Origin of the sequence: Collinsella sp. CLA-ER-H8, from assembly GCF_040092335.1 — a bacterium.
Lineage (GTDB): Bacteria > Actinomycetota > Coriobacteriia > Coriobacteriales > Coriobacteriaceae > Collinsella.
In genome coordinates this window covers 173,015-229,371 of record NZ_JBBNLU010000001.1, presented here as the reverse complement: position 1 = coordinate 229,371, position 56,357 = coordinate 173,015, and the positions used below count along the sequence as shown (strand labels likewise).

The 56,357-nt window shown below is 57.9% G+C and carries 55 protein-coding genes (1 of these 55 cut by a window edge); 31 read left to right on the top strand and 24 right to left on the bottom strand.

The genetic code is table 11. The features are described 5' to 3' along the window. Nucleotides 1–23: 23 nt before the first annotated feature. The 3 genes from AAAX72_RS01030 to AAAX72_RS01020 all read right to left on the bottom strand — a co-directional run bounded on the left by AAAX72_RS01030 (nt 24) and on the right by AAAX72_RS01020 (nt 3,048). Complete coding sequence (locus tag AAAX72_RS01030) at nt 24–1,328, bottom strand: VirD4-like conjugal transfer protein, CD1115 family (protein WP_349128629.1); 1,305 nt, start codon at nt 1,326–1,328, stop codon at nt 24–26. Next, complete coding sequence (locus AAAX72_RS01025) at nt 1,321–1,938, bottom strand: ATP-dependent Clp protease proteolytic subunit (protein ID WP_349128627.1); 618 nt, start codon at nt 1,936–1,938, stop codon at nt 1,321–1,323. Before AAAX72_RS01025 ends, AAAX72_RS01030 begins: the two co-directional genes overlap by 8 nt. 63 nt (nt 1,939–2,001) lie before the next feature. Then, a complete protein-coding gene (locus AAAX72_RS01020; protein ID WP_349128626.1) occupies nt 2,002–3,048 on the bottom strand; it encodes a hypothetical protein in 1,047 nt (348 codons plus the stop codon). Nucleotides 3,049–3,381: 333 nt separating this feature from the next. Here AAAX72_RS01020 and AAAX72_RS01015 point away from each other — a divergent pair, with 333 nt between their 5' ends. The 8 genes from AAAX72_RS01015 to AAAX72_RS00980 all read left to right on the top strand — a co-directional run bounded on the left by AAAX72_RS01015 (nt 3,382) and on the right by AAAX72_RS00980 (nt 11,878). After that, complete coding sequence (locus tag AAAX72_RS01015; RefSeq protein WP_117799033.1) at nt 3,382–4,224, top strand: Cof-type HAD-IIB family hydrolase; 843 nt, start codon at nt 3,382–3,384, stop codon at nt 4,222–4,224. Nucleotides 4,225–4,287: 63 nt separating this feature from the next. Then, nucleotides 4,288–4,947: an HAD family phosphatase gene (locus tag AAAX72_RS01010; protein WP_349128624.1), complete on the top strand. Its 660-nt coding sequence runs from the start codon at nt 4,288–4,290 to the stop codon at nt 4,945–4,947. Nucleotides 4,948–5,097: 150 nt separating this feature from the next. Next, on the top strand, nt 5,098–5,841 hold the full coding sequence (locus tag AAAX72_RS01005) for a GntR family transcriptional regulator (RefSeq protein WP_035138851.1): 744 nt from the start codon (nt 5,098–5,100) through the stop codon (nt 5,839–5,841). A gap of 218 nt (nt 5,842–6,059) precedes the next feature. Continuing rightward, complete coding sequence (locus AAAX72_RS01000) at nt 6,060–7,523, top strand: YfcC family protein (RefSeq protein WP_349128622.1); 1,464 nt, start codon at nt 6,060–6,062, stop codon at nt 7,521–7,523. A 9-nt stretch (nt 7,524–7,532) separates the two neighbouring features. Beyond that, nucleotides 7,533–9,116 carry an amidohydrolase family protein gene (locus tag AAAX72_RS00995; protein WP_349128620.1) on the top strand — a complete coding sequence of 528 codons (1,584 nt, stop codon included), beginning with the start codon at nt 7,533–7,535 and terminating at the stop codon, nt 9,114–9,116. A 1-nt stretch (nt 9,117) separates the two neighbouring features. Next, nucleotides 9,118–9,969, top strand: coding sequence for a sugar phosphate isomerase/epimerase family protein (locus AAAX72_RS00990; RefSeq protein WP_117840177.1), 852 nt, complete (start codon nt 9,118–9,120; stop codon nt 9,967–9,969). A gap of 62 nt (nt 9,970–10,031) precedes the next feature. Beyond that, nucleotides 10,032–11,000 (top strand): SIS domain-containing protein, encoded by a 969-nt coding sequence (locus tag AAAX72_RS00985; protein ID WP_022094440.1) that lies wholly within the window; start codon nt 10,032–10,034, stop codon nt 10,998–11,000. Nucleotides 11,001–11,014: 14 nt separating this feature from the next. Further along, nucleotides 11,015–11,878 carry a PfkB family carbohydrate kinase gene (locus AAAX72_RS00980; protein ID WP_006234359.1) on the top strand — a complete coding sequence of 288 codons (864 nt, stop codon included), beginning with the start codon at nt 11,015–11,017 and terminating at the stop codon, nt 11,876–11,878. Nucleotides 11,879–12,157: 279 nt separating this feature from the next. Here AAAX72_RS00980 and AAAX72_RS00975 read toward each other — a convergent pair whose 3' ends face one another. Continuing rightward, a complete protein-coding gene (locus AAAX72_RS00975) occupies nt 12,158–12,940 on the bottom strand; it encodes a TatD family hydrolase (RefSeq protein ID WP_349128618.1) in 783 nt (260 codons plus the stop codon). 14 nt (nt 12,941–12,954) lie between these two features. Beyond that, nucleotides 12,955–13,752 (bottom strand): tRNA threonylcarbamoyladenosine dehydratase, encoded by a 798-nt coding sequence (locus AAAX72_RS00970; RefSeq protein ID WP_349128617.1) that lies wholly within the window; start codon nt 13,750–13,752, stop codon nt 12,955–12,957. A 289-nt stretch (nt 13,753–14,041) separates the two neighbouring features. On the opposite strand from AAAX72_RS00970, the gene AAAX72_RS00965 reads away from it, so the two are divergent. The 4 genes from AAAX72_RS00965 to AAAX72_RS00950 all read left to right on the top strand — a co-directional run bounded on the left by AAAX72_RS00965 (nt 14,042) and on the right by AAAX72_RS00950 (nt 16,631). After that, nucleotides 14,042–14,410 carry a helix-turn-helix transcriptional regulator gene (locus tag AAAX72_RS00965; protein WP_215693583.1) on the top strand — a complete coding sequence of 123 codons (369 nt, stop codon included), beginning with the start codon at nt 14,042–14,044 and terminating at the stop codon, nt 14,408–14,410. Nucleotides 14,411–14,620: 210 nt separating this feature from the next. Beyond that, nucleotides 14,621–14,968, top strand: a complete 348-nt coding sequence (mobC, locus tag AAAX72_RS00960) for a plasmid mobilization relaxosome protein MobC (RefSeq protein WP_081331393.1) — start codon at nt 14,621–14,623, stop codon at nt 14,966–14,968. Beyond that, the gene (locus AAAX72_RS00955) at nt 14,929–16,263 is read left to right on the top strand and encodes a relaxase/mobilization nuclease domain-containing protein (RefSeq protein ID WP_237945793.1); all 1,335 of its coding nucleotides are present in this window, start codon (nt 14,929–14,931) and stop codon (nt 16,261–16,263) included. The genes mobC and AAAX72_RS00955 overlap by 40 nt, the downstream gene beginning before the upstream one ends. Then, entirely contained in the window at nt 16,260–16,631 is a 372-nt protein-coding gene (locus AAAX72_RS00950) for a cysteine-rich VLP domain-containing protein (protein WP_008689659.1), read from the top strand. Before AAAX72_RS00955 ends, AAAX72_RS00950 begins: the two co-directional genes overlap by 4 nt. 155 nt (nt 16,632–16,786) lie before the next feature. On the opposite strand, the gene AAAX72_RS00945 is transcribed toward AAAX72_RS00950, so the two are convergent. The 7 genes from AAAX72_RS00945 to AAAX72_RS00915 form a co-directional block, all read right to left on the bottom strand. Beyond that, nucleotides 16,787–17,272: an NUDIX domain-containing protein gene (locus AAAX72_RS00945; RefSeq protein ID WP_237966635.1), complete on the bottom strand. Its 486-nt coding sequence runs from the start codon at nt 17,270–17,272 to the stop codon at nt 16,787–16,789. Nucleotides 17,273–17,274: 2 nt separating this feature from the next. Beyond that, nucleotides 17,275–17,547, bottom strand: coding sequence for an HAD-IA family hydrolase (locus tag AAAX72_RS00940; protein ID WP_349128679.1), 273 nt, complete (start codon nt 17,545–17,547; stop codon nt 17,275–17,277). 176 nt (nt 17,548–17,723) lie between these two features. Beyond that, nucleotides 17,724–19,001, bottom strand: a complete 1,278-nt coding sequence (locus tag AAAX72_RS00935; protein WP_349128614.1) for a tyrosine-type recombinase/integrase — start codon at nt 18,999–19,001, stop codon at nt 17,724–17,726. Nucleotides 19,002–19,080: 79 nt separating this feature from the next. Continuing rightward, nucleotides 19,081–19,284, bottom strand: coding sequence for an excisionase (locus AAAX72_RS00930; RefSeq protein ID WP_069424004.1), 204 nt, complete (start codon nt 19,282–19,284; stop codon nt 19,081–19,083). A 433-nt stretch (nt 19,285–19,717) separates the two neighbouring features. Next, nucleotides 19,718–19,960, bottom strand: a complete 243-nt coding sequence (locus tag AAAX72_RS00925) for a helix-turn-helix domain-containing protein (RefSeq protein WP_004611627.1) — start codon at nt 19,958–19,960, stop codon at nt 19,718–19,720. A gap of 6 nt (nt 19,961–19,966) precedes the next feature. Continuing rightward, nucleotides 19,967–20,398, bottom strand: a complete 432-nt coding sequence (locus tag AAAX72_RS00920) for a sigma-70 family RNA polymerase sigma factor (protein WP_015554803.1) — start codon at nt 20,396–20,398, stop codon at nt 19,967–19,969. A gap of 563 nt (nt 20,399–20,961) precedes the next feature. After that, nucleotides 20,962–21,219, bottom strand: a complete 258-nt coding sequence (locus tag AAAX72_RS00915) for a sugar ABC transporter permease (protein ID WP_117502867.1) — start codon at nt 21,217–21,219, stop codon at nt 20,962–20,964. A gap of 220 nt (nt 21,220–21,439) precedes the next feature. On the opposite strand from AAAX72_RS00915, the gene AAAX72_RS00910 reads away from it, so the two are divergent. From AAAX72_RS00910 to ettA, 3 genes are all read left to right on the top strand, one after another. Then, complete coding sequence (locus AAAX72_RS00910) at nt 21,440–21,718, top strand: autorepressor SdpR family transcription factor (protein WP_022094448.1); 279 nt, start codon at nt 21,440–21,442, stop codon at nt 21,716–21,718. Continuing rightward, nucleotides 21,711–22,415 (top strand): SdpI family protein, encoded by a 705-nt coding sequence (locus AAAX72_RS00905; RefSeq protein ID WP_152067795.1) that lies wholly within the window; start codon nt 21,711–21,713, stop codon nt 22,413–22,415. Before AAAX72_RS00910 ends, AAAX72_RS00905 begins: the two co-directional genes overlap by 8 nt. A 184-nt stretch (nt 22,416–22,599) precedes the next feature. After that, the gene (ettA, locus tag AAAX72_RS00900) at nt 22,600–24,279 is read left to right on the top strand and encodes an energy-dependent translational throttle protein EttA (RefSeq protein ID WP_055251458.1); all 1,680 of its coding nucleotides are present in this window, start codon (nt 22,600–22,602) and stop codon (nt 24,277–24,279) included. 214 nt (nt 24,280–24,493) lie between these two features. On the opposite strand, the gene AAAX72_RS00895 is transcribed toward ettA, so the two are convergent. Together AAAX72_RS00895 and AAAX72_RS00890 are read right to left on the bottom strand one after the other, a co-directional pair. Next, a complete protein-coding gene (locus tag AAAX72_RS00895) occupies nt 24,494–25,801 on the bottom strand; it encodes a hypothetical protein (RefSeq protein WP_349128612.1) in 1,308 nt (435 codons plus the stop codon). Between the two features lie 140 nt (nt 25,802–25,941). After that, the gene (locus AAAX72_RS00890) at nt 25,942–26,895 is read right to left on the bottom strand and encodes a hypothetical protein (RefSeq protein ID WP_349128610.1); all 954 of its coding nucleotides are present in this window, start codon (nt 26,893–26,895) and stop codon (nt 25,942–25,944) included. Nucleotides 26,896–27,098: 203 nt separating this feature from the next. Here AAAX72_RS00890 and AAAX72_RS00885 point away from each other — a divergent pair, with 203 nt between their 5' ends. The 5 genes from AAAX72_RS00885 (at nt 27,099) to AAAX72_RS00865 (ending at nt 33,916) form a co-directional block, all read left to right on the top strand. After that, nucleotides 27,099–29,078 (top strand): NAD(+) synthase, encoded by a 1,980-nt coding sequence (locus AAAX72_RS00885; protein WP_349128609.1) that lies wholly within the window; start codon nt 27,099–27,101, stop codon nt 29,076–29,078. A 118-nt stretch (nt 29,079–29,196) separates the two neighbouring features. Further along, nucleotides 29,197–30,360, top strand: a complete 1,164-nt coding sequence (locus AAAX72_RS00880; RefSeq protein ID WP_349117178.1) for an aminotransferase class I/II-fold pyridoxal phosphate-dependent enzyme — start codon at nt 29,197–29,199, stop codon at nt 30,358–30,360. 201 nt (nt 30,361–30,561) lie between these two features. Beyond that, the gene (locus tag AAAX72_RS00875) at nt 30,562–31,512 is read left to right on the top strand and encodes an L-lactate dehydrogenase (RefSeq protein ID WP_349128607.1); all 951 of its coding nucleotides are present in this window, start codon (nt 30,562–30,564) and stop codon (nt 31,510–31,512) included. A 127-nt stretch (nt 31,513–31,639) separates the two neighbouring features. After that, nucleotides 31,640–32,800, top strand: coding sequence for an Mbeg1-like protein (locus tag AAAX72_RS00870; protein ID WP_349128605.1), 1,161 nt, complete (start codon nt 31,640–31,642; stop codon nt 32,798–32,800). A 111-nt stretch (nt 32,801–32,911) separates the two neighbouring features. Beyond that, complete coding sequence (locus AAAX72_RS00865; protein WP_022094136.1) at nt 32,912–33,916, top strand: nucleoid-associated protein; 1,005 nt, start codon at nt 32,912–32,914, stop codon at nt 33,914–33,916. A 254-nt stretch (nt 33,917–34,170) separates the two neighbouring features. Here the strand turns inward: AAAX72_RS00865 and dapD are convergent, their stop codons facing one another. The 3 genes from dapD to dapA are packed head-to-tail and all read right to left on the bottom strand — an operon-like array spanning nt 34,171 to nt 37,972. Then, entirely contained in the window at nt 34,171–34,890 is a 720-nt protein-coding gene (gene dapD, locus AAAX72_RS00860; RefSeq protein ID WP_349128603.1) for a 2,3,4,5-tetrahydropyridine-2,6-dicarboxylate N-acetyltransferase, read from the bottom strand. A gap of 39 nt (nt 34,891–34,929) precedes the next feature. Continuing rightward, on the bottom strand, nt 34,930–35,670 hold the full coding sequence (dapB, locus tag AAAX72_RS00855) for a 4-hydroxy-tetrahydrodipicolinate reductase (RefSeq protein ID WP_349128602.1): 741 nt from the start codon (nt 35,668–35,670) through the stop codon (nt 34,930–34,932). After that, nucleotides 35,663–37,972 (bottom strand): 4-hydroxy-tetrahydrodipicolinate synthase, encoded by a 2,310-nt coding sequence (gene dapA / locus AAAX72_RS00850; protein WP_349128601.1) that lies wholly within the window; start codon nt 37,970–37,972, stop codon nt 35,663–35,665. Before dapA ends, dapB begins: the two co-directional genes overlap by 8 nt. Before the next feature lie 364 nt (nt 37,973–38,336). Between dapA and AAAX72_RS00845 the strand changes: the two genes are divergently transcribed. The 9 genes from AAAX72_RS00845 to AAAX72_RS00805 all read left to right on the top strand — a co-directional run bounded on the left by AAAX72_RS00845 (nt 38,337) and on the right by AAAX72_RS00805 (nt 46,013). Further along, the gene (locus AAAX72_RS00845) at nt 38,337–39,524 is read left to right on the top strand and encodes an N-acetyldiaminopimelate deacetylase (protein WP_349128599.1); all 1,188 of its coding nucleotides are present in this window, start codon (nt 38,337–38,339) and stop codon (nt 39,522–39,524) included. A 101-nt stretch (nt 39,525–39,625) separates the two neighbouring features. Continuing rightward, nucleotides 39,626–39,907, top strand: coding sequence for a type II toxin-antitoxin system RelE/ParE family toxin (locus AAAX72_RS00840; protein WP_349128598.1), 282 nt, complete (start codon nt 39,626–39,628; stop codon nt 39,905–39,907). Then, nucleotides 39,879–40,220: a HigA family addiction module antitoxin gene (locus AAAX72_RS00835; RefSeq protein ID WP_349128596.1), complete on the top strand. Its 342-nt coding sequence runs from the start codon at nt 39,879–39,881 to the stop codon at nt 40,218–40,220. Before AAAX72_RS00840 ends, AAAX72_RS00835 begins: the two co-directional genes overlap by 29 nt. 29 nt (nt 40,221–40,249) lie before the next feature. After that, entirely contained in the window at nt 40,250–40,573 is a 324-nt protein-coding gene (locus AAAX72_RS00830) for a hypothetical protein (RefSeq protein ID WP_349128594.1), read from the top strand. Between the two features lie 480 nt (nt 40,574–41,053). Continuing rightward, nucleotides 41,054–41,977 carry a GIY-YIG nuclease family protein gene (locus AAAX72_RS00825; protein ID WP_349128592.1) on the top strand — a complete coding sequence of 308 codons (924 nt, stop codon included), beginning with the start codon at nt 41,054–41,056 and terminating at the stop codon, nt 41,975–41,977. A 9-nt stretch (nt 41,978–41,986) separates the two neighbouring features. Beyond that, nucleotides 41,987–43,090, top strand: a complete 1,104-nt coding sequence (locus AAAX72_RS00820; RefSeq protein ID WP_349128591.1) for an ADP-ribosylglycohydrolase family protein — start codon at nt 41,987–41,989, stop codon at nt 43,088–43,090. Nucleotides 43,091–43,508: 418 nt separating this feature from the next. Beyond that, nucleotides 43,509–44,051, top strand: coding sequence for a DUF4352 domain-containing protein (locus AAAX72_RS00815; RefSeq protein WP_349128589.1), 543 nt, complete (start codon nt 43,509–43,511; stop codon nt 44,049–44,051). 39 nt (nt 44,052–44,090) lie between these two features. Then, nucleotides 44,091–44,513: an XRE family transcriptional regulator gene (locus AAAX72_RS00810; protein ID WP_349128588.1), complete on the top strand. Its 423-nt coding sequence runs from the start codon at nt 44,091–44,093 to the stop codon at nt 44,511–44,513. 99 nt (nt 44,514–44,612) lie between these two features. Beyond that, nucleotides 44,613–46,013 carry a protein kinase gene (locus tag AAAX72_RS00805; RefSeq protein ID WP_349128586.1) on the top strand — a complete coding sequence of 467 codons (1,401 nt, stop codon included), beginning with the start codon at nt 44,613–44,615 and terminating at the stop codon, nt 46,011–46,013. A 44-nt stretch (nt 46,014–46,057) separates the two neighbouring features. Here AAAX72_RS00805 and AAAX72_RS00800 read toward each other — a convergent pair whose 3' ends face one another. Both AAAX72_RS00800 and AAAX72_RS00795 read right to left on the bottom strand, forming a co-directional pair. Further along, on the bottom strand, nt 46,058–47,191 hold the full coding sequence (locus AAAX72_RS00800) for a hypothetical protein (RefSeq protein ID WP_349128585.1): 1,134 nt from the start codon (nt 47,189–47,191) through the stop codon (nt 46,058–46,060). A 234-nt stretch (nt 47,192–47,425) separates the two neighbouring features. Then, the gene (locus AAAX72_RS00795; protein ID WP_349128583.1) at nt 47,426–48,058 is read right to left on the bottom strand and encodes an MOSC domain-containing protein; all 633 of its coding nucleotides are present in this window, start codon (nt 48,056–48,058) and stop codon (nt 47,426–47,428) included. Nucleotides 48,059–48,278: 220 nt separating this feature from the next. Here AAAX72_RS00795 and AAAX72_RS00790 point away from each other — a divergent pair, with 220 nt between their 5' ends. Both AAAX72_RS00790 and AAAX72_RS00785 read left to right on the top strand, forming a co-directional pair. Continuing rightward, the gene (locus tag AAAX72_RS00790; protein WP_349128582.1) at nt 48,279–49,535 is read left to right on the top strand and encodes an ATP-grasp domain-containing protein; all 1,257 of its coding nucleotides are present in this window, start codon (nt 48,279–48,281) and stop codon (nt 49,533–49,535) included. Between the two features lie 84 nt (nt 49,536–49,619). Further along, nucleotides 49,620–50,366, top strand: coding sequence for an aspartate/glutamate racemase family protein (locus tag AAAX72_RS00785; RefSeq protein ID WP_349128581.1), 747 nt, complete (start codon nt 49,620–49,622; stop codon nt 50,364–50,366). Nucleotides 50,367–50,489: 123 nt separating this feature from the next. Here AAAX72_RS00785 and AAAX72_RS00780 read toward each other — a convergent pair whose 3' ends face one another. The 5 genes from AAAX72_RS00780 to AAAX72_RS00760 all read right to left on the bottom strand — a co-directional run. Beyond that, nucleotides 50,490–51,236 carry an energy-coupling factor transporter transmembrane component T gene (locus AAAX72_RS00780; protein WP_349128580.1) on the bottom strand — a complete coding sequence of 249 codons (747 nt, stop codon included), beginning with the start codon at nt 51,234–51,236 and terminating at the stop codon, nt 50,490–50,492. Beyond that, nucleotides 51,229–52,980: an energy-coupling factor transporter ATPase gene (locus tag AAAX72_RS00775; protein WP_349128579.1), complete on the bottom strand. Its 1,752-nt coding sequence runs from the start codon at nt 52,978–52,980 to the stop codon at nt 51,229–51,231. The genes AAAX72_RS00780 and AAAX72_RS00775 overlap by 8 nt, the downstream gene beginning before the upstream one ends. Nucleotides 52,981–53,192: 212 nt before the next feature. Continuing rightward, complete coding sequence (locus AAAX72_RS00770) at nt 53,193–53,765, bottom strand: hypothetical protein (protein ID WP_349128578.1); 573 nt, start codon at nt 53,763–53,765, stop codon at nt 53,193–53,195. A gap of 406 nt (nt 53,766–54,171) precedes the next feature. Further along, nucleotides 54,172–55,854: a C69 family dipeptidase gene (locus AAAX72_RS00765; protein ID WP_349128677.1), complete on the bottom strand. Its 1,683-nt coding sequence runs from the start codon at nt 55,852–55,854 to the stop codon at nt 54,172–54,174. A 451-nt stretch (nt 55,855–56,305) separates the two neighbouring features. Continuing rightward, a protein-coding gene (locus AAAX72_RS00760) for a diacylglycerol kinase family protein (protein WP_349128577.1) crosses the window boundary here: on the bottom strand, nt 56,306–56,357 show its end. The gene runs 866 nt beyond the window's last position; the window shows 52 of its 918 coding nt (coding positions 867–918); its start codon lies off the right edge, out of view — the gene reads right to left on this strand; it ends in the stop codon at nt 56,306–56,308.

Sequence of the window (56,357 nt, the reverse complement as noted above, 5' to 3'; positions counted from 1 at the left end):
CGCGCGCCGCGAGAACCCTGCGCCTAGATCTCGGCCTCCGCATGGTCTCGCTGCGCCTCGGGCAGCTCCCCGTAGAGCGGATGGTCTTCGAGCCTAAAGCGCTCGACCTGTTCGGGAGTGCGACCGCGCACAAAGAGCCACGAGCGATCGATCGGCGTCGCCATGAGCGTGCTGGGCAGCGCGTCGGCGCGGTCGGAAAACACCCGGGCACTCTCGGGATCCTGGAACGCCAGCACCAGATGCGTGTCGCAGTTGCCCATGATGGAGCGTGCGCGTGCCTCGCCATAGAGCGCATCGAGCTGGTTGGTCGACTGCAGCAGCAGCGTTGCCCAGATGTTGCGGCTTCGGATAATCGAGAGCACGTTGTCGATCTGGGGGATCTGCAGATTTGCGAAGTCATCGAGCATAAAGCGCACGGGCACGGGCGGGCTGCCGTCGGGCTGCCTATCGGCTTCACGAATGAGGCCCATAAACGCCTGCGAAATAAAGAGGCCGGTCAGCGGATCGAGATTGCGGTCAATATCGCTCACGGTTACAAACAGGGCGCAGGGGGTGTGTCCCATGGAAGCGAAGTCCACCTGATGGCACTCACGATAGAGCTGTGCCGCGCCGTCGAATCCCAGACACATGACCTTTTCGGCAAGGATGCCGACGATGCTCGCGTGCATGCGCTCGGCATTTTGCGTAATGGCGTAGCGCCGCCATAGCGAGAGGGCATAGCTTTGGGGGTCGATCGTGATCAGGTCGTCAAACAATCGACCCGTGGCACCGTCCTGCAGGTGCTCGATCAGCTTGATGACCGAGCTGATCGTCTGCTCGTCGGCGGGTAGCTGTTCGGTGACGTAGGCGATAAGACACGACAGCAGGTTTGCCGCCGCATGATCCCAAAAAGGCTGGTTGTTGTCCTCGATGGGGCAGATGGCCTTTGCCACCGAGAGGATGTCCTGCTGGTTGGGCCTGCCGTCCGCCTTGCGGCGAATGTGCCTCAGGGGGTTGTAGCCGCAGCGCTCGATGCCGGGCGCAAGGGCCGGGACGGTGTTGAGGTCGGCGAAGTTGAGACATTGCACGCGGTAACCGTGGGCTGCCAGCACGGGTCCCACTTCGCGACAGAGCGTGCCTTTGGTGTCGAGCACGATGTAGCTTGCGTTCATTTGCAGCAGGTTGGGCTTGAGGACGTTTCGGGTCTTGCCGGCTCCCGAGGGGCCGATCACAAGTGCGTTGTTGTTGAGTCCCGTTTGGCGGGTGTCGCAGGAAAGCGTTCGATCCTTGGCGAGGATGGTGGACGATGCGGACTCAGATGCGGCGAGGCGGCTGGCGAGGCTAGACATGGGCGACCTCCTTGGTGGTCGAGAGGATTTCGTGGGCAAAGCCGAGCTCGACGGCGCGCTCGGCCGAAAGGTAGGTGTCTTTTGCAGTGAGGGACTGGATGCGCTTGGGCGTGAGGCCGCTGCGGTCCGAGAGGATTTGCGTGAGGGTCTTGCGGGTCTGCATGAGACGCCGGCTGGTTTCCTGCAGCGCAAGTGCCGAGCCGCCTGCCCCCTGGGGAATCAGCGGGTCGTGAATCATGAGCTCTGCATGGGGCGCCATACGGCGATCGTCGCCGCCCATAAAGATCACGGCGCCCATGGACGCGGCGAATTCCAGGCAGACGGTGCGGATGGGGCACGATGCGAGGCACATGGCGTCATAGATCGCAAGACCCGATCGCACGCTTCCGCCGGCGCTGGCGACAAATATGGTGATGGGGCGGCTGGGGTCGGTGGCATCGAGCAGGCGGATCTGCTGGCATAGGTCGTGGGCCATCGGGGTTTCGATGTTTCCCATGACGGAGAGCTCGCGACGGGCGAGCATCTCATCGTAAATGCTGGTGAGCGTGATACCTCGGGCGGATTCACGCATGGTGAGGGGGCTGATGATGGGGGAATGATTGGTGTCCATGAGGACTCCTTTCTGTTGGTTGTGTTGTGGAATAGGATTGTTGCCCGCGGAGGGGCTGGCGGGCTACAGGGTTCGTCCAAGCCTGAGATCGAGCTCGGTTGTGGGACAGGCTGCCTGTTCGTGCGGCTCGCAAGCGCCAAGGGCTCCAAAGCGATGGAGCGTTGCGGCGGGCGTGGTGTAGGCGAGCCGCAGCTGATGCTCGACAGGGGCACATCCGTCATTTTTGTAATGAGCCGCGTAGTACTGCGCGATGCTGGCGTTCATCTCGTTGCCATTGCGATGGCGCTCAAACTGGCGTCTGCAGGTCTCGATGATCTTTGCTACCGACTTGGGTGCCGTCGCGGGAACAAGGGCGAGATAGCCCTCAAATAGCTCGTTGATGCTCAGGAGGCACAGCAGGTCGATCAGCGTCCTTATGGCCGCTCCCTCGGCGGAAAAGTGCGCGGTCATGCGGTTATATCGGTTGCGGTCGACGATGACCGCATGGGGTCTTGGAGTTTTCTGCCCCGTGGTCCCGGGCTTTTGCCGCGCCTGTGTATTGAGCTCGACGTTGCAGCGCCTGAGGCCGTCCAGCGGAAGGAACAGCGCGGTGCGCAGGGTGTTCCGCTTGCTTTCGAGTTCATGACGCTCGTCGGGTTCCCATTCGAGCTTGAGTTTCGTGTCGAGCGCCGTAAGCATATGGGCTAGGCAGCCTACGGTAAGAACGTGCGAATCGTTGTCGCGTTTTGGGGCATAGGGGTCCGTCAGCTTGCGAATGTCGGGGTCGCCCATGATCTTTGTGCAGCGCTTCAGCAGTTGAGGGTGATCGGCCAAGATCGTCGCGAGCGGTAGCGACGCGTAGTTCTTGATGGTCGCGGCGGCAAAGGCGGCGTCATATTCGTTTGCATATGCTCGCTCAATGCGGGCATCCAGAATGCTTTTCTTATCGCCGTCTTCAGCGTGGTGGTTTGTCATAGCTTCTCCAATCGGTTGATGTTCGTGCTGTTTGTTGATGTGTTGGTTGTCGTGAGTGATGTGCTTGCCGTGGGTGATGTGCTGACGTTGGGGTGCTATGCGGTTTTCAATGAGCCCGTGAGGCAGTTGCTGCAGGGGCGGGATGGAACGGCCCATGCAAGGCGGAAGGCATCGTGCTCAAAATCGAGACAGCAATGCCCTGGGTGCCTCACATGTGGCAGTTACCTCATTAAGTTGTCATTGCGTTTGGGGTTGTACTTTGCCGATCTTCCTTCTCTTACACGCTAAAACTCAAACTTCATATGCTCGATCTACTTAAAACCGCAACGGCGGTCTTTTATCAACTTATATTTCGGAACGCGTCTTTGCAAGTACTTTTTTGTCTTTGTTTCAAATGGGGTGGTTTTGCAACCGTCATACGCGCGCTGTGCGAACGTGCCCCGGCTCGGATAAGATAGTGCGCGATAAAAACGATGCAAGGAGGCACATATGGCAATTAAAGCCATCGCAATGGATATCGATGGTACGCTTACCAACGATCAGAAGGTGATCAGCCCGCGTACACGCGAAAAGCTGCTCGCGGCGCAGGAGTCGGGCATTAAGCTCATTTTGGCTTCGGGCCGTCCCGCATGGGGACTACACGCCTTGGCGCAGGAGCTCGACCTTCAAAACCATGACGGTCTGCTAGTCGCCTTTAATGGCGCGCATGTGGTCGACGCTCAGACCGATGAGGTCCTTTTTGACCAGGCCATGCCGGCTGACGAGCTGCATCGCCTGATTGATCACCTGCGTAATTTTGACGTGATCCCTATGATTTCGCTCGGTCGCGATTTGCACGTCGAGGACTCGTACCATTGCATGATTACGCTGCCGGATGGCTCGCAGAAAAACATCGTCAAGTATGAGCGCGACGCGTGCGATCTTAAGATTCGCGAGGTGGAGAGCCTGCATGAGGTCGCTGATGCTTATCCCGTGGACAAGCTGCTGACGGCGGGCGACCCGGCCTACCTGCAAGCGCATCACGAGGAGATGTACGCGCCCTTTACCCAGACGCTTTCGGGTATGTTTACGGCCGACTGGTACTTTGAGTACACGGCGCCCGGTATTGACAAGGCCCGCGCGCTCGAGGGTGCCCTGCCCAAGCTCGGCATCGATGCCAGCGAGGTCGTCTCGTTTGGCGACGGCCAGAATGACAAGTCTATGATTGAGTGGGCCGGAACCGGTGTTGCCATGGGCAACGCCGTCGATGAGGTCAAGGCTGTGGCCCAGATGGTGACCGCCAATAATAACGAAGACGGCATTGCGGTGGCGCTGGATAAGCTGCTGGGTTAGAATCGCCGATAGTGCATGGCTCGGGCGTCCGCTTGCGGGCGCCCTTTTGTTAGGGAGGGTGCCGTGTCCGCATTTCCGTTCGACGCCGTTATCTTTGACATGGACGGCGTCATTGTCGATACCGAGTATTACTACCTGGGCGAGACTGCCGCGTTTGCCAAGGAGCTTGGGCTTAATCTGACTCAAGAGGAGTTGAACGGGCAGGTTGGTACCTCGCATCAGTTCTTCCTGCGTATGCTGGTCGATTGGTTTGAGCGCGCCGGGAAGGGGCATTTAACTGGCGAGGAAGCGTTGATCCGTTGGGACGAGTGGGCGCATAAGCGTCCGCGCGACTATCAGGCTTTGATTAACTCAGGCGCCGTGGATACGATTCGAGAGCTGCCGCGCCGTGGCGTTCGCGTGGCGCTTGCCAGCTCGTCACCCATGGTTAGCATCGAGGAAGTGCTCAATGCGTGCGGGCTGTCGGATGCCTTTGAGTATGTGGTGAGCGGCGAGCAGTTTAAGGAGAGCAAGCCCGAGCCCGACATCTACCTGCATGCGCTGGACCTGCTGGGACTGCCCGCGAATCGCTGCTGCTGCGTTGAGGATTCGGTGCCTGGCATCACCGCTGGCAAGCGAGCCGGCCTGACAGTCATTGCCAAGCGCGAGGAGCGCTTTGGCTTTAGCCAGGATGCCGCGGACAAGATTATCGACCAGCTGCCGGAGCTGCTCACGCTTTCTTAGGGGCGCGGTAGTTGCGCGTTTTTCGGGTCTGATGAGTAAATAGCCAACATTTTGGTGCGACACCTAGCATACTTTAAGCTAATGCGGGCTTAAGGGCTTGTTGAATGCCCTTAAGCCCGTTTTAGAATTAATTGTGCTGGGAGAGGGTATATGCCACCGACTGAAGGGCTAACTGACGGTAAAGCAGCGATACCGCTGTACCAACAGGTCATTGATATCATTAAAAACGAAATCAACTCCGGCGCCTACAAGGCAGGCGCGCGGATACCCAACGAATTCGAATTGGCTGAGAGCTATAAAGTTGGCCGCGTTACCGTGCGACGCGCTATTGAGGAGCTCGTCCAGCAGGGCTATCTAACGAAGCGACAGGGGAAAGGCACGTTTGTCAATGCCCCCAAGCTCAAGCGCAAGATTCGCCAGAAGGATGACGTTCAGAGTTTTTCGGACGCATGCCGCGTTAACGGAATGGAACCGGGGGCGTGTGTCATTTCGAGAAAGATACTGCCGGCGGATTCCACCGAAGCACAGTTCTTTGGTGTTCCCGTTGGAACTGACTTGATTTGCGTTGAGCGCGTGCGCACTGCCGATGGAGTCCCCGTCATGCTCGAGAACAACATATACGTTTACGAGGACAACGCCTATCTATCAACGGCACCTCTATCTAACCAATCCATTTTTGAGTTCGTGCGTAACCGGACGGGCCGTACGCCCGCGTTTACCGACCCGTGCACACTCGAGATCGCGTGCGCGTCGCCCGAGGTCGCTCGGCTGTTGGCAGTTCCCGTTGGCGAACCCTTGTTTTATATGGAAGCCTTCTTTTTTGATGAGCAGCGGCGGCCGTTTATCATCGGTCGTCAGCGAATCGTTGGGTCTCGCTACGTTTTTGACATCTAGGACATTGCGAATGGAAGCGCCCGGTGGATCATCTCACCGGGCGTTTCCATACCGTTCACGGCGCAAACGCGACCGTTCAACCGCGTTGCGGCAATCAGTTTGAAATTATCTTGATGAAGGAAAAAGCTGCTGGTAATCTATGGGACGTCATAGAACGTTTGCATTGTGCAAACGTTGAAGCGAGATGCGATGCAGTCTCGAGTTCTTTGGAGGTATCTATGTCAGATACGAAGGCGAAGAAGACAAACAGACGTTTTAAGTTCAAATTACCGCATGTCTATACGATCATGTTCTTGCTGATCGTTGTCTTTGCGGTCCTGACTTGGATCGTTCCCTCTGGTCAGTATCAGCGCAAGACGATTTCGACAGCGGCGGGCGAGCGTGAAGTCGCCGTTGCTGGAACCTATGAACAGGTCGATAAGAACTACACCGATTCCGAGACCGGCGAGACCATCAATCTGGGTCAGGATATCTTCGCGGTTCTGCAAGCGCCCACCAAGGGTATCCAAGAGGCTGCCGACGTCGTTGCGTTCGTCTTATTGATTGGCGGATCGTTCGCGATCATCACCAAGACCAACGCTTTGAATGCCGGCATGAGCCGTGTGATTAAAAAGCTCAAGAACAAGGACATCCTCATCATTCCCATCACGATGACGTTGCTGTCCATTTGTGGCACTACGTTTGGTATGTCTGAGGAAGCCCTGCCGTTCTATGCCATCTTCATTCCCATCATGATGGGTATCGGTTATGACTCGATGACGGCATTCATCATCTGCTTCCTTGGTCCTAACCTGGGATATTGTGCTTCGACCATCGACCCGTTTAATGTTTTGATCGCCCAAGGCATCATTGGCATCGAGGGTAATCCGCAACTGTGGCTGCGTGCCGTTTCTTGGGTCATCTTCACTGCCGTCGGTATCGCATGGGCCATGCGCTACGCCATGCGCGTCAAGAAAAACCCCGAGTCGTCCATTGTGTACGAGGACGATAAGCTCAAGCGTATTGAATTTTCCGTGACCGATGCCTCCATCGAGGAAGAGTTCACTATCCGTCAGAAGCTCTTGCTTATCGATTTTGCTTGCGGTATGGGCATTATCGTCTGGGGTCTTGTTACCCAGGGCTGGTACATGAATCAGATTTCCGCCGTGTTCCTTGGCATGGGCTTGCTTGCCGGTATCCTGGGCGGCCTTGACCAGCAGACGATCGCAGAGGAGTTCGTTAAGGGTCTCGCCGACTTTGCGTACGCTGCCGTCGTTATCGGTATCGCTCGCGGTATTCTGGTCATCGCCGAGGGCGGCATGATCATCGACACCATCCTCCAGGCGCTCGCTACCGCGCTCGCCGGTGCACCCGCCGCCGTCTACACCACGTTTATGTATGTCGTCCTTGGTCTGCTCTCTTTGCTGGTTCCCTCGAGTTCTGGCCTGGCGGCGCTCACCATGCCCGTTATGGGCCCCCTGACCGAACTCATGGGCCTCAATCCCGAGGCGGCCGTCACCGCGCTCCAGTTTGCCAACCAGACCATCAACACCATCAGCCCCGTGGCGGGCATGACGGTCGCCGGCCTTGCCGTGGCTAAGATTTCGTTTGGCCAATGGTGGAAGACCATTTGGAAGTTCTTCATTTTCATGGTCGTCTTTGGCCTGATCGTAACGGCAATCTCTGGCATGCTTCCGGTGTAGGTGGTTGTGATGTCTGATCGTTTGACGGTCTTGACGTCTAAGAGCGTCTTTACCGGTACGGGGGACCTGCCGTTTGAAGGTTTCGTAGCGGTCCGTGGCAATCGAATTGAGGCTGTTGGCACCAAGTGTGAGGTAGCTTCGTATTTGACCCAGGCGGACGAGGTAGTTGACCTGGGCGACCGCACCGTCATGCCTGGCCTGATCGATGTACATACCTTCTATACAGGCTGGGCGCTGCGGACGTTGGGGTCTGATCTGTCCGGCATCGCTGATGCCAAAGAGGCCGTGTCGCTCTTGCGTGCATGGAAAGAAGATCATCCGGATTGCGCGGCGGCTTTTGGCCACAACCTACCCGAAACGTTGGCATCGGATGCCGAGAACGCAAATACAGCAGCTGTGTTTGACGATTGTTTTGGCGATATCCCCGTCGTCTGCTTTACATCGGGTGCGGAGACCTGCGTTCTCAATGCTGCCGCCAGTGCGCGATACGGCTTTACACCCCAGGCGTGCTATGCCGAGAAGATCTGGCGCATGATGAGCGATTTCCTCGCGCTGCCCGAGGTGCGTGCCGGGTATTCGGACTACATGAGCATGCTTAACGAGCGCGGCGTTACTGCCATCAAGGAAATGGCGTTTGATGACTACTACGGCTTTGCCGACGAAATGGCTCGCCGTGAGGAATCTGGTGAGCTGACGGTTCGCGTCTCTATGATGTCGCAGCCGGTGGGCGCCGGTGCAAATCTGGCATATGCCCGCGAGGCGCGAGAGCGCTTCCGGGGACCGTTCGTTCGTTTTTCTGGCTTCAACCGTATGACCGATCGCGGCGTATGGGCGGGGCTTGCCGAGATGATAGACCCCTATGAGGACTCGGCCGATGCGGGCGCTGCCGGCAAGACGGTCGTCGAGGAGCCAGAGTGGGATCTGATTGAAAGCGAGCTGCGTGCAATTGATGCTGACGGCTTCCGATATTCCTTGCATTGCCAGGGCGATGGCGCCGTTCGTCGCACCGTGGCGCTCTATGCCTCGCTGCCTCGAGACGAGCATGGACGGATGCTTCGTCGCCATGCGATTACCGATCTCGAGAACTCTGACCCGACCGATCTTGTCAAGTTTGGCAAGTTGGGTGGAATTTGCGAGGTCTATCCGCAGATTCTGACGCTGGACCGGCGCGAGGATTGCCTGTCGATGATGCGTCGACAAATTGGCGAGACGCGACTTTTGCACAGCTGGAATCGCCGCGGCATGGAAGATTCCGGATGCACAGTGTGCTGTGGCACGGATTTGCCGCTGTTGATTCCGAGCTTGGGCGAGTCAATCTACAGTGCGTGCGGCGGATACTTCGACGACGGACTGCCCGTGAATGAGGTCAACACGCTGACGCTTGTCGAGCTCTTGTGCGCTTGGACTGCCGGGGGCGCGTACGACCTGATGCGCGAAGACGAGCTGGGTACGCTTGAGGTTGGCAAGCTTGCCGATATCTGCGTGCTCGATCGGGATGTGTTCGACCTCGATTATCGCGACGCACGTGATCTTGCGGTTGACATGACGATGTCGGACGGACAAATCGTGTTCGATCGAAATAAGGAGGCATAAGATGCCTGAATCCAAACCGACGCTGCGCCGCGAGCAGATTGCGGGCATGAATATCCACTACATCATGTGGTCGCTCGATTACTTCCTTGATGTGCAGCAGCGCTTGGGCTTTGAGTCCATTGAGCTGTGGTGTGCGGAGCCGCATGTGACGCTCGACCACACGGGCTACTTTGAGGCTGAGGTCCTGGCGAAAAAGGCTGCAGACCGTGGGCTTAGGTATCGTACTCTGTGCCCCGAGAATGTTGTCTATCCTTGGCAGTACTGCGCACGCAAACCGCTGCATGAACAGCGCAGCCTGGCGTACTTTAAGCACGGCATTGAGCTTGCCGAGGTACTTGGGTGCGACCGTATGTCCGTCAACTCGGGCTGGGGCGACTGGGACGAGGACCGCGAGGAAGCCTGGAAGCGCAGCCGCGAGCACTTGTCCATTCTGGCGGAGTATGCCGGCGAGCACGGTCTGGTGCTTACGATGGAAAGTCTGCGTCCCGAGGAGAGCAACCTTGTGACGACGGTTTCCGATGCGAAGCGCATGATTGACGAGGTCGCGAGCCCGTACTTACAGCCCATGGTTGATACAACCGCGATGGGCGTTGCAGGCGAGACGCTCGAGGACTGGTTTGCCGCCTTTGGTGATGGGGCAATTCACGAGATGCACTTTATCGACGGTGACCCGTATGGCCATCTGGTGTGGGGCGATGGCAAGCACGATATGGACGCCTTCGTCGCCACGCTCAACGCCCATGGTTTCGACGGCATGCTGGGCCAGGAAATCACGGACGGTCGTTACTACGATGATCCGGCGGCGGCAGATGCCAAGAACATGGCCGCATTCGAGAAATATCTGATTGACTAAAACAACTATCGGCCACGCAGCCAACGTCATTGATTGCGGGCCAAATAAGAAAGGAACTGGATATGAACGCACACGATCTGATCAAAGAGGCAATTGCCGAGAAGGGCAAGTTCGACAGCGTCTACTGGATTGCTTGCGGTGGCTCCATGATCGATTTGATTCCGGCTCATGAGCTTCTGCAGCGCGAGGCAACCACCTTCACTTCGTATATCTATACGGCTCGCGAGTTTGATATCATGCGTCCGCGTCGTCTGGGCGAGAAGTCCCTGGTCATCGCTTGCAGCCACAGCGGCAACACCCCCGAGGTCGTCGAGGGCTGCGAGATTGCCCTTGCTGCCGGTGCTACGGTGATCGCCCAGACCGACAACGCTGGATCCAAGATTGACTCCGGCAAGTGGACCACGTGGGTCTACCCGTGGGGCGAGGGCGTGCCGCAGGCCGAGGTCCCCGCTGGTATTTCGCTGTCGCTTGCGGCCGAGCTGCTCGATCAGCAGGAGGGCTACGCCGATCTTGCCGATATGTATGCCGGTATCGCCGAGATGGATAAGATTCTTCCCCCGGCACGCGAGAAGGTAAATGCCGAGCTGGGCGATCGCTTTGCCAAGCTTTGCCAGGAGCACGAGTTCTTCTATATTCTGGGCAGCGGTCCCAACTTTAGCCAGACCTACGGTTTCGCTATCTGCTCTCTTATGGAGATGCAGTGGCAGCACTGCAGCTACATCCACTCTGCCGAGTACTTCCATGGCCCCTTCGAGGCTACTCAGGATGGCGTTTTTTACTTCCTGCAGATGGGCTCCAGCGAGTGCCGTGCTATGGACGAGCGCGCCCTGGCGTTCCTTAAGACGCATACCGATACGCTGATGGTGCTCGATGCCAAGGAGTACGGTATGGAAGCCGTGCCGGCGAGCGTCCGTGCCTATCTGGACCCGGTGCTGTTCTACGCCATGAACTGCGAGCTGCGTGCCGCACGCGGCAAGGTGTTTGATCACGATCCCGATTTCCGTCGCTATATGGGTGTTGTCGAGTACTAGAAGGAGCAAAGGCCATGGCATTTAACGTTAACGCGCTCGGATTTGGCGACAACGTCGTCGATCGCTACGAGCATATCCACACCATGTATCCCGGCGGCAATGCGGTGAACTTCGCCGTTTATGCCAAGAAATGCGGTGCCGCACGCTCCGCATACATGGGCATTTTTGGCAATGACGCCGCTGCCGAGCATGTCATTGCAAGCCTCGAGGATGAGGGTATCGAGCTTGACAAGTGCGAGCAGATGATTGGCGAGAACGGAGCGGCTCGCGTGACCGTCGTTGACGGTGACCGTGTCTTCCTTGGCTCCAACGAGGGCGGTATCCGTGGCGATGCGCGCTATGTCCTCGATCGCTTTGACCTTGCGTACATGAAGCAGTTCGATGTGGTTCATTCGGGCAACTATTGCTTCACCGAGCGCGAGCTGCCCAAGTTGAAGGCTGCGGGCGTCACGGTCTCTTTTGACTTTTCGGACGACTCCACCGACGAGTACTACGAGCAGATTGCGCCCTACGTCGATTTCGCTTTCTTTAGTGCGGCGGATGCCGCGAGTGAGGACGAGATTCGCGAGCGTCTGGCATGGGTGAAGGGCCTGGGTCCGCGTTTTGTGTCGGCTACGGCGGGCGCCGAGGGCTGCATTGCTTACGACGGCGAGCGTTATTACCGCCAGCTGGCTAAACCGGTAACGGACATGAAGGACACCATGGGGGCGGGCGACTCGTTCCTCACCTCGTTTTTGATGTGCTATCTCGATTCCGCCAAGCGTGGTGAGGATGGCGCCGAGGCCATCGAGCGCGCGCTCGACTTTGCTGCCGGGTTTGCCTCGACCGTGTGCGGCATGGAAGGTTCTTGGGGCCACGGAGCACCAATCGTCGAATAGCCGAGCTGTCCCGGGGAGCTGTATTGGTGCCTTCCCGTGACTCGGTGGTCAAAAAAAGCCAAATATGAGTACTGTGACTAATTTAGTCGCAGCAAAATCGACCCCTTCAGACGTGATTTGAGCGTTTGGAGGGGTTTAAGATTGCGAAAATGCAGGATGAGTGACTGTAAAAGTGTTAGTTAATGGACAATCGTAGATTATTCTGGTGGTCGGAAAGCTCAGAGTAATGTATCCATTTCGCTAGCAGTACTCATATTTGACGTTTTTTGACCACAGGGGTTAGCGAAGGCTAAAAACAGAGTGTGCATTCGCTAAAACCGCCGACTCAATATGCTTTGCGTCGCATTTTTTGAGCGAGGCGACGTGTTCTGAGGCGCTTTCGAGCGATCTGATGAGTGACTGTGCGCTTATTTCTGCGTTTGCCTCCGCTGGTGCATCGGTCTCGAGCAGTAAACGATCGAGTGGAATTTGTCGTACGTATTCGCGTCCTCGTTTAGATGCGAGCATGCGTTCGTTGACGGAAAAATAGCAGCCTGCATCGCGTGCGCGGACAAGCTCGTCCGAGGTGCCGCTAAACCAGTGGAAGATGATAACGGGGGAATCGGGGTTTGGGATGAGTAGTCCATGCGATTCGAGGACGTCCAGTACGGCTTCTGCCGAACGAACGGCGTGAATTGATATCACGCGCCCGGTAAGAGGATGCTGCACGAGCGCATCGCAGAGCCGGTTAAGTGCCTGTATTTGTAGCGGCTCACTTCCAGCAAAGCGCGCGGAAAAGTCGAGTCCGACTTCGCCGATGTAGCGTTCTTGGGCAGCAACTTCGCAAAGCAGATTGACTTCGACAAAACCGCAGTGGCCATCGGCGAGCCACCAGGGGTGAAGCCCAACGCCGGCGATGATGCCTGGTTGGCGACAGGCGCGCTCGTTTGCGGCCGAAAAGTCGCGCGGATTGACGCCGCAGTCAAATAGACCCAAGCCCAGCGCCGTCGCCTCATCGGCAACGGCGTCCGGGTGAGCCATTAAATCAAGATGGCAGTGTGCATCAAATAACCGGGGCTCCATTTCGGTGCGCTCCGCTAGTCCAGACGTTGGCCATCGGAGCGTACGCGCTCAGTGCCGCGGCCGCTGATCTGGCGGATAACCTCGCCGGCAATCATCTGGCCCATGATGGGCGGCATAAAGCTGGCGGTTCCCAGCTCGGTGCGCTCGTGGATGTTGGAAGGGTCGCGGGGCTGTGTCTTAACCGATTCCTCGCAGCTAAACAGTACATGCAGGCTCTTGATTCCGCGCTTCTTGCATTCTTTGCGCATGATGCGGCTCATGGGGTCACGTACCGTATCGAAAATGTCGGCAAAGCGGAGGCACTCGGGATGGAGCTTGTTGGCCCCGCCCATGGAGCTAACCAAACGAATGTCGTGGTCCTGAGCATATTTGGCAATGGCGAGCTTGGCCGAGATGGTGTCGATGGCGTCGACGACGTAGTCGAGCTTGCCGTCCGTCTGCTCCAAAACGCTCGCGAAGAAATCATCGATGTTGTCGCTCAGCAAGTATTCAGTTCGCTTGATGACGGCAGCGGCGGGATTGATGTCGTGGATCATGGCTTCCATCACGTCAACCTTGCGCTTTCCGATGGTGCTGTGAAAGGCGATGGCCTGGCGATTGATATTACTGGGCGCGATGATGTCCTTATCCAGAATGACGAAATGACTGATGCCGCCGCGGGCGAGTGCCTCGCAGCAGTTGGAGCCCACGCCTCCGCAGCCGAGCACCAGCACCGTAGCATCGGCGAGCTTATCAAGTGCCTCGCGGCCCATGATAATCTCGAGCTTGGTGTCGCGTGTCTCGATGGCGGCTGCGGCAGTGGTTTCGGTCATAGATATCCTCCGATGGGGAAGCGAATCGTGTTTTAGCTATCGTCATTATAGGTAATCGCCCATAGGTTGCGATGGCGTTTGCTTTGATGTGGTTTGAAGCATTGAGATTAGATAGTTCATAGAACAGTATAACACGAGAGGCGTATCTTGTCAATATTTCAAAAAGGGGGGTGGCAATAATTTCCTCTGCCTATGTTTCGGGATATGAATTATAAAGTTTAATCTTCCTGCATATAGCAACATTCCATTGAGAAAATATGAAATATACAATGTAGATGGGTAGTGCTATATGGCAAATATCAAAGATTGTCCCGGCTTTGAAACTTTCGGCGCAGATGTAAAAGAGGCGCGGAAAGTCAAACAGTTATCGCGTAAGACGCTGGCGGAACAGGTCAATATCGACTGGCGCTATCTTGCCAACATCGAAAATGACGGCACGATTCCCAGCCTGCCGGTTATCATACAGCTTATCAAAATCTGCGGGCTTCCCGTGGAACGGTATTTTAACCCGGAGGTCATGCGGGAGGAAAGCGCACAGCGGCAGCGGGTCAGCCACAAGCTGAAACTCTGCCCGGAAGAATTTCTGCCGATCATCGAGGGCGCGATTGACGGGGCCATTCAAATCCAACAGAAGAATGACGAAACGGAGGGTGCATGACAACCCTCTGTTTTGTTTTTGGGAGGACGCAGAGCTGCGCCCTTCTTTTTTTGTGCGGTTTTCGGGAAAACAGGGATTTTGCGGGTATTTCCTTGGGGTCAGAACGCTTTTTAGGGGAAGAAGAACAAAGACAGCAAGCATAGGGAGTGTAGCCACACTCCCGGCAAACGGCTTCCCGTTTGTATCTTGGGGAAGTCCCCAAACCCCTGAATGAATGGAGGTGAGAAAGTAGCAAACCGAAAACGGAAGTTTGTGCTGCGCGTCCCGGTGACGCCGGAGGAACGGGCGCTGATCCAACAGAAGATGGCCCAGCTTGGCACAAAGAACTTTTCTGCCTACGCCCGGAAAATGCTGATTGACGGCTATATCGTCCATATCGACACCGGCCCCGTCCGGGCGCAGACCGCAGAGCTGCAAAAAATCGGCGTCAACATCAACCAGATTGCAAGGCGTATCAACAGTACCGGGACTGTGTACGCGCAGGACTTGGAGGACATCAAGGGGGCGCTGGCACAGATATGGCAGTTACAAAGATCCATCCTATCAAGTCAACGCTGAAAAAGGCGCTGGACTACATCGAGAACCCGGACAAGACCGATGAAAAGCTGTTCGTTTCTTCCTATGGCTGTTCCTATGAAACAGCGGATATTGAATTTCAAATGCTGTTAGATCAGGCGTACCAAAAGGGCAACAATCTGGCCCACCACCTGATACAAGCCTTTGAACCGGGGGAAACCACGGCGGAGCAGGCCCATGAGATCGGGCGGCAGCTTGCCGATGAAGTGTTGCAAGGCAAATACCCCTATGTGATTACCACCCACATCGACAAGGGCCATCTGCATAACCACATCATTTTCTGCGCCGTGGATATGGCGAACCAGCGCAAGTACATTTCCAACCGCCAGAGCTATGCCTTTATCCGGCGCACCAGCGACCGGCTGTGCAAGGAACACGGCCTGTCTGTGGTAAAGCCCGGCAAGGACAAGGGCAAAACCTATGCCGAGTGGGACGCACAGAAAAAGGGCAAGAGCTGGAAAGCAAAACTGAAAATTGCCATCGACGCGGCCATTCCGCAGGCCAAAGACTTTGACGGCTTTTTGCGGCTCATGGAGACGCAGGGCTATGAAGTCAAACAGGGCAAGTTTATTTCATTCCGCGCTCCCGGACAGGAACGCTTCACCCGCTGCAAGACCTTGGGGGAGGATTACACCGAGGAACGGATCACCCGGCGGATCAAGGGCATTGCCATTGACCGGGGGCCGCGCAGAAGAAGCGACGGGGAAATCTCCCTGCGGATTGCCTTGGAGGACAGTATCAAGGCCCAGCAGTCGGCGGGCTATGCGCGGTGGGCGAAGCTGCACAACTTGAAGCAGGCCGCCAATTCCTTAAACTTCCTCACAGAACACCAGATCGACAGCTACGAGGGCTTGGAAAGCAGGCTGGCCGAGATCAGCGCGGCAAACGACGCGGCGGCCTCCGCCCTGAAAGACGCGGAACGCCGACTTGGGGATATGGCGCTGCTGATAAAAAACCTCTCCGCCTACAAGCAGCTCCGGCCTGTGGCGCTGGAACTGCGAAATGCCAAAGACAAGGCCGCGTTCCGGCGGCAGCATGAAAGCCAACTGATCTTGTATGAGGCGGCGGCAAAGGCGCTCAAAGAGGCCGGGATCACAAAGCTCCCCAACCTGTACGCCCTCAAAACCGAGTATAAAAAGCTGGACGCAGAACGGGAACGGCTGTCCGCACAGTACAGCGAAGCGAAACAGAAATTGAAAGAATACGGCATTGTCAAACAGAATGTAGACAGCATTTTGCGGACAGCGCCGGGAAAGGAGCATACGCAGGAACGATGAACATACCGAGAATGAGTTACCCCCAATACCGCAAGGCCCGCAGGCTCACTCATGAGTGCTGCAACTACTGTAACGGAAACTGCCTCCTGCTGGACGATGGGGAGGAATGTGTCTGTGTGCAGAGTATTTCCTATTCGCTGCTGTGCCGGTGGTTCAAGGTGGCCGTCCTGCCGCTGGACGCGGCCCTGTGCGCCGAGATCACCAAAGGCCGGGACGAGATCAAACGCTGCGCCGTCTGCGGGGCGGCGTTTACACCCAACTCCAACCGAGCCAAATACTGCCCGGATTGCGCGGTGCAGGTGCGCCGGAAGAAAGAGGCGGAACGCCAGCGGAAAAGATACCTCCTGTCTACGCATTTAGGGCGGTAAAAGTCCACGGAAATCAAGGGTTTTTCCGCATGGTCGGCAGGCAGGTGGATAAAGTTATCCTGTTCCCCTCAAAACGGGGTTCTAAATGCGGGAAAATGGACAAAAAAGAAGCGCCGGACGCAGAGGCTTTGATAGCCTCCGCGCCCGGCGTTTTTTCAGCCTATTAGCTGCTCTACATAGGTAATCAGGGGATGCAGTTGTTTCAGGCGAAACATCTCAAATAACTTATCTGAACTTACCCATTGAACATCTACAACTTCTGTTTCCTGTAAACGCATTTCTTCAATCTTTATATCCCTATGAAACAGCCAAACATCGTAAAAATCCTGCACATTTTCCCGTCTGGTCTGATAAATCAATTTTTCACTTCCGGGAGTAAGCAGTATTCCTAATTCTTCTTTTACCTCTCGGATTGCTCCTTGCAAGCTGGTTTCCCCGGAAAGTACAGAACCACCCGTACATTCCCAATAAAGAGGGTATTGCTTTTTCGGATGCCGCTGTGATAAAAGATACTGCCCCTGCTGATTGACGATCCATGCACTCACAGATAAATGATACAGCCCTTTGGGTATGATTTCTCCACGGCACACTGTTATTCCAGACTTTTCCCGTTTTGCATTATATAAATCCCATTTTTCCATTTTCATGCCTCTTTGTGTGGGATCGGTGCTTGCCGAAAATCAAGTAAGTAAATATCAGCAATCCTTTCTATCTCTGCACGCTGATCTGCGGAATACTTATCATAAATCCCACCTGCTAACATACGGGCTGCCTTTGCGCTTTTAATTGCTGGAAGTACATCATCAAACACAATGCAGTGTTCAGGTGCGACCCCTAATTTTTTTGCAGCCAATTCAAAGACATCCGAATATTCTTTTCCCCGCTGCACCTCATCTGTTGAACATAAGGCGTCTATGAATAATTTAATAGATTTCTAATTATCTCTTTAGATGTTCTTATATGCCGGTATAGCCCGTTACTTCGGGCTTTTCCGGCACTTTTCATATCGGAAGAACCTCACAAATCTTTTTATTACCCCTCATGTTTTCACTCTCAAAAGTAGTAAAAGTAGTAGTAAATTCTGCGTACTACTTATGCCGCCTTGGTTTCCTCGGCGTTTTCCGCCGCAGTTTCCGGCTTGGCCTCTGTGGTGGTTTTTGCCTTGGCTTGCAGCCGTTCCATTTCCTCCTGTGCGGAATGGAAAGTAGCGTGGGCGTAATAGTTCAGCGTCATTACAATGTTGGCGTGTCCCATGATGTACTGCAATGCTTTGGGGTTCATGCCCGCGTTTGCCATTCTGGTACAGAATGTATGCCGCATGGTGTGCGGCGTCATCACATCGGGCAGCGGCTCCTTGTGGCACTTGTTGTACTTCTTGGCAAGGCACTTGAACATGGCGTCATAGTTGACGGCGGTTTTGGGCAGGCCATCCCGGTTCAGGAACAGGAAGTCCTTATAACCATCAACCTTAATGCACCTGCCGTCCCTGCGCTTCTTCAACACGCGCTCAAACGCTTCATAGGCGGCTGCGCTCATCGGCACTTGACGGAATCCGCTTTCTGTTTTTGGCGCTTCGATATAGTAGCCGTCCTCGGTGCTTCTCAAAAGCTGGTGGTCTACATTCACAAAGCGCTTCTCAAAATTCAGGTCGGCTGGCGTCAGGCCGCAGAGTTCGGAAATACGAAGCCCGGTTTCCAGCAGGATCACCACCTCGTCATAATACTTGGCATAGACAGGATCGTTCTGCATGAAGTCCAAAAGCTCGTTTTCCTGTGTAGGGGTAAGCGGCACCTTTGGTACGGTATCGTCGTTGATAACCTCATTGATCTGGAAGTCAAAGGGATTCTTGCGGAGGCAGTCGTCCTGTACGGCCATATAAAAGATGGCTTTTAAGGAACGCTTGCTGTTGCAGATGGTGTTGTAGGCAACGCCCTTTTCCTGCATACGCAAGGCCCATTCTTTCGCGTCGGACAGCTTCACGCTGTCAATGCTGGCCGCGCCCAGCTTATCTTCGGACAGAAGTTTCATCAACTGCTGGCGGCTCTTTTGGGTTCCTTTCCGCACATTCCCGCGCTGCCGGATGTACTTTTCATAAAGCTGGCACACGGTCATTTTCTTGCCGATGGTGTCGATCCCGTCGTCAAGGTCTTTCTGTATCTGCTTGATCTTCTCGCGCAGGGAAAGACAGGGCCGCTTCCCGGCAGGTACTTTGTCGGTGGGTACTAACTTCCATGAGTAAACAAACTGGGGTTCTCCAAAGGTGTCAATGTATTTGTAAGCGTATCTTCCATCTGATCGCTGGCTCTCTCCAGACTTCAAAAGGCGGCCTTTGTTGTCCCGTCTTTTTTCATCTCGTTCTTTTCTTGGCATTTCGTCATGCTCCTTTCCATGACGGAAAGAGCCTTGACACGCTTATAACCTATTATAACACGCGCAAGGCCCTTTTTCACTATATTGTGTCAAGGGAATCAATAATTTTTTCAAACTGCTTCCGTTTGATCTGGATGCGGTTGCCGTTTAAGATCACCCAGCCAGCGGTGGGGGTTTCCTCGGCAAGCCGACGCAGTTTGTTTTCCCCGATCCGAAAATATTTAGACGCTTCCTCAATGGTGAGCGTGTATTTTTCCCAAATAGGCACATCGTTATTACTCATAACATGGCCCCCTTTCTTTTCAAAACAAAGGTTATTGTTGTGAAAGTGGGCAGAAAGTAACGGACGGCTGCTGGCACAGCTCCACGGGAATCTCACCCCCGCGTGGTTCTCACGCGGCCCTGCTCGTTGCCTGCGACGCTTCAAACGCTCGGACTACGACGGCAAGGGAGTATCATTGTCCTGTCTGCGCGTCGTCGCCCGCAGGCTGCCACACCTGCTTTACGGCCCAGTAAAATCGCTCCGCTTATCCCAATGAGGGAAAACCTCTTGGCGCACCTGCCGCCCGGCTCGGCGCAGACAGAATGTATCCGTCTGCCCTATGACGCGCCGCCATTGTCCTGCGGGCGTATTTGTCAAGGAGCAAAGGGGCCACCGGGAAAACAGGCAGGCGGGGAAAGGGAAAGCCGCCTGTCTATGGCCGGGGCCTTAACCGTCAGTCGCCAATGGGACTAACGATGGAATGGATCAGCTTGATTTGCAATCGGCGCTTCATATACTCGTCAATGCAGATATGAGGCTGACCGCTGCCGTCATAGAGCGTCCGGGTACACAGCTTATTGATATAGCCGTCATAATGCTGCAAGACACGCTCCACGGCTTCGGCGTTACCGGCGCAGGCCGCGTCGATCACAAAATCAGGCAGAGGGCTTTTGCCCTTGTAACTGGATTGCTTCATCCGCGTTTAACCTCCCTCCGGCATGAACGCCATCAATTTTACACGCAGGTCTTTTAAGGTGCTTGTCCTGTGGCGCTGTACTGCGCTGCGGGACATTCCCATCAGGCGGCCAATTTCTTCGTCAGTCAAATCCAGAACAAAGCGGAGAATCAAAATACTCTGCTCGTCTTTTGGCAGGCTGGCAAACGCTTCGGCCACAAGCTCGTTGTCGATATGTAGGTCATAGCCATGCGAACTGAATGTAAAGCTGTCGCAGGAATACCGATCTACGGTCGAGAGCTTGTCCCAATCAGCCGGGGAAAGAGCGTCCAGCGACACTTCACGGTCGCGGCGGCACTTCATTTCCCGCAGATAATCTATCGCCTCATGGTACAGAACCAGCTTGCAGTAGCGGTCAAACTGGCCCCATTCACCGTATTTGCGGGGGATCGCTTCCATCTTCTCACCCCCTTTCTATGGGGGATGTGGTGGTTCTCTCCCTTTCCGCCAATAGAGCGAATGGAATCTCTCTGGCTGCCCGCTAAACGCCTCCTTTTTTCACTTTTTTGAAATTTCTTTTTGCGCCGGATAGCAGACCGCAGGAAATAACAAAATTCGCCCGGCAGATCAAAGACCCGCTGGGCGAAACAAAAAGCAATATGTTCTTTTCCTACATAGTATAGTACATACGCACAGCCGCTTGTCCCCGCTGCCGGGGGACGGCTTTTTTTGACAGGCTAACCCCTGTCGGAATTTGTCGAAGTAGTTTTCGTTGCATGGCGGCTCCCTCCTAAAGCCGCCATGCCAGAACACGGTGCAGGGGTCGTCGAAGCAAAAAGAAACGGCGGCCTTGATCTACTCAAAACCGCCGTATCCGTCAGTGATACAGGAAAGCGCACGAAATCCTCTGCCCGTCAGCGGTTTTTTTCTTTTCCCCGCTGTGGAGGCAGATGTTTGAATATGCAGGTATGTTTCATGCCGCAAAGGCCACAAAACATACCATGTTAGTCATTCAATTTGAATTAGAGTTCAATTCTTGCTTTCGATGGCTTATCTTTACAATAAGTAACTTTAATCGTTGTTCCCTTGTCAGGGACTTTGTTTCCTGCGCCAATCCATTTTCGGCAGATGTAATCTTTTCCGTCTATCGTATATTTGACCTTGATAGTATGCGGAAAGGCTGCGCCATCCATCGCATGAACGCGGGCAGGTTTACGATTCACTTTTAACCACCATTGTTTTGTAACTGAAATTACAGTTCCCATTGTTTCTTTTTCCATAAGTTATACCTCCAATGATATTTTTGATTGATGATACCTATTTTCTATTCAGCCTTTTCTTTGTTTGTAGTAAAAGCGGAACGCTGCTGCGCCGGTGGCCGCCAACTGTACCAGAATCAGCACAGCAAACAGACCGAAGCTCTCATAGTAGAACAGTTCATAGAACATCTAAATATCGAGTATAGTGTGCACGTCATGAGAGATGATGAGAGGAGGTCTTATGCCGGGAGAGGGTTTTAAGGCGCTTGCCGATCCAACGCGACGGCGCATTTTGGAGTTGCTGCGCGAGGGCAATTGCACGGCGGGGGAGCTTGCCGAGCATTTCGATATCAGTAAGCCGTCGCTGAGCCATCACTTGGCGACGCTCAAAAACGCCGGGTTGGTGACCGACGAGCGCCATGGCCAAAACATCGTATACAGCTTAAACACCACCGTCATGCAGGATTTAATTGGCTGGTTTATGGGCTTTACAAACACTGAAGGTGATAAGGATGAATAACGAAAACAAGGGCATTCACCCCACGGGGGTATCGTCGCGCGTGTGGATTGCGCTGGTCGCTCTGTGCGTCGCCAATGTCGTAGCGCACCTCATGGTGATGCCGAGCTTGCCTACGCAGATTCCCACGCACTGGGGCGCGAACGGCGCCGTCGACGGTTGGGGTCCTAGCTGGATGGCCTCCGCGCTCGGCGTGCTGCCTCTGGCGCTTCTCGCAATGTTCCGCATGGTGCCGCGCATCGACCCCAAAGGTGAGGCATATCGAACCTCGGGCAAGTTCTACCAGGGCTTCGTAATCGCCTTCACCTTGTTCATGTGCGCCATAAGCTGGCTGGGAGAGCTTACGGTCTGGGGCGTGGTGCCGGCGGCCGGTTCGGTTAACGTGCTGATTTCCGGTGTTGTCGGTTTGCTATTCATCGGCGTAGGCAACTACTTGCCGCGTGTGAAGCAGAACTATACGCTCGGTATCAAGACACCTTGGGCGCTTGCCGATCCCGAGAACTGGCGCCGTACTCAGCGTTTTGGCGGCGCCTGCTTTATGGTGCTGGGTATTGGCCTGATTGTGATGGGCGTGGCAGGCAGCGTGCTTTCGAGTGAAGTCGTCGCCGCGGTGATTGCGGTTCTGGCGTTTGGTTCGGTTGGAGCCGTCTACGTCTACTCGTATCTGTTGTGGCGCAAATCGCAGCGAGCCGCTCGTTAAGGTTGCGGAAAACTAGCGTACGCAGTTCATAGTATGTTCCGGGGGACTTTTCCCAGGTAGTATTAGGGGGTGTGGGCAACCATGCCCCTTTTTCGTTACGTTTCAGAGCTGGTTCCCTCATTTCGTTTCCACTAAAGCGAATCAAGAATAGGGAAACAGCAGGTAGAAAGGATAGAACAGGCAAATGGCAGAGTTTATCTACCAGATGTATCAGGCTCGCAAGGCCCATGGCGACAAGGTGATCCTTGACGACGTGACCCTGAGCTTCTACCCCGGTGCCAAGATCGGCGTCGTGGGCCCCAACGGTATGGGCAAGTCGACCCTGCTCAAGATCATGGCCGGCATCGAGGAGGTCTCCAACGGCGATGCCAGGCTCACTCCCGGCTACACCGTGGGCATCCTGCAGCAGGAGCCGCCGCTCGACGACGACAAGACCGTCATCGAGAACGTGCGCATGGCGTTTGGCGACATGATTGCCAAGGTCGATCGCTTCAACAAGATCGGCGAGGAGATGTGCGACCCGGACTGCGACATGGACGCCCTCATGGCCGAGATGGGCAAGCTCCAGGACGAGATCGACGCCGCTGACGGCTGGGATATCGATTCCAAGCTCGGCCAGGCCATGGACGCCCTGCAGCTGCCCGATTCCGACATGCCGGTTAATGTGCTTTCCGGCGGCGAGCGCCGTCGCGTGGCCCTGTGCAAGCTGCTGCTCGAGGCTCCCGACCTGCTGCTGCTCGACGAGCCTACGAACCACCTGGACGCCGAGTCGATCCTGTGGCTCGAGCACTTCCTGCACAACTACCAGGGCGCGGTGCTTGCCGTCACGCACGATCGCTACTTCTTGGATAACGTTGCCGAGTGGATCTGCGAGGTCGACCGCGGTCACCTTTATCCCTACAAGGGCAACTACTCCACGTATCTGGAGACCAAGGCCGCGCGTATCGAGGCACAGGGTAACCGCGATGCCAAGCTCGCCAAGCGCATGGAGGCCGAGCTCGAGTGGGTACGCAGCTCGCCCAAGGCTCGCCAGGCAAAGAACAAGGCCCGTCTGGCTCGCTACGAGGAGATGGAGGCCGAGGCCCGCGCAAGTCAGAAGCTCGACTGGACCGACATCCGCATCCCCGTGGGCCCGCGTCTGGGCAACAAGGTGCTCGAGGCCCATCACCTGCACAAGGAGTTCGATGGCCGTGTGCTCATCGACGATCTTTCATTCACCCTGCCGCGCAACGGCATCGTGGGTGTCATCGGCCCCAACGGTGTCGGTAAGACTACGCTCTTCAAGACCATCGTGGGCCTGGAGCCGCTGACTTCGGGCGAGCTCGAGGTGGGCGAGACCGTCAAGATCTCCTATGTCGATCAGAACCGTTCCGGCATCGACCCCGATAAGAACCTGTGGGAGGTCGTCTCGGATGGCCTGGACCACATGATGGTCGGTGAGACCGAGGTTCCGAGCCGTGCTTATGTGGCGAGCTTTGGCTTTAAAGGCCAGGACCAGCAGAAGCGCGCCGGCGTACTCTCCGGTGGCGAGCGCAACCGTCTGAACTTGGCGCTTACGCTCAAGCAGGGCGGCAACCTGCTGCTCCTCGACGAGCCCACGAACGACCTCGACGTCGAGACGCTGTCCTCGCTCGAAGCGGCACTGCTCGAGTTCCCGGGCTGCTCGGTGGTCATTAGCCACGACCGTATGTTCCTGGACCGCGTCGCCACGCACATTCTGGCGTGGGAGGGCACCGACGAGAATCCGGGCAACTGGTATTGGTTTGAGGGCAACTTCGAGGCCTATCAGGCCAACCGCATCGAGCGCCTTGGCGAGGACGCAGCCCAACCGCATCGTATTCACCGCAAGCTGACGCGCGACTAGATCGTTACGCGGTTTTCCAAACCGCGTAACTGCTCGACGCTGCGCGGGTCGCAAGCACTCCATCTTGCCGTTCAAGCCGTCGCTCGCGTACCGAAGTACGCGTCGCTCCTCTTTCACGGCAACCTGGGGCACTTGCGGCCCGCTCGCTGTTGGTTACGCAACATCAACAAATAAAAACGGCTCAAATCCTGATTTGGATTTGAGTCGTTTGTCGTTACTGCTCGGGTTCTTCGACTTTATCGATGGCCCAGGTGGATCCGAGGCCACCGGTGGTGTTGCGGCGAATGCGCACGGTGACTTCGTGGCGCTCGCCGGCCTGCGTGTAGCGCAGGGGGAAGCTTGCGCGGTTTCGCGCGGCCTCGATGGTACCGCGCTCGCGGGCGATCCAGTAGTACTCGCCGACGATGCCGAGGGTATCGGCGCCGTAGGGGAGATAGGTCGACAGCTGGTGTAGCAACGGACCGGGGCAGAAGACCTCGGTTGCGAAATCGACGGGGGAGTCCTCGGGGATGGCGGGCGCTGCAGGTGCGGGGGTTGGGGCCGCTGCGGGTGCCGGAGCCGGTGCCGGTGCGGGAATTTGGTCGCAAGCAGAGGTGGGCACGGATTCGATGACGGGTGCGGGCTCCGGCGTCGCTTCCGGCTTGATTGTGGAATCTGCGGGCTTCACGGTGACGGGCGCGTCTGCAGCTGCAGTTTCAATCTCAACCTGCGTTGCGTTCTCGTTCTCGATGCTCGGCTTTGTCTCGATGGGCGTGGATGCCATGGTGGTGATGCCGGCGTTGGCGTTCTCGGGGTCATAGACGACCGTAAGCGAGATGGCAGGCCGCGGCGTCTCGGGCTCCGGCGTCGACTCAGTAGCGTCTTGATCGTCGGGCTCGTCGGGCTGTTCGTCCTCGGCCTCGTCGCCAAGGATATCGCTGTTTTGGAACGCAGACGTCTCGGGTTGGTTAGCGGCTTCTTCGGTTGTCGACTTGGGAGCCTCGTTGAGCCCCGCAGTGGCTTCCTGCTCTGACATAACTTCGGGATCGGTCGTGGCGGCGATTTCGGTTCTGGCTTCTGCCGTCACCTCGATAGCGACTTCGATCTCTGTCTCGGGCTCGGGCTCGGGCGCGGCTTCAACCATGGCTTCGGGCTCGGGACGCTTAACGTGCTTGGGGCGCACGGCCTTGAGGTCCTTCTCACCGCGCTTTTTCTTTTTGTAGGACTGCTTGGCGCCCTTGGCGGTCTTGGGCTTGTCCTCGCCCTTGGCAAGCGCAGCATCCCAGGCCTCGTTGGCGATGACCGTGGCATACAGGCGGCCGCCTTTAAAGACGGTCAGCTTAATGCAGTCGTCGAGCTCCTCGAGCAGCTCGCGCGTGGACTCGAAGCCCAGGTCATAAGCGGTCATGTCGCCAGCGGCGAGCGCCTCCTCGACCTGCGTCATAAACGTTTGCTTGCCACATCCAATCGCATCGCGCAGCAGGCGATACAGATAGATGTGGTTGCCCAGCGAAAGCGTGGGCCTAACTATTGTCTTGCTCATGGCAAATCTCCTCTTTACACATGTAAAGCATCTTACCATCGCATAGCGTTCGCCATGGCGGCGCCCAAGGCAAACGGGCGCGAACCGCTTTCGATTCGCGCCCGTTGTACAGGTCGGTTATCTATGAGAGGCAAACGTGCTTAGTTGCCCGATGCCGTGCCTTGGCTCGAGTTGTCAGATGCCGTGCCGGAAGCGGTTCCGCTCGAGCTGTTGGTGTTGTTACTGTCTGCCGTGCCCGTTCCCGACGTGGTGTCGCTCGTCTGGCCTCCCGTGTTCGGCTGTGAACCGTCAGTCGTTTGGCTTGAGTCGGTCGTGCCGGACGGCGTGCCACTGTTGGCCGTAGAGGAATCGGTGCCCTGCGATTGGTTTTGGGTGTTCGAGGACGAATTGGCAGAGGTAGGACTGTCTTGCGTGCCGTCCGCCTGTGCCTGCTGATCCTGCGGCTGAGTGTTGCCATTTGCATCGCTCTCGGTCGTGCGCGACGACAGGATTGGCTCGGGACGCTCGCCCAGACCCTCACCGGCAGTGGTGATAAGGATGGCGCCGGCGCAGGCGATGACCGCGACGATGGCGATGGCGATCGAGAAGACGATGACCTTCTTTTGTGTCTGGCTGCGCTCTGCCGCCGCCTTGGCGCGCAGACTGTTGGGGGCGACGCGCGCCGTGGTCGCGCGTCCCGCAACCTGGCGCATCTCCTGCGTGGTCGCGGCGCCACCTAGGTGCTCCTCGACATCGGGCTCAACGGGCTCGTAGGCGCCGGCAGGGTAGTCGACAGCGGCATGCGTGCCCTTGATTGCTTCGGCGCTGGCGGAGATAAAGTGGCGATAGACCTGCGAGGACACAACAGTGATGACTGAACTCACAGCGGCACCAATCACCGAGCCGGCAATGCCGATCTTTGAAGCAAGCGCCACGCTCGTGGCGGCAGCTGCGGCGCCGGCGATGATCTGGGGAATGGAAATGTCGTCGAACAGACCCTTTTTGGGCGCGATGGCCATGGTCTGTCCGATGGAATGGTTCTCGTGCACGCCGTTGTTGAGCGATGCCGGCGTCATGACGCGCGTGCGCGGCGCGTCGGTGTACTTGGTTGTCATACGGGGTCCTCCCGGTGTAAATCTGCTTCGTTTCGTGTAGCCATCAGGGTACCCACCAGATGTGAATCGTACGTGACATTTAACAGATACCATCAACTCATCAATTGCTCACCAAGTTGGTGGGATGCGGTTACACCCGGCGGTTGAACTACAATAGGACTTGCTAATTGTTGTGAATGGCGTCTACGCACGGGAGCATTCTTATGAATCTTCACCTTTCTCAGTCTGATGGCTTTTTGCGTGTGGCGGCGGCCTCGCCGCGGATTCGCGTGGCCGATGTCGAGGGCAATGCCGAGGTTGCGCTGGCGGCTGTTCGCGAGGCTACCGAGCGCGGCGTTCGCGCGCTGGTGCTGCCCGAGCTTAACCTGACCGGCTATACCGCGGCCGACCTGTTCCATAACCGCACGCTGCTGCATGCCTGCGAGGCTGCTCTGGTGCATATCCTCGACGAGACTCGTGAGTTGCCGATTGTCTTTACCATTGGTCTTCCCGTTGCAGTTGCCGAGAATATCTACAACTGCGCCGCCGTGTGCTGCGCGGGCGAGCTTTTGGGCCTCACGGCCAAGAAGTATCTGCCCAACTATGGCGAGTTCTATGAGCGCCGTTGGTTTGCTCCGGCGCCTGCGGATCCCGTGTGGGTTGAATTTGCCGGTCAGGGTCCGGTTCCGCTGGGTTCGGGGCTTGTCTACCGCTGCTGTGATGAGGGTGCCGAGGATATGGTGCTGGGCGTTGAGGTTTGCGAGGACCTGTGGGTACCGGCGCCGCCTTCGACCGAGATGGCGCTTGCCGGTGCGACGGTGATCCTCAATCCGTCGGCTTCGGACGAGATTATCGGTAAGGCGGATTACCGCCGCAGCCTCATTTCCAACCAGAGCGCGCGCCTGTATTGCGCCTATGCCTACGCGGACGCGAGCGAGGGCGAGTCCACGACCGACATGGTCTTTGCGGGCGAGAACCTCGTCTACGAAAACGGCTCCAAGCTCGCCGCGACCAAACTGCTTACCTGCGATATGGCCATCGCCGACGTTGACCTTGACCGCCTGGTTGCCGAGCGCCGTCGCTCGACGACATGGACGCGCGCGGACGATGCGCCGGAGGCCGTGACCGTCGAGTTCTCGTTTGAGGGCTCGCTCGCCGAAGAGCCTGTCCTGCGCGATGCGCTCGGCATAGACCGTGTCTTCCCCCGCGCGCCCTTCGTGCCTGCCGACCATGGTGACCTGGCTGAGCGCTGCGAGACCATCCTCGACCTGCAGACCGCGGGCCTCAAGACCCGCCTTGCCCATACGGGCACCAAGGCGGCCGTTATCGGCCTTTCGGGCGGTCTCGATTCCACGCTGGCGCTGCTTGTGACCGTGCGTGCCTTCGATGCGCTGGGGCTGCCGCGCACTGGTATCACAGCCGTGTCCATGCCCGGCTTCGGCACGACGCATCGCACCAAGTCGAATGCCGAGTCGCTCGCTCGCGACCTGGGTGTGAGCTTCCGCGAGGTTTCGATCCACGCGGCTGTGGAGCAGCACTTCAAGGACATTGAGCATGATCCGGCCGTGCAGGACGTGACCTACGAGAACAGCCAGGCGCGCGAGCGTACGCAGATTCTGATGGATCTGGCCAACCAAGCCGGCGGTTTTGTCATTGGCACGGGCGACCTGTCGGAGCTGGCGCTCGGCTGGGCTACCTATAACGGCGACCACATGAGCATGTACGCCGTCAACGCGAGCGTGCCCAAGACGCTTGTGCGCCATCTGGTGCGCTATGCCGCCGATGTCTTTGGCGGGCGCATTGCCGAGGTCTTGCTCGATATCCTCGATACGCCGGTGTCCCCCGAGCTTCTGCCGCCCACGGGCGACGGCGAGATTGCGCAGAAGACCGAGGATTTGGTGGGCCCGTACGAGCTGCACGACTACTTCCTCTACTACCTGCTGCGTTTTGGTTTTGAGCCGGGCAAGATCTACCGCATGGCGCTCAAGAGCTTCGAGGGCGTCTACGACGCCAAGACCGTCCGCACATGGCTACGTACGTTCTACCGTCGCTTCTTTGCCCAGCAGTTTAAGCGCAGCTGCCTGCCCGATGGTCCCAAGGTGGGCTCGGTGACGCTCAGCCCGCGCGGCGATTGGCGTATGCCGAGTGACGCTAGCTCGCGTCTGTGGCTTGCGCAGATCGACGCGCTCAATCCAGTTGACTAAGGTTGGCTAAATTGAACCAATACGGGGGTTGCAAGCGTTACACTTTTGCAATCTGATGGCCCGTATCGCGCGGCGCTCTTGTCGGAGCGCCGCGTTTTTCATATCGAAAGGTGGCACCATGCAGGCATCGCAGCGTCTCGACCGCTTTGGCGCGGAGGTCTTCGCCTCGCTCAACAACAAGCTTCTCGCGCTGAAGGCTCAGGGCAAGACCATTTACAACATGAGCGTGGGCACGCCCGACTTTAAGCCGTACGACCACGTGGTCGAGGCGCTCACGCAGGCAGCCCAAGATCCCGAGATGTGGAAGTATGCCCTGCGCGACCTGCCCGAACTCAAGCAAGCCGTGTGCGATTACTATGAGCGTCGCTTTGGCGTTTCGGGCATTACGCCGTCTATGGTGCAGTCGTGCAACGGCACGCAGGAGGGCGTGGGCCATTTGGGCCTGGCCCTGCTCGATCCGGGTGACACCATTCTGGTTCCCGATCCGTGCTACCCGGTCTTTGAGGCGGGTGCCAAGATCGCCGATGCCAAGCTCGAATACTATCCGCTGGTTGCCGAGCATAATTACCTGCCCTATGTGGCGGGTATCGATCCCGAGGTGGCCGATCGTGCCAAGTATATGATCGTGTCGCTGCCCGCGAACCCGGTCGGCTCGGTGGGCACGCCCGAGATCTACGAGGAGATCATCGCTTTCGCCCGCGAGCACGACCTGCTGATCGTCCATGACAACGCATACTCCGACATCGTGTTCGACGGCGAGCCGGGCGGCAGCTTCTTGCAGTATCCCGGTGCGCTTGAGGTGGGCGTGGAGTTCTTCTCGCTCTCCAAGTCGTTTAACGTCACCGGTGCCCGCATCGGCTTTTTGGTCGGTCGCGAGGATGTGGTCTCGGCCTTTGCCAAGCTGCGCGGCCAGATCGACTTTGGCATGTTCTTCCCGATCCAGAAGGCCGCCATCGCCTGCCTGAACGGTCCGCGCGATGAGGTCGAGGCGCAGCGTCTGAAGTACCAGGAGCGCCGCGATGCCCTGTGCGACGGTCTTGAGGGCTTGGGCTGGGAGCGCCCCAACGCGCATGGCTCTATGTTTGTGTGGGCCAAGCTTCCCGGTGGCCGCACCGATTCCATGGCGTTTTGCGAGGAGCTTATGGAGAAGGCCGGCGTTGTGGTGACGCCGGGCGCGAGCTTTGGTCCTTCGGGCGAGGGGCACGTGCGCATGGCGCTGGTCTTGCCGCCCGACCAGATCGCTTTGGCTGTCGAGGCCATTCGCGAGGCGGGCCTGTATTAGAAAGCTATTTTGGCTCGTCAATATATCGAAACCGATTTCGTGCAGTTATTTTACGAATTCTGCAAACAATTTCGGTAAACGGTCGATTTTTGGCTGCGAATAGGAGCATAATCAAAGTCCCGATTGGATGTATTGGGATTACGACAAGCCGCTCGGGTCGTTCCCGGGCGGCTTGTTTGTGGAGTGAGATGGGAGTTTCTAATGGTTAACGAGAAGAAGGTCGCTATTGTCGGCTGCGGTTTCGTCGGTTCGTCTTCGGCGTTCGCGCTGATGCAGAGCGGTCTGTTCTCCGAGATGGTCCTCATCGACGTGGACAAGAACCGCGCCGAGGGTGAGGCCCTGGATATCGCGCACGGCATGACGTTTGCCGAGCCGATGAAGATCTACGCCGGCGATTATTCCGATGTCGCCGACGCCGCCATGATCGTCGTCACCGCTGGCGCTGCCCAGAAGCCCGGTGAGACCCGCCTGGACCTGGTCAACAAGAACGTCAGCATCTTTAAGTCCATTATCCCCGAGATTAAGAAGTCCGGCTTCGATGGCATTCTGCTCATCGTCTCCAACCCGGTCGATGTTCTGACCTACGCCGCCATCAAGATGTCCGGCCTGCCCGAGGGCCACGTCATCGGTTCCGGCACCGTGCTCGACACCGGCCGCCTGCAGCAGATGCTTGGTGCCCACGTCGAGGTTGACCCGCGCGATGTCCAGGCCTATGTCATGGGCGAGCACGGCGACTCCGAGTTTGTCGCTTGGTCCAGCGCTCAGGTTGCCGGCGTTCCGCTGAACACCTTCTGTGAGCTTCACGGCCATCTGGAGCATGAGGCTGCCGAGAAGCGCATCGCTGAGGACGTCAAGAACTCCGCCTACACCATCATCGAGAAGAAGCACGCCACCTACTATGGCGTCGCCATGGCCGTCAAGCGCATCTGCACCGCCGTTATGCGCGATGAGCAGACCGTTCTGCCTGTCTCCTCGCTCATGGTGGGCGAGTATGGCCTGTCCGATCTTGCCATCTCCATGCCGACCGTCGTTGGCCGCGACGGCGTTGTCTGCCGCGTCCCCGTGCCGCTGAACGAAGACGAGCAGCATGAGCTCACCGTCTCCGCCAAGGCCCTCAAGGACATCATCGACAGCGTCGATTTCTCCTGCTAAATCAAGCTCGCTAGAGCGAAAAGCTACAATGAAGGCGTCCGGGTCCACACGGCCCGGGCGCCTTTTTGGTGCAAAGTAACCTGACCCCAATGCACCATCCCAATGCACCATAGTTGATGGGAGGGCCATGTCGGATTCGCCTAATTTTTTGACCTATGCCCAGACGGCGTTTGATCCGTTTGAGGAGCGGCCGTTCTGCGCGGTGGATAGCCTGGTCTTTGCGTGGTTGTCCTATTTGCGTTTGCCAGGTGATATGGCGGAGCTGACGAACTGGCAGGGCCTAGACGTACGTGAGCTGCTGCGTGCCGAGTGCTACCGGGACATGATTGACGACTTGTGGGACCCGGAGGGGAGCAGGGCCTTGTTGGAGGCCGTGGCAGCAAGTCCTCGCTACCGTGGCGTGCACGTTTGCGGCTATCGTGCCGTGAGCGATGTGGTGGCGACGGAGCAGTTTGCAGCCATGGCGTTTCGGTTTCCGGCAGGGTTTAGCTATCTTTCCTTCCGGGGGACCGACAGCACGATTGTGGGCTGGAAAGAGGACTTTAACATGGCGTTCCGGTGTCCTGTGCCGGCCCAGGAATCCGCGGCGCGTTATGTGGACGAGGCGGCGGATGCGATCGACGGGCCGCTTTTGTGCGGAGGTCATTCCAAGGGTGGAAACCTTGCGGTGTACGGTGCGGCGATGTGCTCCGATGTTGCCCGCGAACGAATCGAACGGGCGTATTCCCATGATGGTCCAGGGTTCGTCGAGGAGTTTCTGAGCGGCAACGCCTTTGCCGATCTTTCCGGTCGAATCGACAAGACGCTACCTCGGTCGTCGATCTTCGGCATGATGTTCGAGACACAAGAGGACTATGCCATCGTTGAGAGCACCGAGTTCAGCCTGCTGCAGCACAATCCCTTTAGCTGGGTGGTTGATGGTTGCGACTTCGTATACTGTGAGCGCCTGTCCGCCGGTGCTCGATACGTTGATGGCTCCATTCGCGAGATGCTGCTTGCAGTGTCACCTAGCGAGCGCGAGCGTTTTGTAGATGCGTTGTTCTCCGTGTTTGAGGCTACGGACGCCGAACGGTTTGCGGATATCGCAGGAAATCTGCGTGAGAGTCTGCCCGTGATGCTCCAGGCTGCGCAAGGCTTTGACAAAGATACGCGACGCTTTATCTCGCAGACCATCGTGGCGATTCTTAAATGCGCACTGTTGCCCAAACGACCCCAGATCGACGTGCCCGCTGCCGGCAAGAGTTTGGCAGAACAGCTCGAGGCTTGGCAGTCCGAGCTCCTGCGCTAACCATTGGCGCAAAGCAACCTGTCCCCGATGCATCAATCTTCGATGCGCCTAGGGCAGGCTCGACCGCTATACTGGTTCGTGCCGAAATCGATCTAGAACGGAATGCCGTATATGAAAATCAATCACGCGATTCTGCATATCCTGGACTTTGACTCTGCCGTCAACGTCATGAGTCAGCGCGAGCTCGATATCGAGAGCCGTACCGTGCGCAACTTCGTGACCACGCATCTGCGCCGCGCGCGTACTTCGGCCGATAACAAGCGTGCCACGTTTGCCGAGAACTCCGCATTCGGCGGCGAGCTCAAGGGCTATTTCTTTGGTGAGCGTGAGTTCGTGGACCTGTCGCAGCAGATTGCGGAGTTCATCTCTTCCGAACTCACCAAGGCCGAGAAAGCCGAGTCCACTGACGTGCTTGTGGCGGACTTTGACGATGATGAGGATGCCCGCTGGTTTGCCGTGATGCTGCTGGGCTCCAAGCAGGCATTCATGCACGAGGTGGGTCGCGAAGAGGGCGAGGTGCGTAACGACATCGCGCGCCACTATGCCATTCTGCCGAACCCTTCGCAAAAGGTGCCGAGCTATGCAATCGTGCGTGCAAGCACCATGGAGATCGGCTATGTGGATAAGAAACGCAAGATTGCCGGCGAGGATCGCATGCTCATTCCCGACGGCCTGCTGCAATGCGACACGGGCGTTTCGGGTAAGGAGGTCATCGACACGGTGACGCGCGTGGTCGAGGAGGTCGCTGAAGAACACGGCGCCAACACGGCCGTAGCGCTCGCCAAGGTCAAAGCCGCTGTTGCCGAGAAGGTTGAAGACGACGAGGAGCTGCCGCCTTGGGATATCGTCGATGAGGTCTTTGAGGACGAGCCGGTTATCAAGGAGAGCGTGCGTGCGGCACTGACCGAGGAGAAGGTGCCCGAGCGCGTGCCCGTGGAGCGCAAGCAGGTCGAGCGCGCGGCCGTGCGCAATCACAAGATCCGTACCGACACGGGTATCGAGATCAGCTTCCCGGCCGAGATGGGTTCGAACTCCGAGTACATTGAGTTCGTCAACGAGCCCAACGGCCTCATTTCCATCGAGCTCAAAAACATCGGGTCAATTGAGAATCGATAAACTGAGCTTGGACGCTGCTGAAAAACAAAGGTCGAAGCCCTTCGGGACTTCGGCCTTTGTTGTTTTCGGCTTGGTTGCTGACATTGCGCCGCAGGTTGGGCATACGTCAGCGAAAACGCCCCTAGGCGAGCAAGGTGACGCGAAAGAGGAGGGCATTGACCTTCTGGTCATGCCCGACGATTGAACGTCAGATTGCCGCCTAGGGGCGTTTGCAGCGTCGGGTCGTTACGGCGTTTGGTAAAACGCCGTAACTATTAAAGCTGGCGCAGGCCCTCTTCCAAGCCGGTCTTGCTGTTGGTCTTCTCGTCGCGCATCTTGATGGCGCGGGCGGGGACACCGGCCACGACGGCACCGGCGGGGACGTCCTCGACGCACACGGCGCCGGCGGCAACGACAGCACCCTTGCCCACGTGCACGCCTTCCAAGACCACAGCATTGGCGCCGATCATGACATCGTCCTCGATGATGACGGGCGTGGCACTGGCGGGCTCAACGACGCCTGCCAGCACGGTGCCGGCGCCGATGTGGCAGTTCTTACCCACGGTGGCGCGGCCGCCCAGCACGGCGCCCATGTCGATCATGGAGCCTTCGCCAATGACGGAGCCGATGTTGATGATGGCGCCCATCATGATGACGGCACGGTCGCCGATCTCGACGCGGTCACGGATGATCGCGCCCGGCTCGATGCGGGCGTTGATGCCCTTAAGGTCGAGCATGGGCACGGCGGAGTTGCGGCAGTCGTTCTCTACGTCGTAGTAGTCGATAGAGTCGGCGTTGGCGTCGAGGATTGCCTTGAGCTCATCCCAGTCGCCAAAGACGGTCTTGCCGCGACGACCGCCGTAGACGTGTGCATTGCCCCACTGGACCTTCATGCCCGGCTTCTCGCGCACGTACAGCTTGACGGGCGTCTTTTTGGGCGCGGTGGCGATGTAGTTGATAATCTCCTGTGCATCCATCTCGGCTGCGTTGCTCATTTGCTATCTCTCCTTTGGGTGGATTCGGTTGATACCTGGTTAGGCAAACATGACCTGGTCGAACGTATAGAAGCCGGGTTCGCGGGTGACGAGCTTCTGCGCGGCTGCCAAGGCGCCGTTGACAAAGATCTGACGGCTCGTGGCGCGGTGGGTGAGCGTGACCTCCTCGTCCTGGCCAAAGAAACTCACCTCGTGCACGCCGGCGACGGTGCCGCCGCGCAGCGAATGCATGCCGATCTCCTTGGGGTCACGCGCGCCGCACATGCCCTCGCGGCCATAGACGGGGTGGTAGCCTGTCTCGGACTCGGCTTCGACGACGGCGTCGAGCAGCAGCTTGGCGGTGCCGCTGGGGGCGTCGACCTTTTGGTTGTGGTGAGTCTCGACAATTTCGCAGTCAAAGCCGGGCAGCTCACGCGTGGCCTGGGCCACTAGATGACGCAGGGCTGCGATGCCGATGGAGTAATTGCCCGAGTGCATAACGCGGGTGTTCTGGCCCAGCTCACGCAGACGGTCCATCTGCTCGGGGGTGTAGCCCGTGGTGCCCGAGACCAACGCCGCGCCCGTGCGCTCGACATAGGCGACGACGGCATCGAAGGTCACGACGTTCGAGAAGTCGATAATCACATCGGCAGCCGGTGCGTTCTCGAGCTTGCTCAAATCGAAGCCAATCTGGGCCACGATATCAAAAACGGGTTGACCGGCGGCGTCGACAACGCCCTCGGCGGTGGTGCGGATGAGCGAGCCCATGCGGCCCGTTCCCATAATGACGGTCTTAATCAAGCAGACCAGCCCCCTTCAGAGCATCGGTAAGTGCAGAGCGCGTGTCGTCTGCCATGGGGCACAGCGGCATGCGGTAGTTTGCCTCGATCATACCCATCTGGGCGAGCGCCTCTTTGACGGGGATGGGGTTGACCTCACTAAAGAGGGCATTGATGAGCGGCTGGCCGGCAATTTGGATATCGCGGGCACGCGCCACGTCACCGTCCAAATAGGCGCGGCACATGTCATGCACGAGCTGCGGCTGCACGCCTGCCCACACGCTGATGGTGCCCGAGGCGCCCAGGCTCATGAGCGGCACGGTAAGCGCGTCCTCGCCCGAGTACATGCGGAAGTCGTCTGACAGCAGGTGGGCGATCTTGGCCGCGTAGGCGACGTTGCCCGAGGCCTCCTTAATACCCATGATGTTGGGGTGCGCGGCCAGGCGCTCTACGTTGCGCTCGCTGATACCGCAGCCGCAGCGGCCGGGGATGTTGTACAGGATGCAGGGGATGTCCACGGCATCGGCGACGGTCTTAAAGTGCTGATAGATACCCTCTTCGTTGGACTTGTTGTAGTAGGGGGTAATGAGCAGCAGGCCGTCGGCTCCCAAGCCCTGGTAAGTAAGCGACTTGGTGAGCATGGTCTGCGTGGAGTTGGAGCCCGAGCCGGCGATGACGGGGACGCGTCCTGCAACCTGCTTGACCACGGCGGCGACAACGGAGTTGTCCTCGTCATCGGTCATCGTGGCGCTCTCGCCGGTGGTGCCCAGGGTGAGGATGGCGTCGGTGCCGTTTTGCAGGTGGAAATCGATAAGGCGCTCGAGTGCGTCAAAGTCGACGCTGCCGTCCTTTTTAAACGGCGTGACGAGGGCGACGATTGAGCCCTCGAGATTGCGGATGTCCATGTTCTTCTCCTTCGCGTCCGCGATCTGGATGCATTTGTTCCATTGAGCGGCGACGGCCAGGCGCTCGTCTTGGGCGCGACGGCGGGCACTTTCGGCGCGCGACTTGGCCAGCAGCTCTCGGCCGCTCGGCAGCACGTCGAGCGTGGCAAAGTAATCGCCCGGGCGCTCGGCACGGCGGATGAGGTCGGCCGAGCCATCGGGGCGCAGCAGGACCTCGGCGGAGCGCAGGCGTCCGTTGTAGTTGTAGCCCATGGAGTAGCCATGCGCGCCGGTATCGTGGATTACAAGCAGGTCGCCCATGTCGATATGCGGCAGCTCGCGATCGATGGCGAACTTGTCGTTGTTCTCGCACAAGTTGCCCGTGATGTCATACGTGTTCGTGACCGGTGCTGCGGTCTTGTCAGGGCCGCCCGGCTGACCCATTACCGTAATGTGGTGGTAGGCGCCATACATGGCAGGGCGGATCAGATCGACGGCGCTTGCGTCGACACCGATATAGTCCTTGTAGATCTGCTTTTCGTGGATGGCCTTGGTGACCAGGCATCCGTAGGGGCCCATCATAAAGCGACCCATCTCGGTGCAGATCGCCACATCGCTCATGCCGGCGGGGACCAGAATCTCGTCGTAGGCTGCGTGTACGCCCTCGCCGATGGCGTGAATGTCGTTAGCCTGCTGCTCGGGCAGGTAGGGGATACCCACACCGCCGGACAGATTGATAAAGGCGACATGTGCGCCGGTCTCGCACTCCAGGCGCACGGCAAGTTTAAAGAGGATGCGTGCGAGCTTGGGATAGTAGTCGTTAGTGACGGTGTTACTGGCAAGGAAGGCATGGATGCCAAAATTCTCGGCGCCCTTGGCCTTGAGCATGCGGAAAGCCTCAAAGAGCTGCTCGGTGGTCATGCCGTACTTGGAGTCGCCGGGGTTGTCCATAATGCCGTTAGAGAGCTGGAACAGGCCGCCCGGGTTAAAACGGCAGCTTACCGTCTTGGGAATGGGGCCCGCGACGCGCTCAAAGAACTCGATATGGCTGATGTCGTCAAAGTTGACGATGGCGCCCAGTTTATCTGCAAGGGCAAAATCCGCCGCCGGCGTGTCGTTGGACGAGAACATGATGTCGTGGCCGGTGATGCCCAGTGAGCGGGCAATCATGAGCTCGGTATAACTCGAGCAATCGCAGCCGCAGCCGTATTCGTTGAGAATGGAGATGAGCGCCGGGTTGGGGTTGGCCTTGACGGCAAAGTATTCCTTAAAGCCCGGGTTCCATGCAAAGGCGTCGCGCACTTCTTGCATGTTGCGGCGGATGCCCGCCTCGTCGTATAGATGAAACGGCGTGGGAAACTGCTCGACGATATGCTCGAGCGTTTTCTTGTCCACAAACGGCTGCTTGGCCGCATACGCTTCGTTGGGGGTCAATGCCATGTCCCGTAAACCTCGCTATCCAGACGGCGCCATCGGCGCATCGAATCCGCATAGCGTGGACCCAATGTCCGGATAGCGCTCCCGCATTGCTGCAGACAGTCCTGCGGGTGTTTCCCGCAGGCCCACCAGGCTGTTCGTGCCCGAAAAACCCAGTTCGGCGGGTTTCGCCTCCCCACGGGGTCAAAGCCTGCCGGCTCGCCCGCGCCTCTATCAAGTGGTAATGACCCTACCACGTTGCACTTTAGCAAACAAGAGTATTCGTATATAACGTTTAAAAAATGCAGGGATATGCTGGAAATAAGGGTGCGGCAATCTTGCGGCACAATAAGATGGCAACTGGCGCGCACCTATGAAAGGAACCTTTATGACCGAGCTCCAAGAACTCCGTTGCTATCGGCGCGACTTACACAGGATCCCGGAGCTCGACTTCGATCTTCCGCAGACTATCGCCTATATCGAGGGCGTGTTGGCGCCGCTCGCTTGTGAGGTGACCCATCCGTGTCCGAGCTGCGTCTGTGCCTTCTTCGATGCCGGCGTGGGCGCTACGCATGCCACGGCGATTCGCGCCGATATGGATGCCCTGCCCATCGCGGAGGCAACGGGCGTTGCCTTTGCCTCGACTCATCCCGGCAAAATGCACGCGTGCGGACACGATGGACACATGGCCATGGCGCTCGCGGCGGCGACTTTTGTCGACCGAGCGATTCGTGAGCAACCGGGTGCCATCAAGCGCAACGTGCTCTTTGTGTTCCAGCCTGCCGAGGAGACGACCGGCGGCGCCAAGACAGTGTGCGAGAGCGGCGTATTCGAGCGCTATGGGGCAGATCGCATCTTCGGCTTCCATGTATGGCCCGATTTGCCCGCCGGTACGTTGGCGAGCTGTTCCGGTCCGCTGCTGGCGCGCTCAAGCGAGACGCACATTCATATCCATGGCACGAGCATCCATATCGCCAAGACCTACGGCGTTCCCGTAAACGAATCGCACGATGCCGCGCTGGCGGCGGCCAAGTTCTTAGTTTCCGAGCGCGAGCTCATGGATGAGCTGGGTGCCGACGAGCCTTGCATTGGTAAGTTTGGCCTGCTGCAGGCCGGCACCGTCTGCAATGCGGTGGCGGGGGAGGCACATGTGGCTGGCAGCCTGCGCGTGTTTACGGACGGTATGTTCGACCGTGCGCGTGAGGGCGTGCGGCGCGTGTTGGACGAGGCCTGCACTGCAACGGGTTGCACGTACGATCTCGACTTTGCCGAGGGCTATCCGCCAGTCGATAACGACCCCGAGCTGTTTGCCAACGTCGCGCCTGCCTTGTCCGAGCTGCAACTTGTGGACGAGCCGCTGCTAATCGCCGAGGATTTCGCGTTTTATCAGCGGCATTTGCCGGGCGTGTTCTTCTTGCTGGGCACGGGCGTGCCAGAGGGACAAGAAAACCCGAGCGATTCGGATGGCTGTCCCGCCTATGCCACAAGCGCCCTGCATACCGATACCATGCTCTTTGACGAGGAAATCCTGCTCAAAGGCCTCGATGTCTACAAACGATTGCTTTTGCTTGCTTAAGTGGCGAAGAATACCTGTTCTAGAAAATACGAACAGATGTACGGTATAATAGAGATGTAAGTCTATAGAAACGTTTGACGTTATTAACGTAAGGCGATACTATGATTGCATCATATAAAGATGAAGACACTGAACGCTTCGCAATGGGTGTGCGGATTAGGAAGCTCATTCCTTTTGAGCGGGTCGCCTTGAGGAAGATTCGCCAACTGCAGATCTGCGCTTCGCTTGATGATCTTCGCGTTCCGCCAGGCAATCGTCTTGAAGCGTTGAAGGGCGATCGCGCTGGTCAATACAGCATCCGTGTTAATGAGCGCTATCGGGTCTGTTTTGAGTGGAGACAGGGGATGGCTTGGAATGTCGAAATCGTCGATTATCACAAGTGATGAGACCGCGCCCGATTTGCTGTCGCCGGTGACTCCTGGTGAACTTCTCAAAGAGGAATTTCTTGTTCCTATGGGCATTTCTCAATATCGCCTTGCTAAGGAGACCGGGATTCCGGCACAGCGTATTGGGCAGATTATTTTGGGAAGGCGTCGTGTTACGGCTGACACCGATCTTCGCCTTTGCCGCTACTTTGGCCTAACGGATGGCTATTGGCTTCGCGCTCAGATGGCGTTTGACCTCGAGGCAGAGAAGGGGCGCATCGAGCCGGAGCTGGATAAGATCGTTCCCGTTCAGCGGGCCGTTGCGTTGTAGTGCTCAAAGATATTGAGGTTGGAGTGACGATGGAACGACGCCGACAGACTGCCGTGTATAGTCCGGGTGGATGCGGGTGTGGCTTGCTGCTGATTCCGGTCATCGTCGTGAGCGTTGGCTTGATGTTTGTGCTTGCCGGGCTGGCCGCAGCGGCGCTCGTGCTGCTGATTGTGGCTATTGGCGTGACGATTTGGCTCTGCCGCAATCGCGAGCAACGTCGTGCCGACGGCAAGACCGATGTGGGATGGATTGTCTTTTTGGTTACCGCCTACCTGTTGAGCATCGGCTACCTTGTGTTCTTTGTTTTGCTGCTCGTTAGCACCTTTACCGGGGAATCCGTCACGGTGGGCTAGGCTTCGACGAGCCTTTTGAGGATGAGGCGAGGGGGCGGATGGGACATGTTGTTCAAGACGGAGTGCGACGCGCGGGCGGCAAGAAGATCGCGATTCCCATCGGCAAGCAGGACGCGACCGTCTTCCGCAAGGTGATGAGCGCAAAAGACGCCATCTAAGAGTTCGCGCCGGCGCTAGGGACGGCCGATCAGGAGCGGGCACTGCGTATTGCCCGAGTGCGGGCGAGACGGATGGTGGCGTGGATGATTCGCACTTATCTTCCTTACTTTCGGATTATTCACCAAAAATAGCCGTGCGGGCACATCACGAACAATCGCCAAACAAGGCATAAACACGGGCGCGGGGCTTATCGGCTTCGTGCTCTTCTTCGCCATAAGAAACGACAACAGCAGAGCGGTTAGCCGAGCGCTAATTTTCGTCTGGAAAGCGAGTGGTATGATTCGACCTACAGGCTTTTCAAACTGAAACGGCGGAATTAACATGGGAAATGCTGTTATAACGCTCAGGGATTTGATGCCGGTGGCGCACCCAGAGAAGACAAAGATCAAATTCAACATGAATGCTGGCGACGTGAACGTGCGCGCGTACGACATGCTGCTGAAGGACACCTCGACCCCCGAGAAGACCGATAGCGGCTCGCGATGGTACGAGATGAACGCGTGGAGGAGCGCGACGGGACAAGCGAATAACAACCTCAACCATGCGGATTACCTACTCTCGTTCGCACAGTACTACACCTACGGGCCCGAGTACTTCATCTTCGGCGGCATGCACAAAGTGGAGAAGGCAGTACCCGAGGTGCTGGGCGGCGTGGGCTACAAGTTGACGCTTCTTCCCGACTACGAGGCCTACATCAAGCGCCTCATCATCAAGTTGAAGAAGCCTATCGGGCGCGACATCTACAACAAGTTCTACGAGAACACGATGCACGACTTCGAGCCCGTAGTGTACGAGTACTCGATGAGCCTGGGCAACGTTGCCCCTTTTCCTGGCTACAAGTACGTATGCATCGACCACAAGACCTTGCAGGCCGTTATCGCCAGCGTGGGCTCCGACTGGTACTGGGCGCTGGACAACGTGAAGGGCGTCTACTGCATCACCGACATCGCGACGGGGAAACTCTACGTGGGTTCGGCCTCGGGCGACAGCAAGAAGGACGCGGGCGCGGACTTGGGTATCTGGCAGCGCTGGAGCGCCTATGCCAACCCCATGGACCCGACTGGCGGCAACAAGGAGTTCAAGGCCATCGTGGCCGAGCACGGAACTGGGTACATCATGGAAAACTTCACCTACTCCATTCTAGAGGTGTGCGACACCAAGATGACCACCGCCGAGGTGTGCGAGCGCGAGAGTCACTGGAAAGACGTGCTTTGCTCGCGCAAGTTCGGCATGAACTGGAACTAGGTGCGCGCCATGGGCTTGTTACGGACGGTGAGGGACTGCGTGTACGGCATGGCCGTGGGCGATGCGCTCGGCGTGCCCTACGAGTTCAGGCCGCGCGGCAGCTTTACCTGCACGGACATGGTGGGCCGCGGCACGCACAACCAGCCTGCGGGCACATGGAGCGACGACACGTCCATGGCGCTCGCGCTGTGCGACAGCTACCGCGAGCTGGGCGATATCAATTGCGACGATATCCTCGTCAAGTTCCGCAATTGGATAAACGAAGGCGCATACACCGCCGACGGGAACGTCTTCGACTACGGCAACGCCACCAGGCAGGCGCTCGATACGGGTTGCGGGCTCACAAGCGAATACAGCAAGGGCAACGGCTCGCTCATGCGTTGCCTGCCTATGGTGTTTATGGAATGCTCCGACTGCGACATAAGGGAGGTCAGCGCGATCACCCACGCTACCGACGACTGCTGCCAGGCCTGCGTGGACATGATCGCCTATGCCCGCGAGGTGCTTTACAGCGGGCACGCCGGCTGCGAGAGTGAGGACAGAGCTGGTGCCAGCGGCGGTTACGTGTGGGATACTTACCACGCCGCCATCTGGTGCCTAGAACATACCGACAACTACCGCGACTGCGTACTGACCGCCGTGAACCTGGGCGACGATACCGACACCACGGCTTGCGTGGCCGGTGGATTGGCCGGCATCCTGTACGGATACGAGGGCATTCCGACCGAGTGGTTAGAGGCCTTGCGCGGCAAGGACGTGATTGAGCCTTATTTGTTCGGCGGGGCTTACGGTGATGACCTGTGCAGGTTCGTTAAGCGCTTCGAGGATTCGCTGGACGGTCCCACCCGCGACTTCCACGCGTTGGCCCATGACATGTTCGGCCTGGGTTGGCACATGGACTGTGGCGAGGCCTTTGCCGGGGCATATCCGCGCTCCGGTACGGCCGAAGGACTGCGAGAGGACATAGACACCATAGACGACGTTGGGCTTCTGGGCAGCGGCGTCTTCTCTCGGTGGCGCTATATAACGCACTGGAAGTACGATAGCGTGCCTGATAAGGACGATCTGGAGTGGTTCAGGCTGGCGCTCGGGAGGCTTCGCGAGCTGGCATAGGGGTGCCGTGATTTGAATCGCTTGCCTGAGGTGGCTGATGCCGACTTAAAGCACGGGGAGATATACCGCAGCGCTATTGCTTTATTGCCTGAGTGATCTTAGGACCATACCTTTTATTCGATAGCGGGGCGACGGAATCGTCGAACACCATGCGCGCGCTATCTTCGACGGGCAGCCCCCCTCATGGGCATCTTGCAGGTGAGAGGGGTGCGGCTAACGTCGGCCAGAGGCGCGGAAAGGGCGCTTTGGTATCAAGCTGCAGCCTCAATCACCGCTCCATCTGAACAGGCATCTTCTCAATCCAGTACCAATCTGGCTTACAAACCCCCATTAGCTCCCAGCTAATGAATTTGAGCTCGCTGCCTTCTACGATGTGCTGTGTGCCGGCGCGGTAGCCGGATCGTAGGAAGGATGCATGATGAATAAGCTCGAAAACGAAGTGCTGCTGAGCCGTCGCGCTGCACTTGGCGCATTCGCCACTGTTGCCTTGGGGACTGCCGGTCTTCTTGCCGGTTGCGGTAGCGATAAGGCGACCGTCACCGAGGATGCCGGCGATGGCGACAAGAAGGAAGAGACGAAGAAGGAAGAGCAGCCTACGACTGACCTGGCTGTTGGCACGACGGTGACCACGACTGCTGGCCTTTCCGTCGTCGTCGATTCCGTCCAGCCCGGCCTTACAAATTATGACGGTTCGACCATGACGGGTATTCACGTCACGTACGTCAACAATGGCGATGAGGGCGCAGATTACAATATCTACGACTGGAAGGGCGAGGACGCCAACGGTGCGCAGCAGAACCAGGGTTATTACAGCGGGGGTTCCGATGAGCTGCAGTCTGGTACCCTTGCCGCCGGTGGCTCCGTGGCGGGCAATATCTACTTTGATGGTGACATCAAGAAGGCTCTCTATTTTGCCAACGTGTTTGATAAGTCTGCTGCTGCAAGCTGGGTGCTGGCCTAACATGTCGCTACCGTTGCGCAGTATGGGAGGTGAGGTCGTATGCCCAATAAAAAGCTGACGGACGAGTTACTCAATGAACTCCTCGACGCGCCAAACATCGATGGCTATATCAAAGAGCACGACTTTGCCGCCCCGTCGCTTTCGGATTACTTAAAGCAGTTGCTGCAAGAGAAGGGGCTCGAGCGCTCGCGTGTGGTGCGTATGGCCGACCTCAACGAGACCTTTGGCTATCAGATTTTTACCGGTGCGCGGCATCCGAGTCGCAATAAGGTGCTGCAGATTGCCTTTGCAATGGCGCTGTCGATGAAGGAGACCAACCGCGCTCTGACGGCTGCCGGAGTGAGCGTCCTCAACTGTGAGGACCGTCGCGATGCAATCATTATCTTTTGCATCGACCGTGGCTGTAGCCTCCAAAAGGTCAATGAAGAGCTATATCGCTTTGGCGAGGAAACGGTGAGTTAGTGGTCGATGGCTGAGCCGGCGGTGTCACCAGAGCAGCCATGCAAACGATCGGGGTGCGGACACCATGGGGTGTCCGCACCCTGCGTTATGATGGGCACCATGGATACTCAGAGCCCAACATATTCCGATGACGAGCTGACTGCTTCACTTGTCGAGCATTTGGCGTCGCTCGACCGCGATGACAGCTATCGTGTGGAGCGCGTGCTCAAGTGCTCGGATGTCGAGACGACCGAACTCGTCTATTTTGAGGGCTCTGGCGGCGGGTCTCTCGGTCCCTTTGTCCGCAAGCGCATCGATGCTTCGGTGCAGATTGGCGGAGCATATGAGCGCCTGTTTGCGGCCCAGCGCGCCGGTCGTCGTTTTGAGCACTTGCCCCGAATCGTCGATTGCCGCCGTGTGGGCGACGAGCTTGACGTGGTGATGGAGTATGTCGAAGGCGAGACACTCGAGGCCCTGGTGGGACGCTTGGGGACGACGCCCGATTATGCCCGCGGGCTGTATCCCGTTCTGTGTGAAGCGGTGGGCGAGCTGCATGCTGGTTTTGCAGCTGCGGGGGAGCCGGGGATGCCGGTAATCCACCGCGACCTTAAACCCTCGAACATCATCGTATCGGGCGTGAGATACGCGACCGATGCCGGCATGACCTTTTCCTCGCTGGTGATTATTGACCTGGGAATTGCGCGCGTTTGGCGCGATGGCGCCGACGCCGACACCGTCAAGTTTGGCACGCGTTCCTATGCGCCGCCCGAGCAGTTTGGGTTTGGGCAAACGAGCGTCCGCAGCGATATTTACGCGCTTGGCGCGCTGCTGTTCTTTTGCCTGACGGGAACTGACCCCAAGCCTGGGCGTGACATGCGCGAGCAATGCGAGGCGCATGGCATTCCCGTTCCGCTGGCGGATGTGATTTGCATGGCGATGGCGCTCGATCCCGCTAAGCGCTTTGCGAGTGCAAAGGCACTGGGGCATGCTGCGCGTGCGGCATATGAGCTATGTCTCCCTGCACCGTCGCCCGTGACCTTTTCTGCTGCCAGCGTGCCCCGGGCCGCGGTGCCACAGGTGCAGCGGGTACAGCAGCCGGTTGCCCTCACGCTTCCGTCTTCTGCAAGCCGGCGTTCGATCGTCTCTCCCGTGACATCCAAATGTGTGCGTCTGCTCTCGCGTATCCCCGAGCCCGTGGGGCGCATATGGAATGGATGCGTCTATGCGACAACATTGTTGCTGCTGATGGGCAGCCATTTTGCGGTATTTACGCCAACGGGCGAAAACCGAAACTATCCAACGTGGTTTTTGGCGCTTGAGTATTTCTTTATGGTCGATGGCCTGGTGTTGCTCATTACATTCGGAATGCTCGACCGGCGTAGGCTTCGACGTCGTTTTCCCGTGCTCGGTCGGTATCGGGGGAGTGCTTTTGTCGAACTATGGTTCAAGGCGCTCGGGTTTATGTTTGCCGTCATGTGCGTCGTCGTTGTTATCGGCAACGCGACCGGTATCGTCTCCTAGAGAATCGAAAAGGGGCCCCGTTTGGGGCCCCTTTGCAGTTGCACTTAAATACGGTTCATTTGATTGGCGACCTTGTTGTACCAGTCCTGCCACGTGGGCGGGCAGTACTTCTTGGCGGCTGCCGGAGTAAGCGTGGAACCATAGTTGGCGCCCAGGTAGGCAACGTGGGCGGAGACGCCCTCGCTCCAGCTACCAAAGCTACGCCAACCACCGCCGCGGGCACTCCAGCCCCAGGCGTTATAGGAGCCGGCGCAATAGAGGCCCTTGCTGCTCTCGATGCAGGCGATAGCGGGGGACCAACGGGGATCGACGCCGGTATTCCAGGCGGCGACGGCAAAGTTGTAGCCCTGGCCTGCCATGGGGGAGCCGGCAAGGTAGTTATCGATGCGGCTCGTCCACTCGTTAATGAACGAGTCGTAATCGGAGTTACCGCTATTCGAGCTGTTCACCGTGGTGTCGATGGTGGTGTTGGCGTTGTTGGCCTGGCTGTTGGAGTTGTTGCCGCTTACGCCCTCGCCCGAGATCTTCTCGGCGGCAGCGGCCTTGTCGGCCTCGAGCTTTGCCAGCTCGGCAGCATTTTCCTGCTCGGCCTTTGCCTGCGCCTCGCTGCGGAGCTGCTGAGCCTGCGCCAGTGCATCCTCGGCATTCTTTTGCTCGCCTTCGAGCTGAGACTTGGCCTGCTCGAGTTCAGTCTTGTTCTGCTCGAGCTCGGTCTGCATCTTGTTAAGCTCTTCGATCTCGTCGACGCTCGAGCTTGTAATCTGGTTGGTGTATTTGCAGGTGGTGATAAAGTCACCCAAGCTCTGCGTGTTCACCAGGAAGCTCACGATGGGGCTGGTGCCCTTCTGGTACTTATACAGATCGCGCATGGCGGAGCTTGCCTTGGCCTGCTGCTCGGGTAGCTCGGCCTCAATCTTATCGATGTTCGCCTCATTGGAGTCGATCTGCTTTTGCAGATCCTCGAGCTTGGTTCGGGCGTCATTGTAGGCGCTCGTGGCGTCCTCGATCTTTTTCTGGGCGGCGGAAAGCTGATCCTGCGTTGCCTGCGAGGCGGCATAGGCCGCGACGGGGGAGAGCATCGGCGTGGCCGTCAGCGCGACGGCGAGCGCGGCGCTCGTGATGATACGAGCCGGCTTCGACGCGAAGAGCGCAGCGGTGCGATGGTTCGAATGCTGCATCCAGTCCCTCTGCAATCAATCGTAGGTTATTGGTCGAGGTGTATTCTACTACTGCTTTCGACCTCTACTTGAACCTTAAAGGTTCTAAAGGGTCAAGTTGAACTTGAGGCTTTGGCCTTGACCTGCGGGAATGGTGAATTGTTGAGAAACCATAGAGTTCAACTTTAACGTTACGGCACCCTGTTGTAACTGAATTCTTGGCTGCAAAAGCTACCTCAACGTGGGGTTTTGCAACTATAGGGTTCCTTCGCGGCGAGCCTGCTCCACCTCTTGGAGCGCCTCAGCCGGCGTAAACGAACAGGTGCCGTCACCGAGCTTGACCATCTGTATGTCGTCACCGATATGGACTTCTCCGCCCTGCAGCACGACGCCAAAAATGCCCTCGTGGGGGAAGATGCAGTCGCCGGCGAGATAGTAGATGGCACAGCGGGTGTGGCAGACTTTGCCGATCTGGCTGATTTCGACGAGTACTTCGTTGCCAATCTTGAGCTGCGTGCCCAAGGGGAGTGAGAGCAGGTTGATGCCCTGGGTTGTGAAGTTCTCGCCAAAGTCGCCCTCGTGCACATCGAGCCCGCGCGCCTGCGCCGTCTGGATAGACTCTGCAGCTAAAAAGGAGACCTGACGGTGCCAATGCCCGGCGTGCGCATCGGAGGCGAGGCCAAACTGCTCGATGACGGTGTCGTGCCCGTCGGCGACGGGTGACTTACGCGTGCCTTTGTGCTCCGACGTGTTGATTGAGACGATGCGGGCAGGCCCGTTGTAAGCATCGTTTGCGGTGCGTAGGGGAGCTGCCGTCTGGGCACGATCCGCAAGTTCGCGCTTTGCGGCGTCAATGATGGGGTTGTTGATCGGATGAGCCTGGGGCACAGTGTACCTTTCGACGGGGCGGGCAACATGTTGAATCCTACAACAACGGTGGGTTCATTGCCCGTTGTCGTACACCGGTGATCGCCGCCTTCGTGCTGGATAATTACGCCGATTGCCATAGATACGGTGGAGCTTTGGGTGCCGGCGGCTCGGCACGCTAGAATAAATCAGTTGCACAAAGACCGCCCGTCGTGTGGGCAGTTCTAGATAGGAAGTTTCCATGGCATTGCAGTTTATAGAGCGCGAGTTTATCCCCGTGCTGCTCGGCGGCGACATCAACGCGTATTCGGTGGCGCGCGCTTTCTACGAGGAGTATCAGGTTAAGAGCCTGGTCTTTGGCAAGTACCAGACCGGCCCCGCGTATCGCAGCCAAATTATCGATTACACGCCCAACGTAAATATCGACACCATGCCCGTGATGCTTAAGACCGTCAACGGTATCGCTCGAGCTCATGCCGACAAGACGATTGTCCTGATGGGCTGCGGCGATAACTATGTTGCCCTGGTGGCTCAGGCCAAGGATGCCAACGAGCTGGCGGATAACATCGTTGCGCCTTACACGCCCTATAGCATGCTTGAGCAGTGCCAGAAGAAGGAGATCTTCTACGAACTGTGCGAGAAGCACGGTGTGCCCTATCCGCATACGTTTACCTTTACTGCGCAGATGCTCAACACGCAAGGAGAGGCGCCTGCCGAGGTGCTCGACCAGATTGACTTCCCCTACCCGATGATCTTGAAGCCTTCCGACGGCATCATGTGGTGGCAGCATGAGTTCGAGGGTCAGAAGAAGGCTTATGAGATTGCCGACCGCGCCGAGCTGGAGCAGGTTATCCGCGATTCCTATGCCAGTGGCTACACCGATGACCTGATTTTGCAGGATCGCGTGCCCGGCAACGACGAGTACATGCGCGTGCTCACCAGCTATTCTGATCGCAACGGCAAGGTTCGCATGATGTGCCTTGGTCACGTGCTGCTCGAGGAGCATCAGCCCCATGGCGTCGGTAATCACGCCTGCATCATCACCGAGCCCAACGATGAGCTTATGGGTGGCGTGCGCAAGCTGCTCGAGGACCTTCACTTTGTGGGCTATTCCAACTTTGACGTCAAGTATGACGAGCGCGATGGCTCGTTTAAGTTCTTTGACTTCAACACCCGCCAGGGTCGCAGCAACTACTACGTAACCAACAGCGGCTTTAACGTTGCCAAGTATGTGGTGGACGAGTATGTGCTCAACCGCCCGTTTGAGCCGGAGTTTGTGACGGCGCAGGACGAGGCGCTGTGGATGGTCGTTCCCATGGGCGTCGTCGACAAGTACGTCAAGGATCCCGAGCTGCGCGCGAAGGTGCATCGTCTTGCCAAGGAGGGCAAGGGCGCCGATCCCTCGTTTATGAAGGGAGACTTTGTCTTTAACCGCTGGTTGCGCATGTGGCACACCAAGCTGCGCCACTTTAAGCTGTTCAAGACGTATTACAAGTAGACGAGCGTGGCGCCCGTCCGGTATGTATCGGGCGGGCGCGGGTATGATACGCGCAATTGCGCGGGCGTCACCAAGGAGGCGGCGATGGAAAAGCTGGGAGTTATCGGCGGCATGGGCGCCGAGGCCACGTCGTATTACTACGACCAGGTGGTACGTCATACGGCGGCTACGTGCGACCAGGAGCATATCGACATGGTGGTGCTTTCCAAGTCGACCATGCCCGACCGCACGCTGGCCATCAAGACCGGTGAGCATGCCGAGCTGCTGGCGACCATGAAGGAGTGCGCTCAGGCGCTCGAGACGCTGGGCTGCGCGCACATTGCCATTCCCTGCAACACGTCGCACTACTTCTACGATCAGATTCAGTCGTTTACCAAGGTGCCGATTATCCACATGCCGCGCGAGTCGGTGCGCTATGCTCTGGCCGGCGCGGTGATGGGGGAGTGCGAGTTCGATCCAAACCTGAGCATGCCGGCCGAGCCGGTGCACAAGATCGGCATCATGGGCACCGACGGTACCGTGGGCGCAGACGTCTATGGGCGCGAATGTGAGACCGCGGGCGTTGAGGTCATCTATCCCAGCGAAAAGCGTCAGGCCGACGTGATGTCGCTCATCTACGACGATGTGAAGGCCGGGCGCGAGCCCGATATGGATAAGTTTGACCGCGTGATGTGGGAGTTCGCCCGTAGCGGCTGCGACCGCGTCATCCTGGCCTGCACGGAGCTTTCGGTGTTGCAGAAGTATCGCGAGATGCCCGAGATCACCCTCGATGCGATGGATGTCCTGGTACGCGAGTCCATCATTCGCAGCGGCGTCCCCTACCGCCTGTAGCCCTCGACCTGCCAAAAAAGATAGGCTTATTTTGGTAGGTATTATCTGGGAAAACAGTAAAGGCCTCGGCTCGTTTGGTGCGAGCCGAGGCCTTTTGCATTTGCCGGTTGCTGCCAGCGATTGCTAGAACAGGAAGCCGATGGCGATAAGGGCGATACTGACGATAAGTACGGCGATATCCAGGCCTTTGATGGGGTAGCGCTTATACGAACTCGCGCGCGTGCGCAGGTAGAAGCCTCGCTGCTCGGCGGCAAGCGCGGTGGCATCGGTCTTGCCCACGCTCGAGATAAGCAGTGGCACGCACAGCGGCAGCATGAGTTTGAGTTTCTTGACGGGATTCTTAGTGTCGTATTCGACGCCGCGTGCAGTCTGCGCCTCCATGATGGCGTTCATCTCCTGGCCAAATACCGGCACAAAACGCAGCGCCGTGGTAAAGGTGAAGGCATAGCGATATGGCACGTGCAGCACCTCGACGCAAGCGTTGGCGAGGTCGTTGAGCTTGGTCACCATAAGCATGAGGATGAGTGGCAGCGCCACGCCCAACAGGCGTAGGCAGGCCTTCGATCCGGTAATGAGGCCCGTGTCGGTGATAAAGCCCCACACGATGTTGCCATCGCGCATAAAGGCCAGCTGGAGCACCAGCATGATAAGCGCGAGCGGAATCAGCAGCTTGAGTAGCGAGAGCAGGCGGTCGACGACGCCGGCGTAGGCGCCCAGTGCAAGGGTGAGCGCCAAAAAGCCCAACAGCGCCACGTAGGTGTCGGACAGGAAAATGCCGATGATGATGGCGGCGGCAAGGCCCAGTTTGACGACCGGGTTCAAGCGGTGCAGCAGTGTATCGTCCGGCATATAGTCGATGACGTTAACCACGGTGGACCATCTCCTCGGTAATGCGAACGATATCGGTGACCTCGCTCACCTGTGCAAAGGCGGGAGAGACGGAGGATGCCAGGCGACGAGAAAGCTCTATGACCTGGGGCGGCTCAACGTAGGCGCGCTGCATAAGCTCGATGTCCGAGAACAGCTCGTGCGTGCGACCGCGCTCGAGGATGCGGCCGTCGGCCATTACCACAATGCGCTCGGCAAAGTCAGAGACGACTTCCATGTCGTGGCAGACCATGATTACAGCGCAGCCGCGCTCGGCCATGGTGCGTACCGTTTCCATCACGGTCATGCACTCGCGGTAGTCAAGGCCGCTCGTGGGCTCGTCGAGCACCACGATTTTGGGCTCTACGACCACGACGGAGGCGAGTGCCACCATCTGGCGTTGACCGCGCGAGAGCGAGAAGGGTGCCTCGTCGGCCGGCAAGCCAAAGCGGTCGATGACGAGCTGGGCGCGACGCAGCGCCTCGGCACGGTCGATGCCGGCAAGCTCCAGGCCAAAGGCGACCTCGTCGAGCACGGTGTCCTTGCAGATCTGGCGGTCGGGGTTTTGGAAGAGCGTTGCGACTTCGCGGGCAATGCGGCTCGTGGGGACGGCTGCGGTATCCAGTCCCGTGACGCGCACACTGCCCGAGGCGGGCTTAAGCAGGCCTGTGAGCAGCTTGGTGAGCGTGGTCTTGCCGGCACCGTTTTGGCCGACGATGCCCACGAGCTCGCCGGGATAGAGGGTCAGGTTGAGGTCGTGGACGGCGGCGCCGCCATTGGGATAGACAAACTCAACGTGATCGAAGGTGAGCACGGGCTCGGCGTCCTTGGCGTGCGGGCGCAACGACGGTGCGTGCGGTGAGCCGGCGGGTGCCTGAATGTCGCTGCTTGCGTGTGCGGGGTCGACGATGCCCGTAATCAGGCGCTCGGCCTCATCAACATCCAAACAGGGAGTGCCGCTGGCCAGGCCATCGGCCTCGAGGCTGTTGAAAATGCGCGTGACACGCGGGCAATCGACGCCGATGGCGCGGAGCTCATCGGTATGCGCGAAGACCTCGTGCGGCTTGCCCTGTAGCGCGATTTCGCCATGATTGAGCACGAGCACGCGGTTGCAATACTCCGAAAGCAGGGCGACTTTTTGCTCAACGACGACGATGGTGATGCCGAGTTCACGGTTGGCCTCGCGTAGGGTCTCGAAGACCAGCGTGGAGCTGGCGGGGTCGAGCGCCGCGGTGGGTTCGTCGAGCACGAGCACACGCGGACGCATGGCGAGGATGGCGGCGATGGCAACCTTTTGCTTTTGGCCGCCCGAAAGTGTGGCAATCTCGCGGTCGCGCAGGTCGCTGATGCCGACGGTCTTAAGCGTCTCGCTCACACGTTGCTCGATCTGGGCGTGGGGAACGCCAAAGTTCTCCAGGCCAAAAAGCATCTCGTCTTCGACGACCGAGGCGACCATTTGCGTGTCGATGTCCTGCAACACGCTGCCGACGATCTGCGACACATCGGTGAGCGAAACTTCACAGGTGTCGTTGCCGTCGACAGTGACGGAGCCAAAGAACGTGCCGGTGTAATGGTGGGGTACGGCTCCCGACAGGCAGGCGGCAAGTGTGGACTTGCCGGCGCCCGAAGGCCCGATAATGCCGATAAAATCTCCCCTGTTCACGCCGAGCGAGATATGCTTAAGCGCCTGCTCGGTCTGCGTGCCATAGGAGAACGAGACATCGTCGACGTTGATGATCGTTTCCATGGATACCTTTCATAGTCATCGGGGACGTTCTTAAATGACTAGTCGTTTAAGAACGTCCCCAAAAGCTAGTTGTTTGGGACAGTCTTTGGTGGTGAAGCACGGAGACGGCTTTACGAGGGGCCCCAGGTTGGCGCGAAAGAGGAGCGAAGCGCACTTGGGTACGCGAGCGACGAATGAACGCCAAGATGGGGTGGCTCGTAAAGCCGAGCAGGTTAGTTGAGCTTCAGGGCCTTCTGGATGGGCAGATAGAGAGCGCCGACCAGAATGGCGTTAAACACGGCGGTCATGGCGACGACGGGCAGCATGGCAGCGGCGAGCTCGCCCACCACGCCGAGCATAGCCATCTTGATGACCATGAAGATGACGCCCGAGACAAAGGTGGTCACGAACGTTGCGACGATGGCGACGGCTGGCTTAACCTGGCCGTCCTTGGCAGCAGCGTTGACAATGACGGCCATGAGCATGGCGGCGATGCCCTCGGCGGCAAAATCGACAAACGGCGAGGTGGTGGTGATCTGGATTACAGCCGCCGAGATCAGGCCGATAACGAGCGCCTGGCCAATGTTGGGACGAACGACCAGGATAGTGAGGCAGAAGGCCGAGATAATGAACTCGGGGCTGATCATGCCGCCCGAGATGCCGGAGATGGCCTTGCCGACGGTGAAGTTGAGGATGAAGCCGGCGGCAAGCAGGATGGCGAGCAAGACGAGGGCGCGGACGTCGAGTTTGCCGCGGTCGGCGGTCTGGACGGTGCGGGGCTGGGCGGTGGTGGTGTTCTGAGACATGGTGAAAATCCTTTCGGAAGGGAAGTGCAAGAGAAGAAAGCGGAGGCGCGTGATGCGAATGCGATTGGGCTCGAGATAGAAAAAGGCCCCCGGTCGAAACCGGAGGCCTTCCAATCACCTAGAGCGCAAAAACAGGCGTGAGGGACTCACTGTCGACCGATCGTATTCGCATCACGCCACCACCAGTTGTTGAGAGACTTCATCGTGTTCTTCATGTTGGTGGCTCCTTTCGTGATGCCTTGGCGCGGTTGCACCTCGTTGCTGTTGCGCTGCACTATAGCACAGCGAAGTGTGTGCAGGGAATCTTTTTTGAAAAGATTTCGGCGACGTTTCCCGCCGGTCGAATGGGCGGCTGGGCGGGCGGGCGACCTTGGCCTTCCCGCCCGCGCCTTAAGGTGAGGGGTTCTTAGGCCTTTTTGCGACGATAGAGCACGAAGCCGCAGACACCGATGACGACGACGGCGCCAACGGCCATGGCGGCCATGTTGTTGCCCTCGGACTTCTCCTCGGTGGCCTCTTCCTTCTCGACCTCGGGCTCGGCAACGTCCTTATCGGAGAGGGCCTCGTCGGCGTAGGTGATGGACTCGACCAGGCAGTCGTTGTCGGCATCGTAGTCGCTCGGGACGAACTCCTCGGAGAAGTCGCCCTCCTTGAGGTAGTCACGCATTTCCTCGAGCATAGCCTTGCACTTGAGGTAGGTGTTTTTGGTGGCAGCCTTGCCGGCCTTGTTGGCCAGGGTGGTGCGGGCCTCGGTGTCCTCGGCGGCCTGCATGGCCTCGTCGACGGTCAGGTTCTGCTCGATGAGCTCCTTCTGCAGGGCGTCGAGGTAGGCGCGGACGCCGGTAGCGCAGTGATCGCGGTTCTCATAGGCGAGCGTGTTGATGTCCATGAGGACGTAGTTGATGGAGTTCTTGGGCTCCTCGTTGTTTACAACGTCTTCCTCTTCGCAGTGATCGAAGGAGACATCCTGATCGCTGAAGTAGGGGCTGACCTCGGTGAGCAGTGCGGAGTAGAGGGGGATAGCGACGGAGAACTCGGCGTTGGAGAGCATCTCCCACTGGATGGTCGCGATTTCGGGGTCCATGCCGTGGCGGATCTGGAAGGTGTGGATCTCGGTGTTGCGGTTGGAGCCGATAGCATAGGCGCCGTCGGTGTTGGCGTTGAGACCGGCGACATTCTCGCCGCGAGCAGCGAAGCTGCGGATTATCTCAAAGGTGTTCCAGTCGGACTTGCCGGGCTGGAAGAACAGCGGCTGCATCTCGTGGACCAGGGCGCCGGTCGTGGCGCGAGCGTCTTCACGCTCGTCCTTGACGATCTCGTAGTCAGTGCCTTCAGCCAGCGGGGCCATGAAGTAATCGCGACCCTGGATATAGCGCGACCACTGGTGCATACCGGCCTCGCCGATCTCCTCGCCGTAGGTCTTGGCGACGTCGAACTTGCCGTCAGTGTACTCGGCAAAGCCCTTCTCCTTAGGCATGGACTCGATGCCCTCGGAATGGAGACAGTTCTCGGTGTCGTCGAGGTCGACGTCATAGGTGAGGTTGCCGATGTTGGGGTTGAGCGAGGCGATGTCATCGGCGAGCCTCATGGCAATCCACTGATGGCCGGAAAGCGCGGCGAACAGCCAGGTCTCGGTGCTGTCGGCGATGATGATCTGGTCGTTGGAGCAGACGCCCTGCTCGTCGATCAGGCTGCCGATGAGCTCGACGCCCTCGCGGGCCGTGGCGCTCTCGCCCAGGATGACGCTGGCATAGCTGTACTCGCCAATGCCAGTCTCCTCGGTGATGGGGTCGGCTTCTTCGGCCTTCTCGTTATAGGAGGTGCTCAACGTGGCAGAGCAGGAGACGCCCTTCTCGTTGATGCCGGCCTCGGAATATGCGTCGTAGCGATCTTCCCACTGCGAGGGGTTGTCGCGAACGAAGGTGTAGCGGTAGGTTGCGCCCTTGGACTTGTATTCAAAACCGGACTCGACCGATGTGTACTCGTTGCCGTCCTTGTGTGCGGGCTCAATGCCAAAGTGCTTGACATAGCGCGGACCGAAGTCCTCGGAACGGCCATGATGGCCGCTGCTCCAAACGCAAGGCCGCAGCCGAGCTTTTTGAGCGTGTTGACAGGATGAGTAAACCTCATGATCCCTCCCAACTGTTGAGACCCCACAAAACTGTGCGGAATCTCAGCTAATAAATACATCTATTAGCCTATCGGAAGTCTAAGAAGTATTCATCTATTTCGATGAAATACTCGATGAGCGTCCTAAAATATGCGATGAGCGGATAAGAATACTCATTATGTAGCTTTACTTAAATAAAGGCACCCTGCAATTACTGTACCTGAATAAAGCGCCTTGCACGGGGCGCAAAGAAAAATTCCCCGCTGTTTGGCAAATGCATAAACAACGGGGGAGACGATGATTGGATGAATATCATACCAGTGTGGAATTACTTCTTCCGGCGGTGGATTACGTTAATCGCATAGCCGACGAGCATGGCCAAGACGATGACGATAAAGCCAATCAGGGGGTTGTCGTTCATGGGGTCCTCCTATTTTCCGAGCGGGGAGAATTCGTCGACGATGAGGTCGAGGCATTGCGGA

Bases quoted from the DNA above. Each gene is read 5' to 3' on its own strand.
- AAAX72_RS00985 (WP_022094440.1), top strand. From the start codon at position 10,032: ATGAACGCACACGATCTGATCAAAGAGGCAATTGCCGAGAAGGGCAAG.
- AAAX72_RS00845 (WP_349128599.1), top strand. From the start codon at position 38,337: ATGACCGAGCTCCAAGAACTCCGTTGCTATCGGCGCGACTTACACAGG.
- AAAX72_RS01000 (WP_349128622.1), top strand. From the start codon at position 6,060: ATGTCAGATACGAAGGCGAAGAAGACAAACAGACGTTTTAAGTTCAAA.
- AAAX72_RS00915 (WP_117502867.1), bottom strand. From the start codon at position 21,219: ATGGAAAAAGAAACAATGGGAACTGTAATTTCAGTTACAAAACAATGG.
- AAAX72_RS00800 (WP_349128585.1), bottom strand. From the start codon at position 47,191: ATGCAGCATTCGAACCATCGCACCGCTGCGCTCTTCGCGTCGAAGCCG.
- dapD (WP_349128603.1), bottom strand. From the start codon at position 34,890: ATGAGCAACGCAGCCGAGATGGATGCACAGGAGATTATCAACTACATC.
- AAAX72_RS00895 (WP_349128612.1), bottom strand. From the start codon at position 25,801: ATGAGCAAGACAATAGTTAGGCCCACGCTTTCGCTGGGCAACCACATC.
- ettA (WP_055251458.1), top strand. From the start codon at position 22,600: ATGGCAGAGTTTATCTACCAGATGTATCAGGCTCGCAAGGCCCATGGC.
- AAAX72_RS00770 (WP_349128578.1), bottom strand. From the start codon at position 53,765: ATGTCTCAGAACACCACCACCGCCCAGCCCCGCACCGTCCAGACCGCC.
- AAAX72_RS00810 (WP_349128588.1), top strand. From the start codon at position 44,091: ATGCCCAATAAAAAGCTGACGGACGAGTTACTCAATGAACTCCTCGAC.
- AAAX72_RS00815 (WP_349128589.1), top strand. From the start codon at position 43,509: ATGAATAAGCTCGAAAACGAAGTGCTGCTGAGCCGTCGCGCTGCACTT.
- AAAX72_RS00970 (WP_349128617.1), bottom strand. From the start codon at position 13,752: ATGACCGAAACCACTGCCGCAGCCGCCATCGAGACACGCGACACCAAG.
- AAAX72_RS00820 (WP_349128591.1), top strand. From the start codon at position 41,987: ATGGGCTTGTTACGGACGGTGAGGGACTGCGTGTACGGCATGGCCGTG.
- AAAX72_RS00790 (WP_349128582.1), top strand. From the start codon at position 48,279: ATGGCATTGCAGTTTATAGAGCGCGAGTTTATCCCCGTGCTGCTCGGC.
- AAAX72_RS01015 (WP_117799033.1), top strand. From the start codon at position 3,382: ATGGCAATTAAAGCCATCGCAATGGATATCGATGGTACGCTTACCAAC.
- AAAX72_RS00935 (WP_349128614.1), bottom strand. From the start codon at position 19,001: ATGCCAAGAAAAGAACGAGATGAAAAAAGACGGGACAACAAAGGCCGC.
- AAAX72_RS01005 (WP_035138851.1), top strand. From the start codon at position 5,098: ATGCCACCGACTGAAGGGCTAACTGACGGTAAAGCAGCGATACCGCTG.
- AAAX72_RS00980 (WP_006234359.1), top strand. From the start codon at position 11,015: ATGGCATTTAACGTTAACGCGCTCGGATTTGGCGACAACGTCGTCGAT.
- AAAX72_RS01025 (WP_349128627.1), bottom strand. From the start codon at position 1,938: ATGGACACCAATCATTCCCCCATCATCAGCCCCCTCACCATGCGTGAA.
- AAAX72_RS00945 (WP_237966635.1), bottom strand. From the start codon at position 17,272: ATGGAAAAATGGGATTTATATAATGCAAAACGGGAAAAGTCTGGAATA.
- AAAX72_RS00890 (WP_349128610.1), bottom strand. From the start codon at position 26,895: ATGACAACCAAGTACACCGACGCGCCGCGCACGCGCGTCATGACGCCG.
- AAAX72_RS00990 (WP_117840177.1), top strand. From the start codon at position 9,118: ATGCCTGAATCCAAACCGACGCTGCGCCGCGAGCAGATTGCGGGCATG.
- AAAX72_RS00840 (WP_349128598.1), top strand. From the start codon at position 39,626: ATGATTGCATCATATAAAGATGAAGACACTGAACGCTTCGCAATGGGT.
- AAAX72_RS00885 (WP_349128609.1), top strand. From the start codon at position 27,099: ATGAATCTTCACCTTTCTCAGTCTGATGGCTTTTTGCGTGTGGCGGCG.
- mobC (WP_081331393.1), top strand. From the start codon at position 14,621: ATGAATGGAGGTGAGAAAGTAGCAAACCGAAAACGGAAGTTTGTGCTG.
- AAAX72_RS00875 (WP_349128607.1), top strand. From the start codon at position 30,562: ATGGTTAACGAGAAGAAGGTCGCTATTGTCGGCTGCGGTTTCGTCGGT.
- AAAX72_RS00995 (WP_349128620.1), top strand. From the start codon at position 7,533: ATGTCTGATCGTTTGACGGTCTTGACGTCTAAGAGCGTCTTTACCGGT.
- AAAX72_RS01020 (WP_349128626.1), bottom strand. From the start codon at position 3,048: ATGGGCCGTTCCATCCCGCCCCTGCAGCAACTGCCTCACGGGCTCATT.
- AAAX72_RS00950 (WP_008689659.1), top strand. From the start codon at position 16,260: ATGAACATACCGAGAATGAGTTACCCCCAATACCGCAAGGCCCGCAGG.
- AAAX72_RS00975 (WP_349128618.1), bottom strand. From the start codon at position 12,940: ATGGAGCCCCGGTTATTTGATGCACACTGCCATCTTGATTTAATGGCT.
- AAAX72_RS01030 (WP_349128629.1), bottom strand. From the start codon at position 1,328: ATGTCTAGCCTCGCCAGCCGCCTCGCCGCATCTGAGTCCGCATCGTCC.
- AAAX72_RS00775 (WP_349128579.1), bottom strand. From the start codon at position 52,980: ATGGAAACGATCATCAACGTCGACGATGTCTCGTTCTCCTATGGCACG.
- AAAX72_RS00870 (WP_349128605.1), top strand. From the start codon at position 31,640: ATGTCGGATTCGCCTAATTTTTTGACCTATGCCCAGACGGCGTTTGAT.
- AAAX72_RS00930 (WP_069424004.1), bottom strand. From the start codon at position 19,284: ATGAGTAATAACGATGTGCCTATTTGGGAAAAATACACGCTCACCATT.
- AAAX72_RS00785 (WP_349128581.1), top strand. From the start codon at position 49,620: ATGGAAAAGCTGGGAGTTATCGGCGGCATGGGCGCCGAGGCCACGTCG.
- AAAX72_RS00880 (WP_349117178.1), top strand. From the start codon at position 29,197: ATGCAGGCATCGCAGCGTCTCGACCGCTTTGGCGCGGAGGTCTTCGCC.
- AAAX72_RS00910 (WP_022094448.1), top strand. From the start codon at position 21,440: ATGCCGGGAGAGGGTTTTAAGGCGCTTGCCGATCCAACGCGACGGCGC.
- AAAX72_RS00835 (WP_349128596.1), top strand. From the start codon at position 39,879: ATGTCGAAATCGTCGATTATCACAAGTGATGAGACCGCGCCCGATTTG.
- AAAX72_RS00955 (WP_237945793.1), top strand. From the start codon at position 14,929: ATGGCAGTTACAAAGATCCATCCTATCAAGTCAACGCTGAAAAAGGCG.
- AAAX72_RS00905 (WP_152067795.1), top strand. From the start codon at position 21,711: ATGAATAACGAAAACAAGGGCATTCACCCCACGGGGGTATCGTCGCGC.
- AAAX72_RS00925 (WP_004611627.1), bottom strand. From the start codon at position 19,960: ATGAAGCAATCCAGTTACAAGGGCAAAAGCCCTCTGCCTGATTTTGTG.
- AAAX72_RS00965 (WP_215693583.1), top strand. From the start codon at position 14,042: ATGGCAAATATCAAAGATTGTCCCGGCTTTGAAACTTTCGGCGCAGAT.
- dapA (WP_349128601.1), bottom strand. From the start codon at position 37,972: ATGGCATTGACCCCCAACGAAGCGTATGCGGCCAAGCAGCCGTTTGTG.
- AAAX72_RS00865 (WP_022094136.1), top strand. From the start codon at position 32,912: ATGAAAATCAATCACGCGATTCTGCATATCCTGGACTTTGACTCTGCC.
- AAAX72_RS00805 (WP_349128586.1), top strand. From the start codon at position 44,613: ATGGATACTCAGAGCCCAACATATTCCGATGACGAGCTGACTGCTTCA.
- AAAX72_RS00830 (WP_349128594.1), top strand. From the start codon at position 40,250: ATGGAACGACGCCGACAGACTGCCGTGTATAGTCCGGGTGGATGCGGG.
- AAAX72_RS00825 (WP_349128592.1), top strand. From the start codon at position 41,054: ATGGGAAATGCTGTTATAACGCTCAGGGATTTGATGCCGGTGGCGCAC.
- AAAX72_RS00920 (WP_015554803.1), bottom strand. From the start codon at position 20,398: ATGGAAGCGATCCCCCGCAAATACGGTGAATGGGGCCAGTTTGACCGC.